Here is a 57671-nt window from a genome sequence, read left to right as displayed (position 1 = left end):
CTCGTCACCCACTTCGGCTCGGTGGCCCGTCTCACACAGGCGACGGTCGAGGAGATCACTGCGGTGCCCGGTATCGGGGTGACCACGGCCGTGGCCGTGTTGACCGCGCTCGGGGCAGGCCCGGAGCCGAGTGGGCCCCCGCCGGCCGAGAATGCCCGGGAAATGTTGGTATCCACCACGAACACCACCGAGGTACGCGATGATGGCTTGGCCGAACAGGCAGCCGAACAGGCATCCGGATGACGGACGGTACTGACCACGTGACGCGGGACGACGGCTCAAGCGATATCGGCGCTGAAACCGACTCCGGTATCGATGTCGTTCTGGTTACCGGGCTCTCGGGCGCGGGCCGAGGTACCGCCGCCAAAGTGCTCGAAGATCTCGGTTGGTACGTCGCCGACAACCTGCCGCCCGAGTTGATCGCCCGGATGGTGGATCTGGGCCTGGCGGCCGGCTCGCGAATCACCCAACTCGCCATCGTGATGGACGCGCGCTCCAAGGGTTTCACCGGCGATCTCGACTCGGTCCGCACCGAACTGGCGACCCGCGGCATCACGCCGCAGGTGCTGTTCCTCGAAGCCTCCGACGACATCCTGGTCCGGCGCTACGAGCAAAACCGGCGCAGTCATCCGCTGCAAGGTGATCTGACGCTCGCCGAAGGCATCGCCGCCGAGCGCGTAATGCTGGCACCGGTGCGCGCCGGCGCCGATCTGGTGATCGATACCTCGAGCCTGCCGGTACCGGCGCTGCGGGCGAGTATCGAGCAGGCCTTCGGTAGCGAGAAGATCGCCGAAACCAGCGTGACGGTGGAGTCCTTCGGCTTCAAATACGGCTTACCCATGGACGCCGACATGGTGATGGACGTTCGGTTCCTGCCCAACCCGCACTGGGTGGACGATCTCCGTCCGCACACCGGTCAGCATCCGGCGGTGCGCGACTACGTACTCGGGCAACCGGGTGCGGGCAAGTTTCTCGACACCTACCACGAGCTGCTCGATCTGGTGATTGAAGGCTATCGCCGGGAAGGTAAGCGCTACATGACCGTCGCCATCGGCTGTACCGGCGGCAAGCACCGCAGCGTCGCGATCGCCGAAGCCCTTGCCGCGCGCCTGCAGGCCAACGGCCGGCTGTCGGTGCGTGCCTTGCACCGGGATCTGGGTCGCGAGTGAACCCGGGCGAAAACAGCCGCATCGTCGCGCTGGGCGGCGGCCATGGCCTCTACGCCACTCTGTCTGCCGCCCGTCGGCTCACCCCGCACATCACCGCGGTGGTCACGGTGGCCGATGACGGCGGCTCATCGGGGCGGCTGCGCAGCGAGCTCGATGTGGTGCCGCCGGGAGATCTGCGAATGGCGTTGGCGGCCTTGGCATCTGATAGTCCGCATGGTCGGCTGTGGGCGACCATCATCCAGCACCGGTTCGGTGGCAGTGGTGCGCTGGCGGGTCATCCGATCGGCAACCTCATCCTGGCCGGCCTCAACGAGGTGCTGGCCGACCCGGTGGCCGCCCTCGACGAACTGGGGCGCGTCCTCGGCGTCAAAGGCCGGGTGCTGCCGATGTGCCCGATCGCCCTGCAGATCGAAGCCGATGTGGCCGGGCTGGAATCGGATCCCAGGATGAGCCGCGTGATCCGCGGCCAGGTGGCGATCGCGACCACCCCGGGCAAGGTTCGCCGGGTGCGGCTGCTCCCCGGTAATCCGCCGGCGACGCGGCAGGCCGTCGACGCGATCATGGCTGCCGATCTGGTGGTCCTCGGACCGGGTTCGTGGTTCACCAGTGTCATCCCGCACGTCCTGGTGCCCGAGCTGGTTTCGGCATTGAATGCGACGACGGCGCGCCGTGCGCTGGTGCTCAACCTCGCGGCCGAACCGGGGGAGACGGCAGACTTTTCCGCCGAGCGGCATCTTCATGTGTTGGCTCAGCACGCACCCGACTTCACGGTGCACGAGATCATCGTTGACGCGACACGGGTACCCGGAGACCGTGAGCGCGAACAGCTGCAGCGGACCGCGAGCATGCTCGATGCTGCAGTTCAGTTTGCTGACGTGTCCAGACCTGGTACACCTTTACATGATCCGGCGAAACTGGCGGCGGCACTCGAAGCAGTGCGCGTCCGGGGGGCCGTGCCTATCGCACCGACTATGCCGGGTGCAACCCCTGACGTGGATGGACAGAGTCTGAGTGGACCGAGAGGTGACGATCCGTGGCGATGACGGCCGAGGTCAAGGATGAACTGAGTCGGCTGATAGTCAATTCGGTCAGCGCCCGCCGCGCCGAGGTTGCGTCGCTGTTGCGCTTCGCCGGTGGCCTACACATCGTGTCCGGCCGGGTGGTGGTGGAAGCCGAAGTCGATCTCGGCATCATCGCGCGCCGGCTGCGTAAGGACATCTTCGATCTGTACGGCTACAACGCCGTCGTGCATGTGTTGTCTGCCAGCGGGATCCGCAAGAGCACGCGGTACGTGGTGCGGGTCGCCAAAGACGGCGAAGCGTTGGCGAGGCAGACGGGTCTGCTGGATCTGCGCGGCAGGCCGGTGCGCGGCCTGCCGGCCCAGGTGGTCGGCGGCAGCGTGGGAGATGCCGAAGCCGCGTGGCGAGGTGCCTTCCTGGCCCATGGCTCGCTGACCGAACCGGGTCGATCGTCTGCGCTGGAAGTGAGCTGCCCGGGCCCGGAGGCGGCGCTGGCGCTCGTGGGCGCCGCGCGACGGCTCGGAGTCAGCGCCAAAGCCAGAGAGGTCCGCGGTGCCGACCGGGTCGTCGTGCGTGACGGCGAGGCGATCGGCGCGCTGCTCACCCGTATGGGCGCCCAGGACACCCGGCTGACCTGGGAGGAGCGGCGGATGCGCCGCGAGGTCCGGGCCACTGCCAACCGGCTGGCCAACTTCGACGACGCCAATCTGCGCCGCTCGGCCCGCGCGGCCGTTGCTGCAGCGGCCCGGGTGGAGCGGGCTCTGCTGATCCTCGGTGACAGCGTCCCCGACCACCTGTCGACGGCCGGCAGATTGCGCGTTGAGCACCGTCAGGCCTCACTGGAAGAACTGGGCCGCCTTGCCGATCCGCCGATGACGAAAGATGCTGTCGCAGGCCGCATTCGGCGGTTGCTGTCGATGGCAGACCGGAAGGCCAAACAGGACGGTATCCCCGATACCGAGTCGGCTGTGACGGCCGAGCTGCTCGAAGACACCTGACCTCGACGCAGTACCCGTCAGCGCAGCCGCACCAGTTTTTCCCTGGCCTTGGTCAGGCCGTGCGCGCGCCGGCGGATCCCGTGCCATGGGTCGCCACGCGTCGCCAACCGGCGACGCAGGTTGGCGATCGTGTAGTCGCCAGGCGCGAGGCGGGGGAGCTCGTACCACTCCATGGGCGTCGACACCGGGCCGCCGGGCCGGGCTCGGACGGCATAGGGCGGCACGATGGTCTGCCCGAAACTGTTGCCCGTGATGTCGATGTAGACCCGGTCGCCACGGTTGCTCTTACGCTGTTCGACGGTCAGCAGGTCGGGTTCCTGCTTCGCCAGATGCTCGGCGACCTCTAGGGCGAAGGCCTGGGTCTCATCGAAGGTCGCCTGCGGGCGCAACGGGACCACCACGTGATAGCCGCGGGCGCCCGACGACTTCAGGTAGGAGGTCAGGCCGATGTCGTTGAGCAAGTCCCCGGTCATCGTGGTCGCCCGCCGCAGCGAGGCGATATCGTCGACCGACGGGTCCAGGTCGAACACCAGTTGGTCGGGCCGGTTCAGCGCGCGGGTGCGGCTGAGCCAGGTGTGCGGGGTGATACAGCCCTGGTTGGCCAAGTAGACCAGCGCTCGGGCGCTGTTGACCGTGACCTGCGATTGCGGTCCGTTGGCGGTGTCCACCTCGGCGGTGTCGATCCAATCCGGAAAGTGGGACGGCACCTTCTTCTCGTAGAAACCCTCGCTGTCGATGCCGTCAGGAAAGCGCTGCATGCTGATCGGGCGGTCCGTCAGGTGCGGCAGCATCACCCTGGCGACCGACGCGTAATACTCCGCTAGGTCGCGTTTGGTGAGGCCCGCGCGGCCGTCTTTCGAGGATTCGCTGTCAGGAAACAGCACTTTGTCCGGGTTGCTGATGTCGATTTGCGCGACTATCACCGGTCCGGGTTACCCCGATGTGGCCTGAGTTATCCCTCACGCCGTGGTCGGAATGTTCATCAACCAGCCTGCGCGACGCCGGTGGCAGGCCACTAGGCTGGCTGGCGAGCAGTTACATCATGCGGACTTGGCATGCGAACTCAGAGGGAGAGACAAGTGACGATCCGGGTAGGCGTTAACGGCTTCGGCCGAATCGGGCGCAACTTTTTCAGGGCGCTGGATGCGCAGAAGGCGCTCGGCAACAACACCGATATCGAGATCGTCGCGGTCAACGACCTGACCGACAATGCGACGCTGGCGCACCTGCTGAAGTTCGACTCCATCCTGGGCCGGCTGCCCTACGACGTCAGCCTCGAGGGCGAGGACACCATCGTCGTCGGCGACACCAAGATCAAGGCGCTCGAAGTCAAGGCCGGACCGTCGGAACTGCCGTGGGGTGACCTCGGAGTCGACGTGGTGGTCGAATCGACCGGCATCTTCACCAACGCCGCCAAGGCGAAGGGGCACCTCGATGCCGGCGCCAAGAAGGTCATCATCTCCGCGCCCGCCACCGACCCCGACATCACCATCGTGATCGGCGTCAACGACGACAAGTACGACGGCAGCCAGAACATCATCTCCAACGCGTCGTGCACCACCAACTGCCTCGGCCCGCTGGCCAAGGTGCTCAACGACGAGTTCGGCATCGTCAAGGGTCTGATGACCACCATCCACGCCTACACCCAGGATCAGAATCTGCAGGACGGTCCGCACAGCGACCTGCGTCGCGCCCGGGCGGCCGCACTGAACATCGTGCCCACCTCCACCGGTGCCGCCAAGGCCATCGGCCTGGTGCTGCCGGAGCTCAAGGGCAAGCTCGACGGCTACGCGCTGCGGGTGCCGATCCCCACCGGATCGGTCACCGACCTGACCGCCGAGCTGGCCAAGCCGGGTACCGCCGTCGAGATCAACGCCGCGATGAAGGCCGCCGCCGACGGACCGCTCAAGGGCATCCTGAAGTACTACGACGCACCGATCGTGTCCAGCGATATCGTCACCGACCCACACAGCTCGATCTTCGACTCGGGCTTGACGAAGGTCATCGACAACCAGGCCAAGGTCGTCTCCTGGTACGACAACGAGTGGGGCTACTCCAACCGGCTGGTCGACCTGGTCGCGCTGGTCGGCAAGTCGCTCTAGTCCACCCGGCAAGCATGGCGATCAAATCTCTGTCCGACCTGCTGGCGCAAGGCGTAGAAGGTCGGGGCGTACTCGTGCGCTCCGACCTCAACGTCCCGCTCGACAACGGCATCATCGGGGACCCGGGCCGCATCATCGCTTCGGTGCCGACGATCAAGGCGCTCAGCGACGCCGGCGCCAAGGTCGTCGTCACCGCGCACCTCGGCCGGCCCAAAGGTGAACCCGACCCGGAGTTCTCGCTGGCCCCGGTGGCGGTGGCGCTCGGTGAACAACTGGGCCGACACGTCCAGCTCGCCGGTGATGTCGTCGGCACCGACGCGCTGGCCAGAGCCGAAGGGTTGACCGACGGCGACGTGCTGCTGCTGGAGAACATCCGGTTCGATCCGCGTGAAACCAGCAAGGACGACGCGGAACGACTGGCGCTGGCCGAGGCGCTGGTGGCGCTCGTGGCGGATCCGGGAGGAAACCCGGCAGCGTTTGTCTCGGACGGCTTCGGTGTCGTGCACCGCAAGCAGGCCTCGGTCTACGACGTCGCCACCTTGCTTCCGCACTACGCGGGCGCGCTCGTGGCCACCGAGGTCGAGGTACTCAAGGCGCTGACGAGTTCCACCGAACGGCCCTACGCCGTGGTGCTCGGCGGGTCGAAGGTCTCTGACAAGCTCGCGGTGATCGAAAACCTGGCCACCAAAGCCGACAGCATCGTCATCGGTGGCGGCATGTGCTACACCTTCCTTGCCGCGCAAGGACTTTCGGTCGGCACCTCACTGTGTCAGCCCGAGATGATCGAGACCTGCGCCAAGCTGCTGGAAGATTACGGCGACGTCATCCACCTCCCGGTGGACATCGTCGTTACCGAAAAGTTCGCCGCGGATTCACCGCCGGAGACAGTCGCCGCCGACAAGATTCCCGACGGCAAGATGGGCCTGGACATCGGCCCGGAGTCGGTCAAGCGGTTCACCGCCCTGCTGTCGAATGCCAAGACCGTCTTCTGGAACGGCCCGATGGGGGTCTTCGAGTTCCCGGCCTACGCGGCGGGCACCAAAGGAGTGGCCGAGGCCATCATCGGCGCCACCGCCAAGGGCGCGTTCAGCGTCGTCGGCGGCGGGGATTCCGCAGCAGCGGTACGTCAGCTGGGCTTGCCCGAGGACGGTTTCTCGCACATTTCCACCGGTGGCGGTGCCTCACTGGAATACCTTGAGGGCAAGGAACTGCCCGGCATTTCCATCCTCGAGCAGTAGTCAACATATAGGAGCTTTGTGGCCCGCACACCGCTGATCGCCGGCAACTGGAAGATGAACCTCAATCATTTCGAGGCCATCGCCCTGGTGCAGAAGATCGCATTCTCGTTGCCCGACAAGTACTTCGACAAGGTCGACGTCACGGTGATTCCGCCGTTCACCGACCTGCGCAGCGTGCAGACACTGGTCGACGGCGACAAGCTACGTCTCACCTACGGCGCGCAGGACATCTCCCAGTACGACTCCGGCGCCTACACCGGCGAGATCAGCGGTGCGTTTCTGGCCAAGCTGGGCTGCACGTTCGCCGTCGTCGGGCACTCCGAGCGCCGCACGTACCACCACGAGGACGACGCGCTGGTCGCCGCCAAGGCGGCGGCCGCGCTCAAGCATGGACTGACTCCGATCATCTGCATCGGTGAGGGCCTGGAGGTCCGCGAGGCGGGCGATCACGTCGCCTACAACGTCAACCAGCTCAAGGGCTCGCTGGCGGGGCTGTCCGCCGAGCAGATCGGTGCCAGCGTCATCGCCTACGAACCGGTGTGGGCGATCGGCACCGGCCGGGTGGCCAGTGCCGCCGACGCACAGGAAGTCTGCAAGGCGATCCGTGAGGAACTGGCCGAACTGTCGTCGCCGGAGATCGCGGCCACGGTCCGGGTGCTCTACGGCGGATCGGTGAACGCCAAGAATGTTGGAGAGCTCGTCGGCAAGGCCGATGTCGACGGCGCACTGGTCGGTGGAGCGTCGCTCGATGGCGAACAGTTCGCCATTCTTTCGGCAATCGCCGCAGGTGGGCCGATTCCCTGACCAGACGCTGCGGCCTGTAGTCTGGCGGCCATGGAATTGGCTCTGGACATCACGCTGATCGTGACGAGCGTGCTGGTGGTTCTGCTGGTGCTGCTGCACCGTGCCAAGGGTGGCGGTCTGTCCACGCTGTTCGGTGGCGGTGTGCAGTCCAGCCTGTCCGGGTCGACCGTCGTCGAGAAGAACCTCGACCGTCTGACGCTGTTCGTCACCGGCATCTGGCTGGTCTCGATCATCGGCGTCGGCCTGCAGATCAAGTACGGCTAATCGGCTGACCGCTCGCCGGGAACCACCGGCCGGCATACACGCTGCCGAGTACTGTCACCTCGTTCAAGCGCGCGGGGTCGACGTCGTAGAGATCCTCGGCGAGCCACGGCTCCAGGTCCCACATGCTGCCGGGTTCGTTGAATGCCGTGACACCGTTGTGATGCAGATAGTCGACCATCTGCCGCAGCCCGGCGGCGACGTCCACCATGGTGTTGGCCGCGCCGTGGCCGGCCATTGATGCCGCGGTGATCCCGAGTGTGTCGATCGCCGCGGAGTTCAGGAACCACTCGTGGCAGGACCGCCGCCACACCGCGATCGGCCGCGAGGCGCTGATCTGATCGAGCACGCCGCGGTCCAGTACGCCGTGCCACAACCGGTGATAACCCCACGAGATCAGCCATTCGCCTGCAGGGGTGCGTTGTTCGGCCTCGGCCAGCCGCTGCCGATAGTCATCCTGGGACTGCGCGGCCGGGCACAACTTGCCGGGCAGCGCCCAGTCCTCGGTGGCGATCACCTCGGTGACCAGCGTGGCGGCCCCCAGTACCGGGTGCAGATGCTGGTCGATGAAGCCGGCGCAGACGACGGCGTCGGCGAACGTGTCATCGACCTCATACTGGCCGCTATCGAGGTCCTCGAACACACCCACCGCGATGATCCGGTCACCGTCGACCAGGATCGCGGACGCCCTGGGCTGGGCCGGGTCCACGGTGATGACCGTGCGGGCCCGGAACAACGTCGGTGTGCGTCAGTCACGGCATCGATACTGTCGTAGCGACCTCGTTCTGCGCCGAATTCGCGGTGCGTCGATACTTGACGTCATGGCAGAGCTCTCCGATACGCGTTCCGACACGGCCCTGGAACCGATCGGTGCTGTTCGTCGCACCCAGGTGGGCCGCGAGGCGACCGAACCGATGCGCGAGGACATTCGGCTGCTCGGCGCGATGCTGGGCGACACCGTCCGCGAACAGAACGGTGACGAGATCTTCGACCTGGTCGAACGGGCCCGCGTCGGCTCGTTCCGGGTGCGGCGCTCGGAGATCGACCGCAACGAGCTGGCGCAGCTGTTCGACGGCATCGACACCAAGAAGGCGATCCCGGTCATCCGCGCCTTCACTCATTTCGCCTTGCTGGCCAACGTCGCCGAGGACATCCACCGGGAACGCCGGCGCGCCATCCACGAGGCCGAGGGCGAGCCGCCGCAGGACAGCAGCCTCGCGGCCACCTACCTCAAGCTCGACGCGGCCGATCTCGATTCCGCGACCGTCGCCGTCGCGCTCACCGGTGCACTCGTCTCGCCGGTGATCACCGCACACCCGACCGAGACCCGCAGACGAACCGTTTTCGACACCCAGCACCGGATCACCGAGCTGATGCGGCTGCGGGCCGGTGGGCATGCCCGCACCGACGATGGCGCGAGCATCGATATCGAGCTGCGCCGGCAGATCTTGATGCTGTGGCAGACGGCGCTGATCCGGTTGTCGCGGTTGAAGATCCAAGACGAGATCGAAACCGGCCTGCGCTACTACCCGGCCGCCTTCTTCGAGGTCATCCCGCAGGTCAATGCCGAGGTCCGGGAAGCGCTGCGGGCCCGCTGGCCCGACGCCGAGCTGCTGCCGGAGCCGATCCTGCGGCCCGGCTCGTGGATCGGCGGTGACCGCGACGGCAACCCGAACGTCACCGGTGATGTGGTGCGGCTGGCCACCGGCAGCGCCGCGTACACCGCGTTCGCGCAGTACTTCATCGAGCTCACCGCGCTCGAAGAGGAGCTGTCGATGTCGGCCCGGTTGGTGACCGTCAGCGACGACCTGACCGCCCTGGCCGATATCTGCCATGAGCCGGCCCGCTCCGACGAGCCCTACCGCCGCGCGCTGCGGGTGATTCACGCCAGGCTGACCGCCACGGCCGCAGCGATCCTGGACCGCCAACCCGAGTACCAACTCGATCTCGGCCTCGACCGATATTTCTCGCCGGAGGAGTTCGAGGCCGATCTGAACACCGTCGATGTATCGCTATGCAGCAACGGCAGCGCGCTGCTGGCCGACGATCGGCTGGCACGTCTGCGAGAAGCCGTGCATGTCTTCGGATTTCATCTGTCCGGCCTCGACATGCGGCAGAACTCCGATGTGCACGAAGAGGTGATCGCCGAGCTGCTCGCCTGGGCCGGGGTGCATCCGGACTACGCGTCGCTGCCCGAGCAGGAGCGGGTCGACCTGCTGGTGGCCGAGCTCAGCACCCGCAGGCCGCTGATCGGGGAGAGCGCCCAGCTATCCGAGCTGGCGACCAAAGAGCTGGGCATCGTGGCCGCGGCGGCTCGCGCCGTCGACGTCTTCGGCCCCAATGCGGTGCCCAACTACATCATCTCGATGTGCCAGTCGGTCTCGGACATGCTCGAAGCGGCGCTGCTGCTCAAGGAGGCGGGGCTGCTCTCCGTAGTCGGGGGAGCCTCGGGCGACACCCCCTACAGCCCGGTCGGTATCGTGCCGCTGTTCGAGACGATCGACGACCTGCAGCGTGGTGCGTCGATCATGGAAGCGGTCCTGAGTATTCCGCTGTACCGGGACCTGATCCACGCCCGCGGCGAGAGCCAGGAAATCATGCTCGGCTACTCCGACTCCAACAAGGACGGCGGATATCTGGCAGCCAACTGGGCGCTGTACCGCGCCGAGTTGGACCTGGTCGAGATGGCCCGCAACACCGGGATCCGGATGCGGCTGTTCCACGGTCGCGGTGGCACCGTCGGCCGCGGCGGCGGCCCCAGCTACGACGCCATCCTCGCGCAGCCCCCCGGTGCGGTGAAGGGTTCGCTGCGGATCACCGAACAGGGTGAGGTGATCGCCGCGAAATACGCAGAGCCGCGCATCGCGCACCGCAACCTGGAGACGCTGCTGGCCGCCACCCTGGAGTCGACCCTGCTCGATATAGAAGGGCTGGGTGGATCGGCCGAGAATGCCTATGCGGTGCTCGACGACCTGGCGGCCAGGGCCCAGCGGGCCTACTCCGATCTGGTGCACGAAACCCCGGGCTTCGTCGAGTATTTCAAGGCCTCGACGCCGGTCAGCGAAATCGGGGCGCTCAATATCGGCAGCCGGCCGACGTCGCGTAAACCGACGACATCGATCTCGGATCTGCGGGCCATCCCGTGGGTACTGGCCTGGAGCCAGTCGCGGGTGATGCTGCCCGGTTGGTACGGCACCGGGACGGCATTCGAGGACTGGATCTCCGAGGGGGACGGCCGGTTGGAGGTGCTGCAGGACCTGTATCGCCGGTGGCCGTTCTTCGCCACCGTGCTGTCGAACATGGCGCAGGTGATGGCGAAAGCCGATATGGGTCTGGCGGCGCGGTACTCCGAGCTGGTCGAGGACGAGGCGTTGCGGCGCCGGGTGTTCGACAAGATCTTGGCCGAGCATGACCGCAGTATCAAGATGCTCAAACTCATCACCGGCCAGGACGATCTGCTCGCCGACAACCCGGCGCTGGCGCGCTCGGTGTTCAACCGCTTCCCGTATCTGGAACCGCTGAATCACCTGCAGGTCGAGCTGCTGCGGCGGTTCCGCTCCGGCGACGAGGACGAACTGGTCCAGCGCGGCATCCTGCTGACGATGAGCGGGCTGGCGACGGCGCTGCGCAACAGCGGCTGACAGCTACCGGGCCTGGTAGCTGATCGGGCACCTGCCCTCGGCGCGTGCGACGCCACCGATCTGCGCGGGCACCGGTCGGGGATAGGCCGACCAGCCCGGCGTCATCTCATAGCTGCTCAGCAGGTGCGTGACCGCCGTCGTCATCGCGGCCAGTGAGAACGGTTGCGCCGGGCAGGAATGCCGGCCGTGCCCGAACGCCGTGACCAGTGCCGGACTGGCCAATGCCGACACGTCGGCCAGCCGGTGCCCGGTCCAGCGGTCCGGATCCCAGCTATCCAGGTCCGGCGCGGCTGTGGTGTTCAGCAGTGGCAGTAGGGTGGCGACGGTCCAGCCCGGCGGCACGTCGTAGACGGCGTCACCGGTGTCCAGGTGGACCGGTTTGAGCACGGTCCGCGACATGATCGAGCGTTGCGCGAGCCGGGTGCTCTCCAGTGCGCAGCGACGGGCCAGATCGGCATCGCCGGCCACGATCCGCTGCGCCGCAGCTGGGTGTTCGAGAATGTCGACCATCGTCCAGCCCACTGCGGCAGCAAGATTCGACATCGACGCGATGTGGATCAACGCGATATCGAAGGCGATACCCCTGAGCTGCTCCTCGGCCGGCGCATCGGTCCACGCGGTCACGATTCGGCAGAACAGCGAATCTGGGCCGCCGGTGTCACCCTTCCATCGGTCGACCGAGGCGCCCACGATCTCGACCACTTCGTCGAGCGCGGCCCGCTCAGCGCGCTTACCGGAGGCTTCGACCTCGGCCATCGTATCGGGATGGACGAACGCGTCGGATCCGTCGAGGATGTCGAAAGCCGTTACCAGGCGGTCGAACTTGTCACCGACGGCGCAGCCCGGCCCGGCCCACGACGCCAAGCCCATCCGATGGCTGAGCCGTCGCGTCAGATCGAATGCATCGACCGAACCGGCCGGTCCCAACTCGGTGACGGTCCGCTCGAGAGCCAGCTTGAGGTTTTGCAGATAGGCGGCCACGTCGTCGCGCCGAAACAAGGTGCCAGGCAGGACGCGCCTGCCGTCGAAGAGCTCCTCGGGCAGTTTGCGTCGCAACATCAGGTAGTCGGCGACACCTTTGCTGGCGCGTTCCTCTGGCAGCGCGTAGAACGATTCGACGCCGGTCGGGGAGAAGGTGAACAGATAGTTGTCCCCGCCGCTGCGCAGCGCGAAGGTGTCTCCGTAGCGGTGCCGCGCCGACGCGATCGCCCCGACGGCATCGTCCACCGCGACGTCCCAGGGCAGCCCGGTATCGGCGGCGAACGGTGGGGAAGGCGAAACGGTCACTCTCTACAGCCCGGTGCGGCTGCGCACCGCATGCACAACTCCGCGCACCGCGGACTCGGTGGCCGAGATCGGCGACACCACCGCCTCGCCGACGTCGACGATGCGCTCCACCCGGTCGACGATGCCCTCAAGACGGTCCACCATCGCGATCAACCGCGGCGCCAGCTCGTCGATGCGGCTGATCGTCTCGTTGAACCGCTCCAGGGTGGCATCGAGGGCATCCGTCGACCCGTTGAGATCGATGAGTGTCTCGGTCAGGCCGGTGAGAACGGTGTCCACCTGCTCGACGGTGACATCGGCGTTGAGTGCTGCCTGGGCGAGCGTTCTGAGTCGTTGCTGGGCCGGTCGTGTACGCGGGGTCCGGGCATCCCTGTCTGCCATGGTTGCCAGTATGGGCGCTGGACCTGGCGGTCAGACGGACAATTAGAGTTTCGACGCCGCCGCGGCGTCGAGCAACCACACCGTCTGCTCGGTGCCGACAGCCCCCGCCGCGGGCCAATCGACAGCTTCGGCGCCGCCCACCGCCGCCGCGACCGCGTCAGCCTTCTCCGCGCCCGCCACCACCAGCCAGACCTCGCGAGACCGGTTGACCGCGGGCAGCGTCAACGTGATTCGCCGCGGCGGGGGCTTGGGTGAATCCTCGACCCCGACGACGAACCGGGTCTTCTCCAGCACCGCGGGCGTGTGCGGGAACAACGAGTTCACGTGTCCTTCCGGCCCCATCCCGAGCAGGTGCACATCGAAGGCCGGGGTCGGCTCGCCCTCGCTGGCGTTGGCGGCCAGCACGGTTTCGTAGGCAAGCGCGGCAGCGTCGAGGTCCGACCCGAACTCACCATCGGAGGCGGCCATCGGGTGAATGTTGCGGGCCGGGATGTCGATAGCGTCGAGAAGCGCTTCGCGGGCTTGCTTCTCGTTGCGCTCGTCATCGGCTTCGGGCACGTACCGCTCGTCGCCCCAGAACAGGTGCACCACCGACCAGTCGATCGCACTGCCGTGCTCCCCGACATGCTTGAGCAGCTTCACCCCGGTGCCGCCGCCGGTCAACACGATGAACGCCTGACCCCTGGCCTCGATCGCGGCGGTGATCGCCCCGATCAGGCGGTCACCGGCGGCCGCCACCAACTCGTCGGTACCGGCGTAAGTCTGCACAATCGCGGTCATATGTACTGCACCTTATCTATGCCTTTGAGGGCGGACAGGTAGATCTCGTCGGCGTCGAGCCTGCGCATGTCTTCGGCCAGGCACTCTCGAGTTTCCCTGCGTGCCAACGGGAGTCTGGCCTCGGGCTTGGCGGTCCGGGACAAGGTGGCGGTGACACCGTCCTGGGGCCTGCTGAGCGTGATGGTCTCGCTCGCCCGGATCAGCTCGACCTTCAGGTCTCCGACGGCACGTTGTACCGGGCCGTCGATCCGGCTCGCCAGCCACCCCGCCAGGATGTCCAGGGCCGGCTCCTCCTTGCGGCCCGACACCAAAGCCGACTCGATGGGCTCGTGCGGCCCCTGATCCAGGGCCGAGGTCAGCATCGCCCGCCAATAGGTGATCCGGCTCCACGCCAGGTCGGTGTCGCCGGGGGTGTAACCCTCCAACCTGCTCTTGATGCAGGCCAGCGGATCCTGGCCCAGAGTGGCGTCGGTGATGCGACGGATTGCCAACTGCCCCAAAGGATCCTGAGCTGGTACTCGAGGAGCGAGATCTGGCCACCAAGCCACCACCGGGGTGTCGGGCAGCAGGAACGGCGTGACGACGCTGCTGGCCTGTGCGGCCAGCGGCCCGGACAGTTTGAGCACCACCACCTCACCCGCGCCGGCGTCGTGGCCGACCCGGATCTGGGCATCGAGTTTCGCGTCGTCGGCGTCGCGGTCGACCGGCAGGACGACGATCACCCGGCAGGGATGCTCGCGGCTGGCGGCGTTCGCGGCCTCGATCGACTCTTCCAGCACTCCTGGGCTGTCCGGTGCGATGACGAGCGTCAGCACCCTCGCCATGGTGAAGGCGCCGCCTTCTTCCCGCAGGGCGTCCAGCCTCTTGTTGACCGCGTTGGTCGTGGTGGCTTCGAGGTCGACGATCACTTAGGGCCTCCGCCATTCCCGGCCGGTGCGCCGCAGCATCTCGAACGCTGACTCCGGGCCCCAGCCGCCTGCCTCGTAGGGATCGGGGCGTGCCAGTGCCTCAGAATCAAGGCGAGCCCAGTAGTCCAGCGCGGGATCGAGTATCTTCCAGGACAATTCGACCTCCTGGTTCACCGGGAACAGCGATGGCTCACCGAGCAGAACGTCAAGGATGAGTCGCTCGTAGGCTTCGGGGGAGTCCTCGGCGAAGGCCGACCCGTAGGAGAAGTCCATGTTGACATCGCGGACCTCCATCGAGTGGCCGGGCACCTTCGACCCGAACCTCAGCGTGATGCCCTCGTCGGGTTGCACCCGGATCACCAGCGCGTTCTTGCCGAGTTCGTCAGTCATCGTCGCGTCGAACGGCAGGTGCGGGGCCCGCTTGAACACCAAGGCGATCTCAGTCACCCTGCGGCCCAGCCGTTTTCCGGTGCGCAGATAGAACGGCACCCCGGCCCAGCGGCGGGTGTCGACTTCCAGGGTGATGGCGGCGAACGTCTCGGTGGTGGAGGTCTTCGAGAAACCGTCCTCCTCGAGCAGCCCGAACACCTTCTCGCCGCCCTGCCAGCCCGCCGTGTACTGACCGCGGGAGGTGTTTTCGTCCAGCGGTTCCGCCAGCCGGGTTGCCGAGAGCACCTTGATCTTTTCGGCCTGCAGTTCGGCGGGGCTGAAGCTGACCGGCTCTTCCATCGCGGTGAGAGCGAGCAGCTGCGTCAGGTGGTTCTGGATGACATCCCTGGCAGAGCCGACGCCGTCGAAGTAGCCGGCCCGCCCGCCGAGGCCGATGTCCTCGGCCATCGTGATCTGCACGTGGTCGACGTAGTGCGCGTTCCAGATCGGGTCGAACAGCTGGTTGGCGAACCGCAGCGCCAAGATGTTCTGGACCGTCTCCTTGCCCAGATAGTGGTCGATGCGGAACACCGACTCCTCCGGGAAGACGCTGTTGACCACATGGTTGAGAGACTTCGCACTGTCCAGGTCGTGTCCGAAGGGCTTCTCGATCACCACCCGGCTCCAGCGGTCGCCGTCGGGCCGGGCCAGTCCCGACCTGGACAGCTGCTCGCACACCGTCGGGAACGCCTTCGGCGGAATCGACAGGTAGAAGGCGTGATTGCCGCCCGTACCCCGTTCAGCGTCGAGCTTGTCCAGTGTCTCCTTCAACGAGGCGAATGAGGCGTCGTCGTCGAACGTGCCCTGCACGAAGCGGATGCCCTCGCTGAGCCGGTCCCAGACCTCCTGCCGGAACGGCGTGCGGGCATGCGCCTTGACCGCGTCGTGCACGATCTTGGCGAAATCCTGGTCCGCCCACTCGCGCCGTGCGAACCCGATCAGGGCGAACGTGGGTGGCAACAGCCCGCGGTTCGCTAGGTCGTAGATCGCCGGCATCAGCTTCTTGGTGGCGAGGTCACCCGTGACCCCGAAGATCACCACCCCGCACGGGCCGGCGATGCGGGGCATCCGCTTGTCGCGCTTGTCCCGTAACGGGTTAACCCAATCGGCGGATGCGGTTCCGCTCATTTGTTGGCGGCATCCAGCTGCTCTTGGGTCGCGTCGATCAGCTCCTGCCAGGACTTCTCGAACTTCTCCACGCCCTCGTCTTCGAGCACGACGAAGACGTCGGTGAGGTCGATGCCGACAGCCTCGAGCTTGTCGAAGACAGCCTGCGCTTCCGCGGCGGTTCCGCTGACGGTGTCACCGGTCACGACGCCGTGGTCGGCGACGGCATCAAGGGTCTTCTCGGGCATGGTGTTGACGGTGTTGGGCCCGACCAGCTCGGTGACGTACAGGGTGTCGGAGTAGTCGGGGTTCTTGACTCCGGTGGACGCCCAGAGCGGCCGCTGCACCGGCGCGCCGTCCGCTTTGAGCGCCTCGTACCGGCTTCCGCCGCCGAAGACCTCTTCGTAGGCCGCATAGGCGAGACGGGCGTTGGCCACACCGGCCTGCCCGCGCAGTGCGAGCGCCTCCTCGGATCCGATGCTCTCCAGCCGCTTGTCGATCTCGGTGTCGACGCGGGAGACGAAGAAGGATGCGACCGAGTGGATCTTCGACAGGTCGTGCCCGGCTTCCTTGGCCTTCTCCAGTCCGGCCAGGTACGCGTCGATGACCAGCTTGTGCCGCTCCACCGAGAAGATCAGCGTGACGTTGACGGAGATGCCTTCGGCGATCACCGCGGTGATCGCGGGCAGACCAGCCTTGGTGGCCGGAATCTTGATCAGCACGTTGGGGCGGTCGACGATCTTCCACAGCTCGATCGCCTGCAGGATCGTCTTGTCGGTGTCGTGCGCCAGGCGCGGGTCAACCTCGATGGACACCCGGCCGTCGACTCCGCCGGAGGCCCTGAAAACCTCGGCGAACACGTCGCAGGCATTGCGGACGTCATCGGTGGTGACCGTACGGATGGTGGCGTCCACATCGGCGCCGCGCTCGGCCAGCTCGTTGACCTGGGCGTCATAGGCATTGCCCTTGGACAGCGCCGCCTGGAAGATCGACGGGTTGGTGGTCACACCCACCACGCTCTTGGTGTCCCGGAGCTCGGCCAGATTGCCTGACTGCAGACGGTCGCGGGACAGGTCGTCGAGCCATACGGACACGCCTGCGGCGCTCAGTGCGGCCAGGTTGGGGTTCTGTGTCATTGCTCTTGCCTCAATCTATGTCTGGAGGGTTGCTGATTCAGTTGTCCAACGTGCGTTCTGCGGCCGCGACAACCGCCTCCGGGGTGAACCCGAACTCGCGGAACAGCGTCTTGTCGTCGGCGGACTCGCCGTAGTGCTCGATCGAGATGATCTCGCCGGTGTCGCCTACCAGCTTGTGCCACGGCATCGCGATACCGGCTTCGACAGCGACCCGGGCCGAGACGCCCGGGGGGAGCACACTGTCGCGGTACTCCTTGGGCTGGCTTTCGAACCATTCGACGCAGGGCATCGAAACCACATAGGCGGTGATGTCCTTGGCGGCCAACAACTTCTTGGCCTCCACTGCCAACTGCAGTTCCGAACCGGTGGCGATGATGATGACGTCGGCGTCATCTGCCGGATTGCCACCGCCGAGCACGTAGCCGCCCTTGGCCACGCCGTCGGCGTCGGTTCCTTCCAACACGGGGATGCCCTGTCGGGTGAGGATGAAACCCACCGGACCGCTGCCGTTGCCGCGAGCCAGGATGGAGCGCCACGCATTCGCCGTCTCGTTCGGGTCGCCCGGCCGGACCACCGACAGGTTCGGGATGGCCCGCAACGCGGCCAGGTGCTCGATCGGCTGGTGGGTGGGTCCGTCCTCGCCGAGACCGATGGAGTCGTGGGTCCAGATGTAGATGGTGTCGATGTCCATCAGCGACGCCAGCCGGACCGCGCCGCGCATGTAATCGGCGAACTGCAGGAACGTGCCGCCGAATGCTCGAGTCGGGCCGTGCAGCGCGATGCCGGACAGGATCGAACCCATCGCGTGCTCGCGGATGCCGAAGTGCAGCACCCGTCCGTACGGATCGGCCGTGTAGTCCTTGGTCGAGATCGACGTCGGGCCGAAGGATTTCGCGCCCGCGATGGTGGTGTTGTTGCTACCCGCCAGATCGGCGGAGCCGCCCCACAGTTCGGGCAGCTTCGGTGCGACGTCGTTGAGCACCTTGCCGAAGGCGGCCCGGGTGGCCAGCGGCTTGGAACCCGGCTCCCAGTAGGTGATGTCGGCATCCCAGCCCTCGGGCAGTTCCTGCGCCAGCAGCCGGTCCAGCAGCTTCTTGCGTTCCGGCTCGCGCTCGGCCCAGGCGTCGAACTCGGGCTGCCACTTCTCGTGTGCCTCGCGGCCGCGCTCCACCAGCTTGCGGGTGTGCTCGATGACCTCGTCGCGGACCTCGAACTTCTTCTCCGGGTCGAAGCCCAGCACGCGCTTGGTGGCGGCCACCTCGTCGTCGCCCAGCGCCGAGCCGTGCACGCCGCCGGTGTTCATCTTGGTCGGCGCGGGATAGCCGATGATCGTGCGCAGCTGGATGAACGACGGCTTGTCGGTCACGGCCTTGGCCGCCTCGATGGCCGCTTCGATACCCGTGACGTTCTCGCCGCCCTCGACCTCCTGCACATGCCAGCCGTAGGCGCGGTAGCGGTCAGCGACGTTCTCGCTCAAAGCGATGTTCGTGTCGTGCTCGATGGAGATCTGGTTGTGGTCGTAGAACACGATCAGGTTGCCCAGCTGCTGGGTGCCGGCCAGCGACGACGCCTCGGAGGTGACGCCCTCTTCGATGTCGCCGTCGGAGGCGATCACGTAGATGAAGTGGTCGAACGGGCTGGTGCCGGGTGCCGCGTCCGGGTCGAAAAGACCGCGCTCGTAGCGCGCGGCCATTGCCATGCCGACCGCCGATGCCAGGCCCTGCCCCAGCGGTCCGGTGGTGATCTCCACACCGTCGGTGTGCCGGAACTCCGGGTGACCGGGCGTCTTGGATCCCCACGTCCGCAGCGACTCGATATCGGAGAGCTCGAGGCCGAAGCCGCCGAGGTAGAGCTGGATGTAGAGCGTGAGGCTGCTGTGTCCGCAGGACAGCACGAAGCGGTCGCGGCCCAGCCAGTGCACATCGCTGGGGTCGTGGCGCATCTGGCGCTGGAACAGCGTGTACGCCAGCGGGGCCAGGCTCATCGCGGTCCCGGGGTGGCCGTTTCCGACCTTCTGCACGGCATCCGCCGCGAGTACCCGGACGGTGTCCACCGCCTCCGAATCGACGTCAACCCAGTTGTCCGGGTGATGGGGTCGGGTCAGTTCGGAAATCTCTTCGACTGTCGTCACAAGCACACTCCTCGATGGCACGTCTGGCTGGCAAGCCGTTCTAGGCAACCCTAATGGTCGTGGGTCCGTCGCTGCAGGGCACATCCGCCAGGATTTCGCCGACCCTTCACCTTGGGATGGTCGATGCGCCGTGCGAACCTGTCCAGAACCGACCCTGCGGTAACGGGGCCGTTCGACTTCGGTCTACCATCGTCTGTAGTAGAAGCTGCGCGGCTGCCGCCCCCCCTCGCGATATTTAGGAGTTACCTGCGTGAGCATTCGCGAGCGCTATCACAACAAAGGGGCGCCCAGCCGGTTGCGTACCAGATTGCTGGCGTACCTCGCGCTCACCAAACCCCGAGTGATCGAGCTGCTGCTCGTGACCACCATCCCCGCGATGCTGTTGGCCGAGCGCGGCATCGTCAATCCGCTGTTGATCGTCAACACCCTCTTCGGCGGCATGCTGGCCGCCGCAGGTGCCAACACGCTGAACTGCGTCGCCGACGCCGACATCGACAAGGTGATGAAGCGCACTGCGCTGCGTCCGCTGGCGCGAGAGACCGTGCCCACCAGGCACGCCCTGATCTTCGGGCTGGCCACCTCGATCGGTTCGTTCTTCTGGCTGTGGTGGACCACCAACCTGCTCTCCGGTGTGCTCGCCGTCGCCACCATCGCTTTCTACGTCTTCGTCTACACGCTGCTGCTCAAGCGGCGCACCTCCCAGAACGTGGTGTGGGGTGGTGCCGCGGGGTGCATGCCGGTGATGATCGGCTGGTCGGCGGTCACCGGGACCATCGGCTGGCCCGCGCTGGTGATGTTCGCGATCATCTTCTTCTGGACGCCACCGCACACCTGGGCGCTGGCGATGCGCTACAAGGACGACTACAAGGCGGCGGGCGTGCCGATGCTGCCCGCGGTACGCACGGAGCGTCAGGTCACCTTCCAGATCGTCATCTACACCTGGGTGACCGTGCTGGCGACGCTGGCGCTGGCCCCGGCGGCGGGGTGGCTGTACGCATCGGTCGCCCTACTGGCCGGGGTGTGGTTCCTGGCGATGGCCCATCAGCTCTACGCCGGTGTGCGCCGCGGCGAACCGGTCAAGCCACTGAAGCTGTTCCTGCAGTCGAACAACTATCTGGCCGTGGTGTTCTGCGCGCTGGCCGTCGACTCGGCCCTGTCGTTGCCGCTCATCTTCCGCTGAGCCGCCGAGCCCAACCGGCGGGCTGAGCGCCTCGCTAGGGGACCAGCACGATCGACCCGACCGTCTTGCGGCCCTGCAGATCGCGATGGGCCTGCTCGGCCTGCTCCAGCGGGTAGCGCTCGCTGACGGTGATGGTGATCGCCTCCGAGGCGATCGCGTCCAGGACCTCGCCGGCGCGCCAGGAGAACTCGTCGGGCGTCCGGGTGAAATGCGCCAGCGTGGGCCTGGTCAGGTAGACCGAGCCGGCGCTGTTGAGCCGCTGCGGGTCGACCGGCGGTACCGGGCCGCTGGCCGCCCCGAACAGCGCGAGCGTGCCCCGGATGGCCAAGCTGGCCAGGCTGGCGTCGAATGTGCTGGCGCCGACCCCGTCGTAGACGGCGGCGACGCCGGCGCCATTGGTCAACTCGCGGATGGTGGCGGCGAATTCGGTGGGATCCTCCGGATAATCCAAGACCTCGACGGCACCCGCCTGTCGGGACAGTTCGGCCTTCTCCGGAGTGGACACGGTGGTGATCACCCGGGTGCCGATGCTGGTCGCCCACTGCGTCAGGATCAGCCCGACACCGCCGGCGCCGGCATGCACCAGGATGGTGTCCGACGACTGGATCGGGTACACCGACTTGATCAGATAGTGCGCTGTCATCCCCTTGAGCAGGGCCGATGCCGCCGCCTCGGAGGGCACCGCGTCGGGTACGTATGCGACGAAATCAGCTGGTGCCAGGCAGTATTCGGCGTACGCGCCGACGGCGTTGGCGGTCACGACACGGTCGCCGATATTCAGAGCGGCCACGTCGTCGCCGATCGCGGCCACCGTGCCGCACACCTCGCTGCCGACGATGAACGGGACCTCCCGCGGATAGAGCCCGGACCGGAAATAGGTGTCGATGAAGTTCACCCCGACGGCGTCGGCCTTGATCAGTACCTGGCCGGTGCCGGGTTCGGGTTGCGGCTTCTCGACGAAGGTCAGGACTTCAGGACCGCCGGTTTGCGCGATTTCGATTGCGTGCATGCTGACTATCATCCCCAATCGTGAGGTTCGCATGAAGTTGGCACGGCCCGATATCTTCCATCCCAGGATCGTGTTGGCCGGCTGCCCGAAGCTGGTACGAGGTGACGGCGACGACGACGGACTGGTCGCCGCCCTGCGGGAGCGGGGTCTGCACGCCCGCTGGCTGTCCTGGGACGACCCCGCCACGCTCGACAGCGACCTGGTGATCCTGCGGGCCACCTGGGACTACATCGAACGCCTGCAGGACTTCCTGGACTGGACGACGCGGGTGCCCCACCTGCTCAACGCGCCTCCGGTGATCACGTGGAACACCGACAAGCGATACCTGCACGATCTGGCGGTCGCCGGGGTCCCCGTCGTGGAGAGTGAATTCTTCGCGCCGGGGGAGGCGGTGCACCTACCCGGTGGGGAAGTGGTGGTCAAGCCGGCCATCGGTGCGGGATCGGTTGGTGCGCAACGCTTCACCGACCACTGTGCGGCCCGTGATCACGCCGCGAAACTGCAGGAGAACGGCTCGACTGTGTTGGTCCAGCCCTACAACCCGCATGTCGAGGCGGGGGAGACGGCCCTGGTGTTTCTCGGCGGGCGGCCGTCGCATGCGTTCACCAAGGGTCCGATCCTGCCGGCGCCGGGACAACGGCCGGTTTTCGACGAATCCGGCACCTACGCAGAGGAATCGCTGAGCACCGCGGACCCGGACTTCGCACTGTGGGACGTCGGACACGCCGCGCTGGCCGCGGCCGCGGCCCGGCTGGGCACGACACCGGCGGATTTCCTCTACGCCCGGGTGGACATCCTCGGCGGCCACGACGACCCACAGCTGCTGGAGCTGGAACTCGTCGAACCGTCGTTGGGTTGGCGTCAACTGGAGCCAGCCGCGCGCACCGATGCCCAGCGGAACTTCGCGCTGGGAGTCGAATCAGCCCTCGAACGGCTGGATCTCGGTCCGCTCTCGCATCGACGCCCCTAGCGCGGGGCCGCGCCGGCCAACCGGATTCCGGTCGTCACATCGAAGTGATGGACCTCCCGGGCGGACAGGCGAACCGTCGCGCCCGGCGTGATGTCAGCGAGCGTGCCGGCCTCGACCACGCTGGTCAGCCGCTGATCGGCCGCTCGCACAGTGACGATGGCACGCGGACCCAGGAGTTCGACCAGTTCCACGGCCGCTTCGCCGTCGGGTGCTGGGGTCAGCGTGAGGTCGTCGGGGCGGATACCGATGGTCACCGCCGCGGTGTCGGATGCCCCGATGGCGATCCTGATACCCGATTCGGTTCGAAGCTCTCCTGCGCTGACCGCGCCGTCGATCAGGTTCATCTTCGGGCTGCCGACGAACGTCGCGACGAAGGTGTCGGCGGGCCGCAGGTAGACCTCCTCGGGCGGGCCGGCCTGCGCCACCTGGCCGTCGCGCATCACCACGATGCGGTCCGAGAGCGTCATCGCCTCTTCCTGATCGTGGGTGACATACAGCGAGGTGATACCGAGCTGGCGTTGTAACCGCAGCAATTCGGTTCGGGTCTCCACGCGCAGTTTGGCGTCGAGGTTGCTCAGCGGCTCGTCGAACAGGAACACCGCGGGCTCGCGGATGATCGCTCGGCCGATGGCCACCCGCTGCTGCTGGCCACCCGAGAGATCCTTGGGCTTGCGTGCCACGAGTGCACCCAGCCCCAGTGACTCGGCGATCTCGTCGGCCCGGCGCAGTGCTTCCGTGCGGTCGATCCGCTTGGCGCGCAACGGAAAAGCGATATTCTCGCGCACTGACAGGTGTGGGTAGAGCGCATAGTTCTGGAACACCATCGCGATATCGCGTTCTTTGGGTTCCAGCCGGGTGACGTCCCGGTCTGCGATATGAATCGTGCCGGAGGTCACCTCCTCCAGACCGGCCAGCATCCGAAGCGAGGTCGTTTTTCCGCAGCCGGACGGCCCCACCAGAACAGTCATGCTGCCGTCGGCGAGTTCGAGATCCAGCCCGGAGACCACCGTCGCCGTTCCGTAGGACTTGTTGACTTTCGAGAATGTCACTGACGCCATGTGCGAACCTCGCTCGTTGTGTTGACTAGTACTTGACCGCGCCGCCGCTGATCCCTTGGACCAGGCGTCGCTGGATGAAGAAGCTGGCGATCAGGACAGGGATGATCGCGATCATGATGGCCGCACTCATCGCGCCGATCTGGACGCCGCGGAACGTATTGAAGTTCGAGATCGCCACCGGCAGGATCGCGGCGTTTCCCGGAGCCAGGATCAGCCCGTAGAACATGTCGTTCCATGACAGCGTGAACCCGAAGATGCCTGCGGCCCCGATCCCCGGCAACACCTGCGGCAACACCACCAGCCGGAAGGCCTGCCAGCGGGTGAAGCCGTCGACGCGGGCCTGTTCTTCGAGTGAGGAGGGCACCGCTTCGAAGAAGCCGATCAGGAACCAGGTCACCAGCGGCAGCACGAAGCTCAGGTGCGCGAAGATCACCGGGACCAGCGTGTCGGTCAGCCGCAGAGCGTGCGCCATGGTCAGGAACGGGAAGACCATCACCGCCGGCGGCACGACCTGCGCGGCCAGCATGCCGAACCGGGTCAACGAACCGCCGGCGCGGAATTTGGCGATCACGTAGGCGCCCATGCTGCCGACCACCAGGCTGATCGACACGGTGACGAGACCGACGATGAGGCTGCGCCCGGCCGCGGAGAGGATTCCGGAGTCGAGCACCGATCGCCAGTTGTCGAGCGTCGGCCCGAACGTGACCAGGAACGGCTCGGCCATCTGGGCGGGCGTCTTGAAGCTCGCCAACGCCACCCACACGATCGGGACGAGCACGAAGACGAACGTCGCGGTCAGTACGGCGATGCGGAGGATTTCTAACCAGCGGGGGCGGCTCATCGCGTCCTGTTTCTTTCCATCGTGCGGAACGCCACCACGATCACCCCGAGCACCAGCACGAGCACGATGAACGCCATTGCGCTGGCCCCTGCCAGCCGGAAGAACTGGATGCCCTCCAAGTACATGAAGTACTGCAGCGTCTGGGTTTCCGTGCCCGGACCGCCACGGGTGGTGGCGTAGACGTATTCGAAGACTCGCAGCGCGTCCAGTCCGCGCAGCAGCACTGCCACCGTCAGCACCGGGGCGAGCATCGGAATCATCACCCGGCGGAGCTGGTAGAGCGGACTCGCGCCGTCGACGCGCGCGGCCTCCAGCGGCTGCTTGGGCATCGACTCCAGCCCGGCCAGGATGAGCAGCACCATGAACGGAGTCCACTGCCATACGTCGATGAAGGCCAGGGTCAGCAGCGCGCGGCCGGGACCGAAGAAGTCGTAGTCGGCCCCCACCGCGTGCAGGAGCGCCGGAATCGCGCCGATCTGGTCGTTGAGCAGGAACCGGAAGATCAGGCCAACGGCGATGGGGGTGATGAACATGGGCCCGAGCACAATCGCCCTGGACAAGTCCTTGGCCCATTTTTGTTGTTGCAGCGACAACGCGATGGCGAAGCCGATGACCAGCTCCAAGCTCACCGCCACCACCACATACAGGGCGGTGGTGCCGAAGGCCTCCCAGAACGACGAGTTCGTCAATGCGCTGGTGAAATTGGCGGTGCCGACGAACTCGGGTGGTTTCCGGTCGGTCAGGCGGTAGTTGGTGACGCTGAGATAGGCCGCGTAACAAAGCGGGAATCCGACAGCCACAGCGAACAGCGCCAGTAACGGCGCCAGCATGCCGTATTTGAATTTCACTGTGCTGCGCCTATCGCTGCGACCGTCGGATTCCCTTGTCTCACTTCTGAATCCGCTCCGCTGCTGCCTGGGCGTCGCGCAGCGCGTCGGCAACGCTCTTGTTGCCTGCGACCGCTTCGTTGAGTTCGGTTCCCACGGCCTGGATCATTTCTTCACCATTGCGGCCCTGAGTGAGCGGCTCGGCGTTGTTGAGGATCTGACCGACGGTCTTGTAGTAGTCCGCACCGTAGCCATGAGCCAGGACGTCGGCGTTGGTGAGTGAACTCTGCCGAGTGACGGCGCCGCCCTTGGCTACTCGCTGCGCGTCGACGGACGGCGAGGTGATCCACGAGGTGAAGGCCCAGGCCGCATCCGATGTCGCCGAGTTCGCCGGAATCGCCCAACTCCACAGGCCGAGGGCCGACTTGCCGCCGGGGATAGGAGCGAGAGCGAACTGACCTGCACGCTCACCAGAGGCGCCGGCCGGATCGTTGAGCGCGGGCAGGTTCCAGTTGTAGCCGACCATCGAGGCGGCCTGGCCACTGGACACCGAGCGGAATGCCTCGTCGAACGCCCAGGACAGGCTGTTCGGCGGTGCCGCGGTGCGGTAGGTCTCGATGTAGGCGTTCAGAGCGCGGGCGGCCTGCTCGGTGTCGAGAGTGGGTTTGCCGTCCTGGCCGTAGATCGACCCGCCGGCGGCGAACAACCAGTTGGCCCATTCTTCGAAGATCTTGTAGCCGCGCTGGGGCTGCATCGCGATGCCGGCGCGGGTATCGGTCTTGAGCCGCTGTGAGGTCTGCACCAATGCGTCCAGATCCGTCGGCACCTGGAGCTTGGCTTCGGCTAGGTCGCGGGTGTTGTAGATGTAGCCCAGTGCGTAGTTGTAGAACGGCACGCCGTAGGTGGTGCCGTCGACATCGGTGATCTTGGTCAGCGACGGGAAGAAATCATTCGGCTGGTAGTCGGTGGTGGCGTCGATCCGCTTGTTCAGCGGTTGCAGGAACCCGGCTTCCGCGAAGTCATCCATCCACGGGTTGTCGACCACGATCAGGTCGTAGGCCGGGCGCGCCGACTGGAACGACGAGACCAGCCGGTCCCGCATCTGGTCGAAGGTCATGGTCTCGATCTCCATTTTGACCTTCGGATACTTCTGGTTGAATTCACCGACCAGGCTCTTGACGATGTCGGTGTCGGGCACGTTCTCCATGAGAACCCGCACGGTGCCCTCGGTGTCGGTGGGAACGTCGCCGAGCCCGGAAGACTGCTGTTCGCCGGAGCCGCCGCTGCCAGCGCAGCCGGCCAGGGTCAGTGCCCCGGTCAGAACGAGCGCCGGAATCCATCGGGTCGCCGTCGGTCGCGCCGCGTGCCGACGGCGGAACATCGGAATTTTCATAGGTCCTCACTTTTCCTTGTGCGGGTTGGGTGGATCGAGTCGCTCATGCGTGCCCGGCGCGAACTCAATCCATGTAGGCGCCACCGTTGACCGAGAGCGCTTCGCCGGTGATGAACCGGGCGTCATCGGAGACCAGGAATGCCACCGCGCGTGCGACGTCATCGGGGGTCTGCAGGCGAGCCAGCGGGGTGGCGTCGATCCACGACTTCTGGACGCCTTCGGGTGTGGAGCCGGTCAGGCGGGCCTCCCACTCCAGCTCGCGCGATTGCATGGGGGTCGCGACAAACCCGGGGCACACGCAGTTGACGGTGATCTGGTTGGCCGCCAGCTCGAAAGCCATCGCCTGGGTGAGCCCTAGCACGCCGAATTTCGATGCCACATAGTCGGAGAGGAATGGCACGCGGCCCTGCTTGGCGGCCATCGATGCGGTGTTGACGATCGAGCCCTGGGTGCCGGTGCGGATCATCGTCCGCGCGGCGGCCTGCCCGCACAGGAACACGCCCTTGAGGTTGATGTCGAGGGTGCGCTGGTATTGCTCAGGCGAGACGTCGACGAACCGCTCCATCGCCGAGATTCCCGCGTTGTTGACCCAGGCCTGCAGACCGAGGCGATCGGCGACGTCATCGGCCAGCACCGTCGCCGCTGCTCCGTCGGTCACATCGAGATGGGCCGACTCGTGGCCGCGCTCGGCACCGCCGGCCAGTGCGGCGACGGTCTCCGCGGCGCCGGCCGCGTTGACATCGGTGACCACCACTCGCCAGCCACGATCGGCGAGTGTGGTGGCGATGGCGCGGCCGATACCTGAACCGGCGCCGGTGACAACCACGGTGCGGCTGGACGAGCTGGGAGAGGAAGTCATGGTCGGTTCCTTCGTGCGAGGCGGTGTGAGACGGGAGTCAGGACATCGCCGAGCGTGCGCCATTCGGCGTACGCGTCGGCGTAGCGCGCTGCGTTGCGCGCATCGGGGGTGACGGGTTCGCCCAGAGTCCGGAAGTTTGCGGTCTGGTTGAAGTCGACGAGGATGCCGACGCCGACCGCGGCGATCACCGCCGCGCCCAGTGAGGCGCCCGGATGTCCGATGATCGGGGACAGCGGCGTGTCGAGGACGTCGGCGAGGATCTGCTTCCAGAGCACCGAGCGACTGCCACCGTTGGTGACCAGCGCCCGCCGCAGCGGGACGCCCATCGAATCGAAAACCTCGGTGTGGTGTTTGAAGCCGAACGCGATGGCCTCCAGCACCGACCGGTACATGTCGGCACGGCTGTGGGCCAGATCCAGTCCCACGAAGGCGCCGCGCAGATCAGGATCGTGCAACGGGCTCTTCTCGCCGAGAAAGTAGGGGAGACAGAGTATTTCGGCCGGCTCGCGATGCTCCGCCTCGTCGTCGAGCGCGAGCAGGTCGACGCCGCCGGAGAGCGTCTGGAACCACCGGATCAGACTGCCGCTGGTCGCCATGCAGCCGTTGGGAAGCCAGTGTCCTGGGATCGGATGCGCGTCGAGGTACATCCGGCCGTCGATGACCGGACGATCGCTGGCCGCCAGAATGTCGCCGGCGCCGCCGAGCTTCACCAGCCAGTCACCCGCGCTGTTCACACCCGCTGCATAGGCAGACAGCACGTGGTCGGCGCCGCCGACGATGAGGGGTAGACCGACAGGAAGTCCGGTGGCGGCGGCAGCAGCCGAGCTGAGCTCGCCGGCCTGCGCCCCCGGCGCCAGTACCCGCGGCACCAGATCGGTGGCGAGTTCGGCCGCGGTGAACATCGGCTCGAATCGCTCGCCGGCAACGGTGCCGAGCCCGGATTCGATGGCCCAGTTCAATTCCACGTGGGGATCTGCGCCCAAAGCCATCAGCACCCAGTCGTACGAGCCGACCAGATGTGCGGTGTCACTCCAGGTCTCAGGCGCGTGCCGACGCAACCAGAGTGCGGTCGGAGCAACCGACTGCTGGGTGATCGCCGAGCCCGTCGCGGCCAGTACCGCCTCGGCGTCGAGCAGCCCTCTGAGTTCATCGATTTCCCGGGTGGCGCGGGCGTCGTTCTGCAAAAGCGCGCGACCCACCGGCGCGCCGGCGCTGTCCACGGGTACCACCGCGGGAACCATGCCGGTGGTGGCCAGTGCGCCGATCCGCTCGGTACTCACGCCCGATTCGGCCAGCACTGCGCGAATGCCGTCGTGCACGTTGTGCAGCCACTGGGCGGGATCGGCTTCGGCTCGGCCGGGGGCGTCGGCGTAGAGCCGGGTCTCTCGTGCGGCCTGGGCGACGATGCGTGCCTCGGCGACATCGACGAGCACGGTTTTGGTTCCCGTGGTGCCGATGTCGACGCCAATCGTGAACTCTGCCATGCCGTCCTCTCTGTTGGGTGCTGCGCACCAAGCTCCGTCGCAGTGAGATCACACTACCCTGCGTCTGTTAGATTCTCACAAGATATGTGGGAATGTAACGCAATGTCACGAGATTCTGTACGCTAACTGTGATTTAGTAACACCGATCTTGGAACGTGCGGACGATGGACAACGGAGAGGGCTCCTCATGACAACTTGGCTCGACGAGGTATTTGCCGTGCGCAAGCCGGTGATCGCGATGCTGCACCTGGCTGCGTTGCCCGGCGATCCCGGATTCGATTCCGTCGCGGGAATCGCCGCTGTCGTCGACCGGGCGCGCGGTGAACTTGCGGCGCTGCAGGAGGGCGGCGTCGACGGCGTGATGATCTCCAATGAGTTCAGCCTGCCGTACCTCACGCAGACCGAGCCGATCACCGCGATCACGATGGCACGAGTGATCGGTGAGTTGCTGGGGGAATTCACCGTCCCCTTCGGCGTCAATGTGTTGTGGGACGGCCGAGCGTCTATCGACCTGGCCGTCGCAACCGGAGCGCAGTGGGTGCGGGAGATCTTCACCGGTGTCTATGCCAGCGACTTCGGGCTGTGGAACACCAACGTCGGGGCGACCGCCCGCCATCGCCACCGCATCGGCGGCGATGGCGTGAAGTTGTTGTTCAACATCGTGCCGGAATCTGCTGTCTACCTCGCTGAGCGTGATCTCGCGTCGGTCACGGCGACGACGGTGTTCGCCACCCGGCCCGACGCGATCTGCGTCTCGGGCCTCACGGCGGGGGCGCCGACCGACTCGCAGGCGCTACGCGTGGTCAAGGATTCGGCCGGCGCAGTGCCGGTCTTCGTCAATACCGGTGTGCGTGCACACAATGCGGCGGATCAGCTGTCGATCGCCGACGGGGCGATCGTCGGCACCTACTTCAAGGAAGACGGTCTCTTCGAGAATAGGGCGGTCGCCTCCAGGGTCGCCGAATTGATGGGTGTGGTCAAAGAATTCCGTCAGACGTTATGAGTGAGGATCTTCGTCGGCTCGCGGTCGAGGCTGCGCGTCGCGGAGCAGCTGTCTGTCTGCAGAAACTGGGCGAATCGGTCGACGTGGCGACCAAGAGCGCGCCCGGTGACGTGGTGACCGCTGTGGATCGTGCTGCCGAGGAGGTGGTACGCGCAGTCCTCCTCGCGGCCAGGCCCCATGATTCGGTGCTGGGTGAGGAACTTGCCGAACATGTCGGTTCGGGAACGCTGCAGTGGGTGGTGGACCCCCTCGATGGCACCACCAACTACACCCGTCGAATTCCCTACTTCGCCACGTCGGTGGGGGTGCGTTCGATCTCCGACGGTAGTTGGCTGGCGGGTGCGGTGTCCGCACCCGCCCTGGGATCCACCTGGAGCGCAGCCAAAGGTGCTGGCGCACAACTCGAGTCGAATGGCGAGACGGTGGCGTTGCCGATTTCGCTGCTGCAGTCGACGGTGCGCCTGGTCGGGACCGGGCTGTCCTACGACCCGGGTCATCGTCGGCGTCAACTGCGGGAGCTGAACACCCTGATGGCCGGATACACCGACATGCGGCGGTTCGGTGCGGCGGCAATCGATCTGTGCCTGCTGGCACAAGGCAGTCTCGACGCGTTTGTCGAGGATGATCTGGCGGTCCACGACTGGGCGGCGGGCGCCTTGATCGCTGAAGAGGCTGGAGCCGAGGTCATGCGGGACTCCGGCGCGGTGTCAGCCCGCTGGCGTTGACCGGGCGGCGTTGACGCACACCACGTCGACGCCTGCGGCCCTCAGTGCCGCGACCGTCGGATGCGCCGGCGATCCATCGGTGACGAGCACCGAAATATCGGCCACTGGAGCGACATTGATCAATTGCACGCGGCCCAGTTTGGTGGCGTCGGCGGCCACTATCACCCGGTCTGCCGAGCGCATGGCCGCCTGCTTGACGTTGCCCTCTTCTCGGTGATACTCCGACGCCCCGCGCTTACCGTCCACGCCCGCGATACCCATCACGTAGGTGTCGCAGTTGTAGCGCAAGTAGAAATCCTCGGCCTCCGCGCCGATCAGGCTGAGTTCCCCCGGGCGGACCTTGCCGCCAGTCAGCAGGATCGTGGTCTCCGGTTCGTCGGCCAGCTCGACAGCCACCAGAACGCTGGGGGTGATCACCGTCAGCCCGAGATCGCGGCCCCGCAGAGCGCGCGCCACGGCCAGTACGGTGCTGCCGCTGTCGAGGATCACCGTCTCGTGTGGAGTCAGCAGGTCGGCGACCGCGCGCGCGATGTGCAGTTTCTCGTCGGCGGAATCGGCCGCCCGCGCGGCAAAGGATGGCTCGGTCGATTTGCCGCCGAACGCGATTGCCCCGCCGAGCACCCGACGCGCAACGCCCTGATCCTCCAACCGCTCGATATCACGGCGGATGGTCATCGCCGAAACACCGAATTCATCGGCCAGCGTGGCGAAGTCCACCTCGCGGTCGGTGTGGATGCGGGCGGCGATCGCCGCCCGCCGAGCGTGTGAGCTCAAGCCAGGTGCCATGCAGCTCAGCATAGAGCAGGCTGTTAATTATTCACAGATATCACAACGATATCGACCGTCATGTGTGGATGGTGTGAGCGGGAAACGCTCAGTCCGGCGCGGACTGCGCCTCGCTGCGTGGTCGCATCGACGCCCACAGCGCCGCGGTCGCTGCGGTACAGGCCGCCGCACCCGCGACGTGCACCGCGACCAGAGCTGCGGGCACTCCGGTGAAAAACTGCACCGCGCCGACGACGCCCTGAGCGCAGACCAGGGCCACCAGCACGACGAGGCGCGTACGTATCGGCCGGGCGGCGCGCACAGCCACCAAGCCGAAACCGAGCCCGACCAGCAGCGCCAGATAGGCAACCAGCAGCGTCGAATGGGCGTGCACCAGCGTGGTGATCTCGACCTGTAGCCGCACCACCGGACGGTCTACGCTCTTGTCGCCGGCGTGCGGTCCGGCCCCCGTGACGAACGTCCCGGTCACCAGAACCGCGGCGAGCACTATGGCGCTGAGGAACGTCAACGCACGCAAGGCCTTCGGCACCTGCAGCCGCGCCACGCCGGATCCAGCTTCATCGGGCTCGCCGATCTTGACGTACAGCAGGACCGCGAGCCACACCATGGTCATCGAGGCCAGCAGGTGAATCGCCACTGTCCACCACAGCAGCCCGGTGAGCACGGTGATTCCGCCGAGCACCGCCTGCACCACCGTCGAGGCGGGCATCAGCCAGGCATACACCAACACCTCGCGCCGGCGCCGGGCCCGGGTGACGGCCAGGACGGCGGCGATCGCGGTCAGCACCACCGCGAAGGTGATCATGCGGTTGCCGAATTCGACGGCCTGGTGGATGCGGGGCACCTCGGCGTGCGCGACCGGGATGAAGCTGCCGGGAAAGCACTGCGGCCACGTCGGACAGCCAAGGCCTGACGCCGTCACCCGGACGATCGCACCGGTGACGGCAATACCGCCCTGGGTGAGGATGACCAGGGCCGCGACGACGCGCTGCGCCCGCAAGCTCGGCATGGGCAACACGTCGACCAGCCGCAGGAAAAACCGACTGACGGACATCGCCCGATCGTAGAGGACGGCAAACTACAGGCCGTAGTAGGGCCGTAGTAGGGCCGTAGTAGGGCGGTAGTACGGCCGTAGTAGGGACATGGTGGGAGCGACTCCACGGTCGGGTGCCGCTACTTCGTCGTACGTCCAGTTAGCGCGCGTTTTCGCACCTCAGGCGTGTCGCAACTGGACGCTCGACCCAGATCTCGTCGGCGCCGCACCTGGCCGGACCCACCACGGGATAGTGCTCAGGTGAAGCGGAACCATCGCAGCGCGCAGACGGCCGCGATGACGCCCCACACCGCGAGGACGGCCAGCCCGAACCAGTCGAGCGACATCGTCACGGCCTGCGACAGCGCCTCGGTCAGTGCGCCGGACGGGGTCAGCCGGGCGACCCATCTGATGGCGGTGGGAACAGCGCCCGTCTCCAGGGTCAGGGCGCCGAGGCCCGCGAAGACGAACCACAGGAGGTTGGCGACGGCCAACACGATCTCGGCCTTCAGCGTGCCGCCAAGCAGCAGGCCCAGCGCGGCGAAACCCGCTGTGCCCAGCGCGATGACGACAGCGCCCAGTAGCAGTCCGACCGGTTCGGGCCGCCAGCCGAGCGCAACTCCGATGACGCCCAACACGATTGCCTGCAGGAACACCACGGCGATGACGGCCAGCGATTTGCCGGCGATGATGCCCCAGACGGGCAGGGCGGTGGCGCCCAGTCGTTTCAGGGCTCCGTAGCGGCGGTCGAAGGCGACGGCGATGGCCTGACCGGTGAATGCGGTGGAGATTACGGCCAGCGCCATGATGGCCGGAACGAAGGTGGCAGCCCGGTGGTCGCCGAACGAACCCAGTGGCAGCAGCGTCAGCCCGATCAGCAGGGTGATCGGGATGAACATCGTCAGCAGGAGCTGCTCACCGTTGCGCAGCAGAAGTTTGAGTTCGAGCCCGAACTGGGCGGCCAGCATCTTCTGCACGGTGCTCGGCCGCGGATCGGGCGTGAAAGTGCCCGGTGGGAAAAGTGCTTCACTCATCGCAACCCCCGGCCCGTCAGATCAAGGAAGACATCCTCGAGGCTGCGCTGTTCGACCCGCATATCGGTGGCCAGCACGTCGAGGCGGGCGCACCACGCGGTCACCGTGGCCAGCACCTGCGGGTCGATGTGACCCTCGACCAGGTACTCGCCGGCGGCGACCTCGGAGGCCTGGTAATTCTCCGGCAGCGCCGAAATCAGTAGTGACAGGTCGAGCCGTCGCGGCGCGGTGAAGCGCAGCTGGTCTTCCGCGCCCGAGCGCATGAGTTCCGCGGGAGTGCCGGCCGCCACCGCGACACCGTGGTCGATGATCACCAACCGATCGGCCAGCTCCTCGGCCTCCTTGAGCTGATGGGTGGTCAGGACCACCGTGACGCCGTCGCGGCGCAGCCCGTCGATCAGCTCCCAGACCACCAGCCGGGCGTGGGCGTCCATCCCGGCGGTGGGCTCGTCGAGAAAGACCAGTTCCGGTCGCCCGACCAACGCGCAGGCGAGAGCCAGGCGCTGCTGCTGGCCGCCGGAGAGCCTGCGATAGGTGGTGCGGGCGGCCTCGGTCAGCCCCAGAGTGTCCAGCAACCAGCGCGGATCCAGAGGATCGGCAGCGTAGGCGGCGACCAGCTCGAGCATCTCCCCGGCTCTGGCCGCGGGGTAGCCGCCCCCACCCTGCAACATCACGCCGATCCTGGCGCGGAGCTTGGCGTTGTCGGCCGACGGGTCCATGCCGAGGATCTCGATCGAACCGGCGTCGGGTTTGACGAACCCCTCACACATCTCGACGGTCGTCGTCTTGCCGGCCCCGTTGGGGCCGAGCAGCGCCAGTACTTCGGCCCGGTGCACCTCGAGGGTCAGCTCTGAGACAGCCGTCGTCGAGCCGTAACGCTTGGTGACCCCGCGCAGGCGGCACGGAGGTCCCCCAAAGGAACTTGAACCCGGACTCACGGTGACTCAGCGTAGGCGCCGCCGGAGACAGCACGTGCCTGCCCCGGTGTGGGATGCGACTCAACTGGCGGGGATTCGCCATCGGGCCCCGGCTCGGGGTTGTCTCCGGACTCCGGCTCGGGCAATTTGCGCCACGGCAGGTGGTGGTGGGTGATCAGCATCAGCAGCGCCACGATCAGCGCGCTGGCCAGGGTGGCATCGACGATCTGGAAGAGCGCGAATCGGTCACCGTTGGCGGTGGGCCCGAAGATTCCGACGATCAAAGTGACGGTGATGGCCGCGATACGAAAACCGGGTCGAGTGGCCCAGGCAGCCAACGGGATGATGGCCCACAGCAGGTACCAGGGCTGTACCACCGGGAAGAGCAGCACGGTGGCACCAAGCGCCACTCCGAGGCCGCCCACCGGATGTAGGCGACCGCGCAGCACCGACAGCAGCAGCCAGGTGACCAGAACGGAGATGATCAGCACGCCGATGGCGCGGGTCAGCGACAGCACGGCGGTGGTGTGGTCGCCGAGGCCCAGCAGGATGCCGACCTGTCCGGTGCCGAGCGCGATCAGCGTGGGCGGTGACATCCAGCTGCGTACGACGTTCGCGGTGCCGAGGGTGAACAACCAGCCGAAGCCGAGGCCGCTGGCCCAGCCGATGACGGCCATCACCGCCACTGCCAGCGCGCCCAAACTGCAACTGGCCATCAGGAAGGCTTTGATCGTGCCGCCCCACCGATGGGCTAGGGCCATCGCGACGAAACCCAGTGCCAGCAGCGACGGCAGCTTGACCTGTGACGACAGGGTGATGAGGACGGCGCCGACGATCAGCATGCCCAGCGGCCGCCAGGTGATCCACTCCGTGCGGTTGTGCGGCCAGTGCACCGGCCGCGGCACCAACCGCCGGGTGGAATCGATCCCGCGTAACGCGAATTCGGTGCCGGCCAGCATCAGGCCGAGCATCAGCGCTTCGTTGTGGATGCCGGCGACCAGGTGCATGAACAGCAGCGGGTTGCAGGCACCGAGCCACAGTGCGCTGACCTCGGCCACCCCGCATCGTCGGGCGATCCGCGGCGTCGCCCAGACGATCAGTCCGACTCCGAGCAGCACCACCAGCCGGTGGGCGAGCACCGCCCAGACGATGTTCTCTCCGGTGAGCTCGGAGATTCCGCGCCCGATCCACAGGAAGAGTGGGCCGTAGGGCGCCGGTGTTTCCCGCCACAGGCTCGGCACCGACAGGGTAAAGACGTGATCGAGGCCGAGGCCCGGCGCCGGGCCCACCCGGTAGGGGTCGAGGCCCAGTCGCGCTATCTGGCTCTGCGCCAGATAGGAGTAGACGTCCTTGCTGTACATCGGCGGCGCGACCAGTAGCGGCAATGCCCACAGCATCAGCGTGCGGTCCAGTTGGCTGCGCGACATCAACCGGCGTTTGCCTGCGGTCTGACGAATGTTCGCCGAGGTACGAGGCGACGAGGAGTCGGACGATTGACCAACAGCGAAACGGCCCAGCATCAACCAGGCCAGCGTCATCATCACGGCGCCGGTGGTCGTCATCGTCAGCGACACCGTCTGGATGCGCGATGGCAGGTTCAGCAGCCGAACCCCGAAGGTCGGGTCTTGCACCACAGGTCGGGCACCGGCGCCCAAGGCCCCGATCGCCATCAACACCGTGCCGGTGGCACCGAAGAGCCGGGTCCGCCGCAGCGCGACGACCTCGGCGTCGTTCAGCGGTGACCCGACAGTGCGCTCGTCGCCGTGCCAGCGGGCGATGGACGAGCTCAGCGAGCGTTGGCGGGCTGCCACCAGAGCACTCTAACTGGCGCGTTATTCCCGTCCGGGCCTGTGAGCATCGCGACGACTTGATAAGGGTGCCCTTGCTGGACCCGTTCCGGGAATTGGGTCACACTGGTGTTGTGAAAATCCGTCTCGAGGCTGCGCGCGTGCACGATGGTGCCGCGCCCGCTCACGACGGTGACACCCGTAGGGCCATCATCCGCCTGCTCGTGGAGTCGGGTCCGGTTACTGCGGGCCGGATTAGCGAGCGGCTGGGCTTGTCCGCCGCCGGTGTACGCCGTCACCTCGACGCATTGATCGATGCCGGTGATGCCCAGGCCAATGCGGGTGCAGCCTGGCAGCAGGAGGGCCGGGGTCGTCCCGCCAAGCGCTACCAGCTGACGGCGGCCGGGCGGGCCAAGCTCGAGCACACTTACGACGATCTGGCGTCGGCGGCCATGCGGCAGCTGAGGGAGATCGGTGGCGACGACGCCGTCCGGACGTTCGCCCGCAGGCGTATCGACACGATTCTGGCCGGGGTGCAGCCGGCCGGGGGCGATGCCGAAGTCGAGATCGAAGGCGCCGCGGACCGGGTAGCCGACGCGTTCACCAAGGCCGGGTACGCCACCACCACGACCAGGGTCGGCGGGCCGATCAGGGGAGTGCAGATCTGTCAGCACCACTGCCCGGTATCGCACGTCGCCGAGGAGTTCCCCGAGCTGTGCGAGGCCGAGCAGGACGCGATGGCCGAGGTGCTGGGTACCCACGTGCAACGGCTCGCGACGATCGTCAACGGTGATTGCGCCTGTACCACCCACGTACCGCTGAGCCCCGGCGCGCACTGAACTACGCACGACGAGAGAAAACCTTCGGCGCTCAGCCCGCGTCGAAGCCACCACAAGAGCAATAAGGAGTGTGTCGCTATGACACTCACACCGGAAACGCCACTTACCCAGGAAGAGACGATTGCGTCGCTGGGCAAGTACGGCTACGGCTGGGCTGACTCGGATGTGGCCGGAGCGAGCGCTCAGCGGGGCATCAACGAGGCTGTGGTGGCCGATATCTCGGCGAAGAAGAGCGAGCCGCAGTGGATGCTCGACATCCGGCTCAAGGCGCTGCGCACCTTCGGCAAGAAGCCGATGCCGAACTGGGGTTCCGATCTCGACGGGATCGATTTCGACAACATCAAGTACTTCGTGCGCTCCAGCGAGAAGCAGGCTGCCACGTGGGACGACCTGCCCGCGGACATCAAGAACACCTACGACAGGCTCGGCATCCCCGAGGCGGAGAAGCAGCGGCTGGTCTCCGGTGTCGCCGCGCAGTACGAGTCCGAGGTGGTCTACCACTCGATCCGTGAGGATCTTGAGGCCCTCGGCGTCATCTTCCTCGATACCGACACCGCGCTGAAGGAACACCCCGACCTGTTCCGGGAGTACTTCGGCACGGTTATCCCCGCCGGGGACAACAAGTTCTCCGCGCTGAACACCGCCGTGTGGTCGGGTGGCTCGTTCATCTACGTCCCCAAGGGCGTGCACGTCGACATCCCGTTGCAGGCCTATTTCCGGATCAACACCGAGAACATGGGTCAGTTCGAGCGGACGCTGATCATCGTCGACGAGGACGCCTATGTGCACTACGTCGAGGGATGTACCGCGCCGATCTACAAGAGCGATTCGCTGCACTCGGCCGTCGTCGAGATCATCGTCAAGCCCGGTGGTCGCTGCCGTTACACCACCATCCAGAACTGGTCGAACAACGTCTACAACCTGGTCACCAAGCGGGCCCGCGCCGAAGCCGGCGCCACCATGGAGTGGATCGACGGCAACATCGGCTCGAAGGTCACCATGAAGTACCCGGCGGTGTGGATGACCGGTGAACACGCCAAGGGCGAAGTGCTCTCGGTGGCGTTCGCCGGCGAGGGCCAGCATCAGGACACCGGTGCCAAGATGTTGCACTTGGCGCCGAACACGTCGTCCAACATCGTCTCCAAGTCGGTCGCTCGCGGCGGCGGACGGGCGTCCTACCGCGGCCTCGTGCAGATCAACAAGGGTGCGCACGGTTCGCGCTCCAGTGTGAAATGTGATGCGCTGCTTGTCGATACGATCAGCCGCAGCGACACCTATCCGTACGTCGACATCCGCGAGGACGACGTCACGATGGGACACGAGGCCACTGTGTCGAAGGTCAGCGAAGATCAGCTGTTCTACCTGATGAGCCGCGGCATGACCGAGGACGAGGCGATGGCGATGGTGGTGCGCGGTTTCGTCGAGCCCATCGCCAAGGAACTGCCGATGGAATACGCACTGGAGCTCAATCGTCTCATCGAGCTCCAGATGGAAGGCGCGGTCGGCTAGATGGTTCAGAATCAACTCACTGAAGCTGTCGAAGGCACCGCCGGGATCATCAAGAACAAGGGCGAGCGATTCGCCTCGTTCGATGTCGATGCCTTCGAGGTGCCCGGCGGGCGCGACGAGCTGTGGCGGTTCACTCCGCTCAAGCGACTCCGTGGCCTGCACGACGGCACCGCACCCGCGACCGGCACCGCGGTCATCGAGGTCTCCGAGCGCGATGGTGTGACGGTCGAGACCGTCCGCCGCGGCGACGAACGTCTCGGCCAGGGCGGCGTGCCATCCGATCGCGTTGCGGCCCAGGCATTTTCGTCGTTCAACTCGGCGACGGTGGTGACTGTCAAGCGCGATACCGAGGTGGCGGAGCCCATCGAGATCACCGTCGCCGGCCCGGGTGAAGGTGCAGTGGCCTACGGGCACCTGCAGATTCGCGTCGAGGAACTGTCGCGGGCGATCGTGGTGGTCGACCTGCGCGGCAGCGGAACCTACGCCGACAACGTCGAGATCATCGTCGGTGACGCGGCCGCGCTGGGCGTCATCTGGATCGCCGACTGGGCCGACGACATGGTCCACGTCAGCGCCCACCACGCCCGTCTGGGCAAGGACTCGGTGCTCGGCCACGTCAATGTCACGCTCGGTGGCGACGTCGTGCGGACCGCCGCGACCGTGCGGTTCACCGCTCCCGGCGGCGAGGCGCAGCTGCTCGGTACATACTTCGCGGATGACGGCCAGTTCTTCGAATCCCGGCTGCTGGTCGATCACGCCGTACCGAACTGCAAGTCCGATGTGCTGTACAAGGGTGCGCTGCAAGGTGATCCGGACTCCAAGAAGCCCGACGCGCACACGGTGTGGATCGGCGACGTGCTGATCCGTGCCGAAGCCACCGGCACCGACACCTACGAAGCGAACCGCAACCTGGTACTGACCGACGGCGCCCGCGCCGACTCGGTGCCCAACCTGGAGATCGAGACCGGTGAGATCGCCGGCGCCGGGCACGCCAGTGCCACCGGCCGTTTCGACGACGAACAGCTTTTCTACCTGCGCGCCCGCGGAATTCCCGAGGATCAGGCGCGGCGACTGGTGGTGCGGGGCTTCTTCGGCGAGATCATCGCGAAGATCGCTGTCCCGCAGGTGCGCGAGCGCCTCACCGAAGCAATTGAACGAGAACTAGCGATCACGGAATCGAAAGCAGCCCAATCATGACCACTCTGGAAATCAAAGATCTGCACGTCAGCGTCAAGGACCCCAGCGGCGCGGCCGACATCGAGATCCTCAAGGGCGTCAACCTGACGGTGCGGTCCGGTGAGACGCATGCGGTGATGGGCCCCAACGGATCCGGCAAGTCCACGCTGTCCTACGCCATTGCCGGTCATCCGAAGTACACCGTCACCTCGGGATCGATCACCCTCGACGGCGACGACGTGCTGGCGATGAGCGTCGACGAGCGCGCCCGCGCCGGGCTGTTCCTCGCGATGCAGTACCCCATCGAGGTGCCCGGCGTCTCGATGTCGAATTTCCTGCGGACGGCCGCCACCGCGGTGCGCGGCGAAGCACCGAAGCTGCGGCACTGGGTCAAAGAGGTCAAGTCGGCGATGTCCGATCTGGACATCGACCCGGCGTTCTCCGAGCGCAGCGTCAACGAAGGATTCTCCGGCGGCGAGAAGAAGCGTCACGAGATCCTGCAGCTCGGCCTGCTCAAGCCGAAGATCGCGATCCTCGACGAGACCGACTCGGGCCTGGACGTCGACGCGCTGCGCATCGTCAGCGAGGGCGTCAACCGGTATGCGGAAACCGAGCACGGCGGCCTGCTGCTGATCACGCACTACACCCGCATCCTGCGCTACATCCGCCCCGCTTTCGTGCATGTGTTTTTCGACGGACGTATCGTTCAGTCCGGCGGGCCTGAGCTGGCCGATGAGCTCGAAGAGCACGGCTACGAGCGCTTTACGCAGGCCGCGTCCGCAGGGTCCTAGGGGTATCGCCATGACGATCTCGGTGAGCCAGGGGCCGGCACTGGATCTGGCTGCGACCAGGGCTGACTTTCCAATTCTGAGCCGGGTCATGCGTGGCGGCCATCAGTTGGCCTATCTGGATTCCGGTGCAACGTCGCAGAAGCCGCTCGCCGTGCTCGACGCCGAGCGGGATTTCCTGCTGACCTCCAACGGGGCGGTGCACCGCGGGGCCCACCAGTTGATGGAGGAGTCCACCGACGCCTACGAGCAGGGCCGGGCGGACATCGCGGCGTTCGTCGGCGCTGACCCTGACGAGCTGGTGTTCACCAAGAACGCCACCGAGTCGCTGAATCTGGTCTCGTATGCTTTGGGCGACAACAGGTTCGATCGCGCAGTCGGCCCCGGCGACGTCATCGTCACCACCGAGTTGGAGCACCACGCGAACCTGATCCCGTGGCAGGAACTCGCGCGCCGGACCGGCGCGACCCTCAAGTGGTATGGAGTCACCGACGACGGCCGGATCGACCTGGACTCGCTGCAGCTCGACTCGTCGGTGAAAGTTGTCGCCTTCACCCATCACTCGAACGTCACCGGCGCCATCGCGCCGGTCGGCGAGTTGGTGGCGCGGGCCAAAGCCGTCGGAGCGCTGACAGTGCTCGACGCCTGCCAGTCAGTGCCGCACGAGCCCGTCGACTTCCACGGACTCGATGTCGACTATGCCGCCTTTTCCGGGCACAAGATGCTGGGGCCCAACGGAATCGGTGTGCTTTACGGTCGGCGCGAACTGCTCAATGCGATGCCGCCGTTCCTGACCGGTGGCTCGATGATCGAAACCGTCACCATGGAGGCCGCCACCTACGCGCCGGCCCCGCAGCGGTTCGAGGCGGGTACTCCGATGACCTCACAGGTCGTCGGTCTGGCCGCCGCGGCGCGGTACCTGTCTGCGATCGGGATGGACGTGGTCGCGGTTCACGAGCGGGAGCTGGTGGCTGCGGCAGTGCAGGGCCTCACCGACATCCCCGGTGTGCGCATCATCGGCCCGACGCGGATGGCTCATCGCGGCTCGCCGGTGTCGTTCGTCGTCGACGGAGTCCACGCACACGATGTCGGGCAGGTGCTCGATGACGACGGGGTCGCCGTGCGCGTCGGTCACCACTGCGCGTGGCCGTTGCACCGCCGCTTCGGGATCGCCGCCACCGCCAGGGCTTCGTTCGCGGTGTACAACACTCTCGACGAGGTCGACCGGCTGGTCGCGGGTGTGCGCCGGGCGCTCGAATTCTTCGGGCGGGACTGATCCGCCGTGAGAATGGAACAGATGTACCAGGAAGTGATCCTGGACCACTACAAGCACCCGCATCATCGCGGTCTGCGTGAGCCTTTCGGCGCCGAGGTCCATCACGTCAATCCGACCTGCGGTGACGAAGTCACGCTGCGCGTCGCGCTATCCGACGACGGTGAGACGGTTACCGACATCTCCTATGACGGGCAGGGCTGCTCGATCAGTCAGGCCGCGACCTCGGTGCTCACCGACCAGGTGATCGGGAGCAGTGTCGACGCCGCCCTGGAGACGGTGGCGGCGTTCACGGAGATGATCTCCTCGCGCGGCAGCGTCGAGGGTGACGAGGACGTGATCGGCGACGGTATCGCCTTCGCCGGGGTGTCGAAGTATCCGGCGCGGGTCAAATGCGCGCTGCTGGGTTGGACAGCGTTCAAGGCCGCACTGGCCGAGGCAACTGAGGAGATGGACGATGAGCGAACAGCTGGATGAGGAGACGCTCGCCGATCTCGAAGAGGCGATGCGCGATGTCGTCGACCCCGAGCTGGGGATCAACGTGGTCGATCTCGGCCTGGTCTACGGCCTGGGCATCGAGCAGGGTGACACCGGCAAGGTGGCGTTGATCGATATGACGCTGACGTCGGCGGCGTGCCCGCTGACTGATGTGATCGAGGATCAGTCGCGCAACGCTTTGGTAGGTGCCGGCCTGGTCAACGACATCAAGATCAACTGGGTCTGGAATCCACCGTGGGGCCCGGACAAGATCACCGAGGATGGCCGCGAACAGCTGCGGGCCCTCGGGTTTACCGTCTGAGACAACAGCTTTCACATCATCGGGCGGGTGCAGGCGTTGACGGCTTTTCCCTTGGCGGTGCGCAAGGTGTTGTTGTTCAGCGGTATCGCGGCGACGGTGACGGTGATCGTATTGGGTGCGCTGGCGGTCATGGCACCCGTCACGGCGATATCGGCCAAATGCCCGGTGGGGGAGTCTGAAGACCTCTTCACCGAGGTGTGCGTCCCCGAGCTTTCGCCGTCGATCATCGAGCTGACGCCGTCGGTGTTCGGCGGTGCGCCAGAGGTCGACGGCGTACCGTGCACAGGACACAATTCCTACGAGTGCATCGGGTTGGCCGAGGAATCGTTGGGCTCTGGTGCCAGCACCGTCAGCGCGCCCAACCCGGCGGCGATGGTGTCGGGGCAGAGCGATGCCCCCGCCACGACCGCCCCGGAGACGCCGGCGGGGCCGCCGACCGGACAGAACCTGACTTTGAGTCCTGGCGTTTCGCCGGCGGCGAGTCCCTAGTAGACAGAGAACCGTGGCCATCGACGCGTACACCACCACCTGCAGGCAGCTTCGCGGTATCGCCGAGAGCCTGCTCGCCGGTCCGCAGTTCCGGGCGACGGGCACGATCCGGTTGGCGGTCCGACCCGCCGGTTTCGTCGGGACCGCCCTGCCGGTCGAAGTCCAGGGCACCGATTTCGCCTGGCCGGAGGGACGCGTCGCGCTGTCGGGTCCGCTGCCCGCGCTGGAGCAGGCGACGGGGCTGGCGTTCGGCCCACCCGAAGGCGTCTACACCGTGGTGGATCCATTGCCCGCCGACGCCGTGCTGGATCTCGACGCCGCGGCCGCCAACGACGTGTACCGCAGTCTGTATGCCGGCGGTCAGGCGTTGGTGACGTTCGCGCCCGACGAGCATCCGGTGCTCTGGCCGGAGCACTTCGATGTCTCCGTCGTGGTCGACGAGGTGAATTACGGTGTTTCGCCCGGGGATTCGTTCCACGAGCGGGCCTATGCCTATGTCAGCCCCTGGCAGTCGCGGTCCGGTGAGTTTTGGAATGCTCCGTTCGGCGCCGCGCGGGCGCTGGATCTCGCCGTATCGGAAACGGATCTGACGGACAGCATCGTCGACTTCTTCGAGCGCGGCCGCAACCACCTGTGAGGGGCACCTACTGGACTGGTGCGGCCGCGTCGTAGCTGGGAACATTCACAGTGACGCCAATGTTAGGAGAAACGTGGCTACTCAAGACCTGACCGCAGACAAGTTCAACGACACCATCAACGACAACGACATCGTGCTGGTGGATTTCTGGGCGTCGTGGTGCGGTCCGTGTCGCTCCTTCGCCCCGACCTTCGCCGCCTCGTCGGAGAAGCATCCGGACGTGGTACACGTGAAGGTGGACACCGAGGCGGAGCAGGAGCTCGCCTCCGCGGCGCAGATCCGCTCCATCCCGACGCTGATGGCGTTCAAGAAGGGCAAGCTGGTGTTCAACCAGGCCGGCGCTCTTCCGCCGGCGGCCTTGGAAGATCTGATCCAGCAGGTCAAAGATTTCGACGTCGACGCCGCCATTGCGGCCGAATCGGCCAGCCAACCCGAGTAAGCGGCGTCTGCGGGCGGGACGCACGCGATAGCGTGCAGTCCCGTGACCTCTGAATCCGGTTCCGAGTTTGTCGTTGTCGAGCGCCCTCGCCCGCATGTGGCGTTGGTCACCCTGAACCGCCCCGAGCGGATGAACTCGATGGCGTTCGATGTCATGGTCCCGTTGAAGCGGGTGCTCGACGAGATCACCTACGACAACGACGTGCGCGCAGTGGTACTCACCGGCGCCGGGCGCGGGTTCTCCTCGGGTGCCGACCACAAGTCGGCAGGTAGCGTCCCGCATGTCGACGGCCTGACCAGGCCCAGTTTCGCGTTGCGCTCGATGGAGGTGCTCGACGACGTCATCCTGGCGCTGCGCAAACTGCACCAACCGGTGATCGCCGCGGTCAACGGGGCCGCGATCGGGGGCGGGCTGTGTCTGGCGCTGGCCTGCGATATCAGGGTCGCCGGTGCGGCGGCCTATTTCCGGGCCGCGGGGATCAACAACGGGTTGACGGCCAGCGAGCTGGGCCTGAGCTTCCTGTTGCCGCGGGCCATCGGCACGTCGCGGGCTTTCGAAGTGATGTTGACCGGCCGCGATGTGGACGCTGTCGAGGCCGAGCGCATCGGCCTGGTGTCGCGTCAGGTCCCGGACGACGAGCTGCTGGCGACCTGTTACGACATGGCCGAGCGGATCGCCGGTTTCTCCCGCCCGGGTATCGAGTTGACCAAACGCACGCTGTGGAGTGGACTGGACGCCGTTACTCTGGAGGGGCACATGCAGGCGGAAGGCCTGGGCCAACTCTATGTACGCCTGCTCACCCGGAACTTTGAAGAAGCGGTGGCGGCGCGCGCGGAGCAGCGAGCCCCGGCTTTCTCTGATGAGAAGTAAAGCCGACGACAAATAGCAGCACCGTGTTTGCGGTGCCGCCCGCAAGAAAGCACTAGGAGCGTCACCGTGATCACCGCAACGGACCTCGAGGTCCGCGCTGGAGCGCGAACCCTGTTGTCCGCTGAAGGACCCGCGCTGCGGATTCAGCCGGGCGACCGGATCGGGCTCGTCGGGCGCAACGGCGCAGGCAAGACCACCACCATGCGAATCCTCGCCGGCGAAGGTGAGCCCTATGCCGGTGCGATCGACCGTACCGGCGAGATCGGCTACCTGCCACAGGATCCGCGCGAAGGTGACCTCGACATGCTGGCGCGTGACCGGGTGCTCTCGGCGCGGGGCCTGGACACGCTGCTATCCGAACTGGAAAAGCAACAGGCCTTGATGGCCGAAGTCGCCGACGACGCCACCCGCGACAAGGCGGTACGGCGGTACGGCGTCCTGGAGGAGCGCTTCTCTGCACTCGGTGGCTACGCCGCCGAAAGCGAGGCAGGCCGGATCTGCGCCAGTCTCGGTCTGCCCGAACGGATCCTGACGCAGCCGTTGCGGACGCTGTCCGGAGGGCAGCGCCGGCGCGTCGAACTGGCCCGCATCCTGTTCGCGGCCAGCGACACGGGTTCCGGCTCTGACACGACTCTGCTGTTGGACGAGCCGACCAACCACCTCGACGCCGACTCGATCGGCTGGCTGCGCTCCTTCCTGCAGAACCACACCGGGGGACTGGTGGTGATCAGCCACGACGTGGAGCTGCTCGCCGACGTCGTCAACCGGGTGTGGTTCCTCGACGCGGTGCGCGGTGAGGCCGACGTCTACAACATGGGCTGGCAGAAGTATCTCGATGCCCGCGCCACCGACGAACAGCGTCGGCGCCGAGAGCGGGCCAACGCCGAGAAGAAAGCCTCCGCGCTGCGCACCCAGGCCGCCAAGATGGGTGCCAAGGCCACGAAAGCTGTTGCAGCGCAGAATATGCTGCGACGGGCCGAACGCATGATCGCCGAGCTCGACGATGAGCGGGTCGCTGACAAGGTCGCCAAGATCCGGTTCCCCACCCCGGCGGTGTGTGGGCGGACGCCGCTGGTGGCCAAGGGACTGACCAAGAACTACGGCTCGCTGGAGATCTTCACCGGTGTCGACCTGGCCATCGACAAGGGATCGCGGGTCGTCGTCCTCGGCCTCAACGGTGCGGGTAAGACCACGCTGTTGCGCATTCTGGCGGGAGTGGAGAAGGCAGACGCCGGCGCCATCGAACCTGGGCACGGTCTTAAGCTGGGCTACTTCGCCCAGGAACACGACACCATCGACGGCGGTGCCTCGGTGTGGGAGAACATCCGGCACGCGGCACCCGACACCGGCGAACAGGAACTGCGCAGTCTGCTCGGCGCATTCATGTTCACCGGCCCGCAGCTCGACCAGCCCGCGGGCACGCTGTCCGGCGGCGAGAAGACCAGGCTGGCGCTCGCCGGTCTGGTGGCCTCGACCGCCAACGTGCTGCTGTTGGACGAGCCGACCAACAACCTCGACCCCGCCTCGCGTGAGCAGGTGCTCGACGCTCTGCGCAGCTACCAAGGCGCGGTCGTGCTGGTGACCCACGATCCGGGGGCCGCCGAGGCTCTGGAGCCGCAACGGGTGGTGCTGCTGCCCGATGGCACCGAGGACTACTGGTCGGACGAATACCGGGAACTGATCGAACTCGCCTGACAACTCCCACAGGCGATCTCGTGATTCCGGTCACGCCACGGGGTGCTGTTTCCTACGCTTAGCGGATTCGGGGGCCGGTTACCGCGGGGAGGCGTAGTTGAGGAAACCCAATGCAGCGCGAGATCAACTGCTGCACGATCTCCGCAACGCCTACGAGGGGGGCGCCAGCATCCGCACGTTGGTGGCGTCGACGGGACGTTCGTACGGATCGATCCACTCCATGCTGATCGAATCGGGCACACCGCTGCGCGGGCGTGGCGGCCCCAACCACCGCCGCCGCGTGCCTTAGCGCTGCATCAGCGTCAGCGCTGTCGCACCGAGGCCTCGACCAGATCCAGCACCCCGCTGAGCCGCTTCACGTCTTCACCCGAGGCCAGCCTGGCGACCAGTCCGTCGAGCACGAGGTCCAGGTAGCACTGCAGCACATCGCCGGGCACGTCATCACGTAGTCGGCCCGCCTGTTTCTGCCGGCGCAATCGATCCGTCGTCGCCGCCGACAGTTCGGCCGAGCGCTCCGCCCAGCCCTGGTGAAAGACCGGGTCGTTGCGCAACTTGCGCGCGATCTCCAGCCGGGTGGCCAGCCAGTCGAACTGATCGGGTGCGGCCAGCATGTCCCGCATCACCTGAATCAGGCCTTCCCGGGAGGCGACATCGGCCATGCGCTCGGCATCTTCGCGCGCCAGCTCGAAAAACAGCGAATCCTTGTCGCGGAAGTGATGGAAGATCGCTCCCCGCGACAGACCGATGGTCTGCTCGAGCCGGCGCACGGTGGCCTTGTCGTAGCCATATTCGGCGAAGCACCGCCGCGCGCCATCGAGGATCTGGCGGCGGCGCGCCGCCAGATGATCCTCGCTGACCCTGGGCATCCGCTAGCCGGACTTGAGCATGTTGCGCAGCACGTACTGCAGGATTCCGCCGTTGCGGTAGTAATCCGCCTCGCCGGGAGTGTCGATGCGCACCACCGCATCGAATTCGACCTTGCTGCCGTCATCCTTGGTGGCGGTGACGTGCATGGTCTTCGGCGTCGTGCCCTCGTTGAGCGCGTCGATGCCGGAGATGTCGAACACCTCCGTGCCGTCGAGCTTCAGCGATGCCGCCGACTCGCCGGCCGGGAACTGCAGCGGGACCACGCCCATCCCGATCAAGTTGGAGCGGTGGATACGTTCGAACGACTCGGTGATGACCGCGCGCACGCCGAGCAGGCTGGTGCCCTTGGCCGCCCAGTCGCGCGAGGAGCCGGAGCCATACTCCTTACCGCCCAGCACCACCAGCGGAATACCTTGTGCCGCATAGTTCTGCGCGGCGTCGTAGATGAAGGCCTGCGGGCCGCCATCCTGGGTGAAGTCGCGGGTGTAGCCGCCGGAGACGTCGTCGAGCAACTGGTTCTTGAGGCGGATGTTCGCGAACGTGCCGCGGATCATCACCTCGTGGTTGCCACGGCGTGAGCCGTAGGAGTTGTAGTCCAACTTGGCGACGCCGTTGGCCTCGAGATACTCCGCCGCCGGGGTGCCCTGCTTGATGTTGCCGGCTGGTGAGATGTGGTCGGTGGTCACCGAATCGCCAAGCAGTGCAAGAACTCTGGCGCCGGTGATATTGGTGACCGGAGCGGGCTCGGCGGGCATGCCGTCGAAGTACGGGGGCTTGCGCACGTAGGTCGACTTCGGGTCCCAGTCGAAGGTCTTGCCCTCCGGGGTCGGCAGGTTCTGCCAGCGCTCGTCGCCCTTGAAGACATCCGCGTAGCTGTCGGTGAACATCTTCCGGTTGATCGACGACGCGATCACATCGGAGATCTCCTTCGACGACGGCCAGATGTCCTTGAGGAAGACGTCGTTACCGTCGTTGTCCTGGCCGAGCGGCTCGGTTTCGAAGTCGAAGTCCATGGTGCCGGCCAGTGCATAGGCGATCACCAGTGGCGGTGACGCCAGGTAGTTCATCTTGACGTCGGGGGAGATACGACCCTCGAAGTTACGGTTGCCCGACAGCACGGCGGTGACCGTGAGGTCTTGCTCGTTGATGGCCTTGGAGATGGCGTCCGGCAGCGGGCCGGTGTTGCCGATGCAGGTGGTGCAGCCGTAGCCGACCAGGAAGAAGCCCAGCTTCTCCAGATACGGCCAGACGCCGGCCTTCTCGTAGTAGTCGTTGACCACCTGAGAGCCTGGGGCCATCGACGTCTTGACCCACGGCTTGGACGTCAGCCCCTTCTCGACGGCGTTGCGGGCCAGCAGGGCGGCACCGAGCATCACCGACGGGTTGGAGGTGTTGGTGCAGGAGGTGATCGCCGCGACGACGACGGCACCATGGTCCAGGACGAACTCGCCCTGCTCGTCGGAGCGCACCTTCACAGGCTTGGACGGCCTGCCCTCGGCGCCGTTGGCGGCGGATTGAACGTCGACAGAATCGGCGTCGGCGAAGGACAGCGACACCGAGTCGCTGGCGGGGAATGACTCGTCGACGGCCTCGTCGAGCTTGGTCTCGGGCGTCGGGTGGTTTTCCTCGACGTAGTTGTGAATGTCCTTGCGGAACGCGACTTTGGACTCCGAGAGCAGGATCCGGTCCTGCGGGCGCTTCGGTCCGGCAATGGATGGCACGACGTCGCCGAGGTCGAGTTCCAGGTATTCGGAGAAGACGGGCTCCTTGTCGGCGTCGTGCCACATGCCCTGGGCCTTGGCGTAGGCCTCGACCAGCGCGAGCTGCTCCTCGCTGCGGCCGGTCAGGCGCAGGTAGTCGACGGTCACGTCATCGATCGGGAAGATCGCTGCGGTGGAACCGAATTCGGGGCTCATGTTGCCCAGGGTGGCCCGGTTGGCCAGCGGCACTTCCGCTACGCCCTTGCCGTAGAACTCGACGAACTTGCCGACCACGCCATGCTTGCGCAGCATTTCGGTGACAGTGAGGACCACGTCGGTCGCAGTCACGCCGGGCTTGATCTCGCCGGACAGCTTGAAACCGACGACGCGGGGGATGAGCATCGAGACGGGCTGGCCGAGCATGGCGGCCTCGGCTTCGATGCCGCCGACGCCCCAGCCGAGCACACCGAGACCGTTGACCATGGTGGTATGGCTGTCGGTGCCCACACAGGTGTCCGGGTAGGCGACGCCGTCGCGGGTCATGGTGACGTGCGCGAGGTATTCGATATTGACCTGGTGCACGATGCCGGTGCCGGGCGGGACCACCTTGAAGTCGTCGAAGGCGCCCTGGCCCCAGCGCAGGAATTGGTAGCGCTCGCCGTTGCGGCCGTATTCGATCTCGACGTTCTTCTCGAAGGCGCCCGCGTTACCGAAGACATCGACGATGACGGAGTGGTCGATGACGAGTTCGGCAGGGGCCAGCGGGTTGACCTTCTCGGCGTCACCACCCAGGTCGCCGACGGCTTCGCGCATGGTGGCGAGGTCGACGATGCACGGCACCCCGGTGAAGTCCTGCATCACCACGCGGGCGGGGGTGAACTGGATCTCGATGCTCGGATCGGCCTTGGGATCCCAATTGGCGATCGCCTGGATGTGATCCTTGGTGATGTTGGCGCCGTCCTCGGTGCGCAAGAGGTTCTCGGCGAGGACTTTCAGGCTGTAGGGAAGCTTCTCGGCCCCGGGCACCGCGTCGAGGCGGTAGATCTCGTAGCTGTTGTCTCCGACCTTGAGCGTGTCGTGCGCTCCAAAGGAATTCTTGCTGGTCACATCAACTCCCGGCATTTGGTTTTCTTCGCAGACGGGCTGTGTCCACGATCGGCCCCAAGCCTAACAGTACGCTTGTCCTGCAAAACTTCGGGGGCGATTCGGGGTCTGCACCAGTCCAGTCTTCCGTCGTAGGGCGAGTGCTGCCACCCGACGCCCGGACCGTCGCGTACCGTGCTGGCAGCGTGTGCTGAAAAGACGAACACAGTCAGCGAAGAGAGAAGTGGGGTCGCATGCCCGGGCCGCAGATCATTCCGTTCCTGCCCGCCTACATCCCGCAGGATGTCGACATCAACGCCGTCCAGGCGGAGGTGAAATCCGACGGTGTCAGCGCCCCCGCCGCTGTCGAGCCCGGACTTCTCCAGGTCGTCGCCGATGCGCACCGTGAGGGCATCGACCTCAAGATCGTCGTGGTCGATCACAGTCCGCCGATCGACACTCCGCTGCGCGATATCGCGACCGTGGTCGGAGCGGCCAATCCCGATGCCACCGTCCTGGTGCTGAGCCCGACTGCCGCCGGTTCGTACAGTCCGACGTACGACCGGGCGACGCTCGAGGCCGGTGAGGATCTGGCCAAGACCGGGAACCCTGTGCAGTCGGCGGAGAACTTCGTTAGTCAGTTACATACGGGCGTGTTTCCCTATACCGCATTCACCATCGTGCTGACGCTCGCGGTATTCCTCGCGATCGGCGTGACGCGTTTTCTCCAGGTCAAGGGCAAGCAATCCCACCAGTCCGTCGAAATCGCTCCTACCAGCGATAACTGACACTCTCGCCGACCATTCGGCAAATTCAAAAGGTCACTATTAGGTCACGTTCATTTTAATTACATATCTGTAATTTGTGACTGATGTTTCTTTAGCGTCAGTTGTGACGTACGGTGCAAACGGTGCCTAATGTTGCAGTTGTGCCTCCAGTGACCGCTGGGCGCTGGCACCGCCCGGTTGAGTTGAGCCATAGGAGACGAGAGTCGAATGAGACGCGTGCACGGGGCATCTCCCTTGCTGACCCTCGCGCTGCTGTTGAGCACGCCCGGATTGGCTGTGGCAGAACCGGATTCGGGTCCGCCTGCACTGGCCGCGTTGATCGCCGACGTAGCCAATGCCAACCAGAAGCTGCAAGACATCGGTGCGGCCGTGCAGTCGCAGCAGGAAAGCGTCAACAAGGCTCTGGTCGACGTCCAGACCGCACGCGATAACGCGGCGACCGCGCAGCAGGATCTCGACGCCAGCGAGCAGGCCGTCAAGGACACCAACGCGGCTATCGCCGACGCCCAACGGCGCTTCGACACCTTCGCGGCGGCCACGTACGTCAACGGGCCTTCCGGCGCCTTGCTCGGCGCGACGAACCCCGAAGACATGATCGCGACGGCCACCGCCGGGCAGACCCTGGCCGCCAGCTCCGGTCAGGTGATGGCCGACCTCCAGCGCGCCAGGACCGAGCAGGTGAACAAGGAGTCGATGGCGCGACTGGCCAAGCAGAAGGCCGACCAGGCTGCCAATGACGCGCAGTCGAGCCAGGACAGTGCCGTCGCGACGCTGGCGGCCTCGCAGCAGACATTCGCCGACCAGAAGGCGCAGATCGACAAGCTCGCCGCCGAACGCGCGTCCGCACAGGCGAAACTCGATGCCGCGCGGCAGTTCTCGGCTCCGACCGGGATATCGCCGGCCGCGCGGCCGGCGGCGCCCGCAGCGACACCCGGCGCCGCGCAGGCAGGAGACTGGGATCACAACGCCGCTCCGGCTGCTTCGGTGCCCTACGGCGATGTGAGCCAGTGGGACACCACGCTGCCGATGGTGCCCAGCGCCTTCGTCTCCGGTGATCCGATCGCGATCGTCAATGCGATCCTGCAGATCGGGTCGACCTCTGCCCAGGCCACCGCCGATATGGGCAAGAAGTTCCTGCAGAAGCTGGGCATCCTCGCGCCCGACTCCACCGGCATCAACAATGGCGCGATTCCGCGGGTCTACGGTCAGCAGGCTTCGGAATATGTGATCAAGCGCGCGATGTCCCAGATGGGTGTGCCCTACTCCTGGGGCGGTGGGACCGCGGCCGGGCCCAGCAACGGAATCGACTCCGGTTCGGGCACAGTGGGTTTCGACTGCTCAGGGCTGATCCTCTACGCCTTCGCGGGGGTCGGCATCAAACTGCCGCACTACTCGGGTTCGCAGTACAACATGGGACGCCAGATTCCGTCGTCGCAGATGCGCCGCGGCGATGTCATCTTCTACGGACCCGGCGGCAGCCAGCACGTCACCTTGTATCTCGGGCAGGGTCAGATGCTCGAGGCTCCCTACACCGGCTCGAACGTGAAGATCTCGCCGGTCCGTACCAGTGGCATGACCCCGTACGTCGTCCGCTACATCGAATACTGATGGGTTGAGTATCTATGCGCCGTGAGCTTTTTCGTTACCTACGTCCGATCGGGACATTGTTGGTGGCGATCGGGCTATTGGTAGGTCTTGCGATACCGGCGTCGGCCGACCCCGACGCCGGTGGGTGGGATCCGACGCTTCCCAAGCTGCTCAGTGCAGGGGCGCCGGGGGATCCACTGGCCATCGCCAACGCGTCGCTGGCCGCCACCGCGCAGGCCACTCAGGCGACGATGAACCTGGGCCGAAGCTTCTTGTCCAGCCTCGGGATCGGTGGCGCCCCCGAATCGGTGGCGCCAGGCCGGGTCCGCGGCCCGGCGGCGATCGAGTACGTGATCCGCCGGGGAGCGTCCCAGATGGGAGTGCCGTATTCATGGGGAGGCGGCACTCCCACTGGGCCGGGGCCCGGGGTCGAGCAGGACGCCGGCAAGATCGGCTACGACTGCTCCGGTTTCACCCGTTTCGCTTTCGCCGGTGTCGGGGTGCTGATCCCCAAATACTCCGGCGACCAATACAACACCGGCAGGCACATTCCGCCGTCTCAGGCCAAGCGCGGCGACCTGATCTTCTACGGTCCCGGCGGCAGCCAGCACGTCACCATCTATCTCGGTAACGGGCAGATGCTGGAGGCGTCCTCGGCGAAGGGACAGGTCGCCGTCAGCCCGGTCCGTACCGCTGGTATGTCGCCGTACCTGGCGCGCATCATCGAGTCCTGACTACACCGTTTCATGGATGGACCGGCTCCCGCGCGCCTGAGAGCGGGCTGAGCAAACTGCCGCCACGGGTACCGGGACGTCGACGGATCCCGGAGTGCCTGGAATAGTTGAGTCGGGCAGGTCGCTGCCCTGTCGAGTTTGAACAGCTGTGGAGGATTGTCGATGACGTCACCAGGTGGGTCGCCCAACTACACGCCGGGGGGTGCGCCCGGCGCGCACGCGGCCCCGCCGTCAACGGGTGCTCCTGTGCCTTCAGGCCCCCAGGGGCCGCCCCCGCAGGCTGGCGGCGCGAACGGACTCGCCGCCGAGGTGCACACTCTTGAGCGGGCGATCTTCGAGGTCAAGCGCATCATCGTCGGTCAGGACCAGCTGGTCGAGCGCATCTTGGTCGGTCTGCTCGCCAAGGGGCACGTGCTCCTGGAAGGCGTCCCCGGTGTGGCCAAGACCCTGGCCGTCGAGACGTTCGCCAAGGTCGTCGGCGGCACATTCGCGCGCATTCAGTTCACCCCCGACCTGGTGCCCACCGATATCATCGGGACCCGGATCTACCGCCAGGGCAAGGAGGAGTTCGACATCGAACTCGGCCCGGTGGTGGTCAACTTCCTGCTCGCCGACGAGATCAACCGTGCCCCCGCGAAGGTGCAATCGGCACTGCTCGAGGTGATGGCCGAGCGCAAGATCTCGATCGGCGGAAAGACCTACCCGCTGCCCAAGCCGTTCCTCGTGATGGCCACGCAGAACCCGATCGAGAACGAGGGCGTCTACCCGCTGCCGGAAGCTCAGCGCGACCGCTTCCTCTTCAAGATCAACGTCGACTACCCGACGCCGGAAGAAGAGCGCGAGATCATCTACCGGATGGGCGTGACGCCGCCGGAGCCCAAGCAGATCTTGAACCCGGGCGATCTGCTGCGCCTGCAAGATCTGGCGGCCAACAACTTCGTGCACCACGCGCTGGTCGACTATGTCGTGCGCGTCATCACCGCCACCCGCCAGCCCGAGCAGTTCGGCCTGCCCGACGTCAAGGCGTGGATCGCGTTCGGTGCGTCCCCGCGTGCGTCGCTCGGTGTGGTCGCCGCCGCCCGGGCCCTGGCGCTGGTGCGCGGGCGCGACTACGTCATCCCGCAGGACGTCATCGAGGTCATCCCGGACGTGCTGCGGCACCGCCTGGTCCTGACCTACGACGCGCTGGCCGACGATATCGCCGCCGAGACGGTGATCAACCGGATCCTGCAGACGGTCGCATTGCCGCAGGTGAATGCTGTGTCGCAGCAAGGGCATTCAGTGCCCCCGGTGATACCCGGCGCACCTGCGCAGCCGGCGTCCGTACCGGCTGGCGGTCGGTGAGCGATCCGCACACCGTCGCGCCGCCATCGTTCCAGCGCGGCGAGATCGGCGACCCGAAGCTGTCGGCGGCGCTGCGGACGCTGGAGCTCACCATCAAGCGCAAGCTCGACGGTGTCCTGCACGGTGATCACCTCGGGCTGATCCCCGGTCCAGGGTCCGAGCCAGGAGATTCGCGGATCTACCAGCCCGGCGACGACGTACGCCGGATGGACTGGTCGGTCACGGCGCGTACCCAGGTGCCGCACGTGCGGCAGATGATCGCCGATCGGGAGCTGGAGACCTGGCTGGTGGTCGACATGTCCGCCAGCCTGGATTTCGGCACCGCCAACTGCGAAAAACGCGATCTGGCGGTGGCGGCCGCGGCGGCCATCACCTATCTGAACAGCGGCGGCGGCAACCGGCTCGGCGCGATCATCGCCAACGGCGACACGATCACCCGGGTGCCCGCGCTGTCCGGTCGGCAGCATGAGCAGTCGATGCTGCGGACCATCGCGACCATGCCGAAGGCCGCACCGGGTGTCCGTGGGGATCTCAATGCCGCTATCGATGCGCTGCGCAGGCCCGAACGCCGGCGCGGAATGGCAGTGGTGATCAGCGACTTCCTCGGCCCCATCACGTGGATGCGGTCCCTGCGGGCCATCGCCGCCCGCCACGAGGTGCTCGGCATCGAGGTGCTCGATCCTCGTGATGTCGAGCTGCCCGACGTCGGCGACGTGATCCTGCAGGACACCGAGTCCGGGGTCACCCGCGAGTTCACCATCGACGCCCAGCTGCGCGACGACTTCGGCAAAGCGGCCTCGGCACACCGCGCCGAGGTGGCCCGGACCTTCCGGCGCTGCAACGCGCCCATCCTGACGTTGCGCACCGACCGTGACTGGATCGCTGACATCGTCCGCTTCGTGGCGTCCCGCCGCCGCGGGGCCCTGGCATGACGCCGGCGCCCCGCCCATGACAGGAATGACAGGCCTCTTTTCATGACATTGCCGCTGCTCGGACCGCTCTCGTTGTCCGGTTTCGAACACCTGTGGTTCCTGCTGTTCTTCGTGGTGATCGCCGGGCTGGTCGTGCTCTACCTGGTAGTGCAGCGGGCCAGGAGCCGGCGCGTGCTGCGCTTCGCGAATATGGAGCTGCTGGAAAGCGTCGCCCCGAAGCGGCCGGCGAAATGGCGCCACCTCCCGGCGATTCTGCTGATCGCCGCGCTGACGCTGCTGACCATCGCGATGGCCGGGCCCACCAACGACGTCCGGATTCCGCGTAACCGCGCGGTGGTGATGCTGGTCATCGACGTCTCGCAGTCCATGCGCGCCACCGACGTGGCACCGAGTCGACTGGCGGCCGCGCAGGAAGCCGCCAAACAGTTCGCCGATCAGCTGACCCCCGGTATCAACCTCGGCCTGATCGCCTACGCGGGCACCGCCACCGTGCTGGTGTCGCCGACCACCAACCGTGACGCCACCAAGCTCGCGATCGACAAGCTGCAGCTCGCCGACCGGACCGCCACCGGTGAAGGCATCTTCACCGCGCTGCAGGCCATCGCGACCGTTGGCGCCGTCATCGGCGGAGGGGACGCGCCGCCGCCGGCCCGCATCGTGCTGATGTCCGACGGCAAGGAGACGGTGCCGTCCAACCCGGACAACCCCAAGGGTGCCTACACCGCTGCCCGCACCGCCAAAGACCAGGGCGTGCCGATCTCGACGGTGTCCTTCGGTACCCCGTACGGCTACGTCGAGATCAACGACCAGCGGCAGCCGGTTCCTGTCGACGACGAGATGCTGAAGAAGATAGCCCAGCTGTCCGGCGGTGACGCCTACACCGCGTCGAGTCTGGAGCAGCTCAAGCAGGTGTTCACCTCGCTGCAGCAGCAGATCGGCTACGAGACCATCAAGGGCGATGCGAGTGTGGGTTGGCTGCGCCTCGGCGCGCTGGTCCTGGCCCTCGCGGCGCTGTCGGCGCTGCTGATCAACCGGCGGCTGCCCGGCTAGACGGCCGATGCGGGCATCCCCGCGAGCAGACGCAAACTGACCCGAAATCGCCGGGGAAAGCGGGATTTTGTGTCTGCTCGCGCCGAAACGATAGGTTGACGGATATGACCGACTCCGCTGTCACCGACGCCGCCGGCCTGTCTCAGGGCGGTAAACCGTCATTCGTTTCCCGATCAGTGCTGGTCACCGGTGGAAACCGGGGGATAGGCCTGGCCATAGCCCAGCGCCTGGCCGCCGACGGGCACAAGGTCGCCGTCACCCATCGCGGTTCGGGTGCCCCCGATGGCCTGTTCGGGGTGGAGTGTGACGTCACCGACAACGCGGCCGTCGACCGCGCCTTCACCGAGGTCGAGGAGCACCAGGGCCCCGTCGAGGTGCTGGTGTCCAACGCCGGGATCTCCCAGGACGCGTTCCTGATGCGGATGACCGAGGAGAGGTTCGAGAACGTCATCAACGCCAACCTCACCGGTGCGTTCCGGGTGGCGCAGCGGGCCTCACGGAGCATGCAGCGCAAGCGGTTCGGGCGCATCATCTTCATCGGCTCGGTTTCCGGCACCTGGGGTATCGGCAACCAGGCCAACTACGCCGCCGCCAAGGCCGGGCTGATCGGCATGGCCCGCTCGATCTCCCGTGAGCTGGCCAAGGCCAACGTCACCGCGAACGTGGTGGCACCCGGCTACATCGACACCGAGATGACCCGCGCCCTGGACGAGCGGATTCAGGCGGGGGCCTTGGATTTCATCCCGGCCAAGCGGGTCGGCACCGCCGAGGAGGT

At 66.3% G+C, this 57671-nt stretch carries 56 protein-coding genes (2 of these 56 running past the window's edge); 33 read left to right on the top strand and 23 right to left on the bottom strand.

The window, feature by feature from the left end:
- The 4 genes in view from uvrC to whiA are tightly spaced (each overlapping or abutting the next) and all read left to right on the top strand, a layout consistent with a single transcriptional unit that may run on beyond the window.
- Positions 1 to 243 carry the end of an excinuclease ABC subunit UvrC gene (gene uvrC / locus H7J73_RS12820; protein WP_264067763.1) on the top strand. The gene continues 1818 nt to the left of window position 1, outside the view, so 243 of the gene's 2061 nt are visible here — the last part of the coding sequence; its start codon lies off the left edge, out of view; its stop codon occupies positions 241 to 243.
- Complete coding sequence (gene rapZ / locus H7J73_RS12815; RefSeq protein ID WP_264067762.1) at positions 240 to 1169, top strand: RNase adapter RapZ; 930 nt, start codon at positions 240 to 242, stop codon at positions 1167 to 1169. The genes uvrC and rapZ overlap by 4 nt, the downstream gene beginning before the upstream one ends.
- Positions 1166 to 2212: a uridine diphosphate-N-acetylglucosamine-binding protein YvcK gene (gene yvcK / locus H7J73_RS12810; protein ID WP_264067761.1), complete on the top strand. Its 1047-nt coding sequence runs from the start codon at positions 1166 to 1168 to the stop codon at positions 2210 to 2212. The genes rapZ and yvcK overlap by 4 nt, the downstream gene beginning before the upstream one ends.
- Entirely contained in the window at positions 2209 to 3186 is a 978-nt protein-coding gene (gene whiA / locus H7J73_RS12805; RefSeq protein ID WP_264067922.1) for a DNA-binding protein WhiA, read from the top strand. Before yvcK ends, whiA begins: the two co-directional genes overlap by 4 nt.
- A gap of 17 nt (positions 3187 to 3203) precedes the next feature.
- Here whiA and ligD read toward each other — a convergent pair whose 3' ends face one another.
- Complete coding sequence (gene ligD, locus H7J73_RS12800; protein ID WP_264067760.1) at positions 3204 to 4109, bottom strand: non-homologous end-joining DNA ligase; 906 nt, start codon at positions 4107 to 4109, stop codon at positions 3204 to 3206.
- Positions 4110 to 4265: 156 nt separating this feature from the next.
- Between ligD and gap the strand changes: the two genes are divergently transcribed.
- The 4 genes from gap to secG are packed head-to-tail and all read left to right on the top strand — an operon-like array spanning position 4266 to position 7594.
- Complete coding sequence (gap, locus tag H7J73_RS12795; RefSeq protein ID WP_264067759.1) at positions 4266 to 5288, top strand: type I glyceraldehyde-3-phosphate dehydrogenase; 1023 nt, start codon at positions 4266 to 4268, stop codon at positions 5286 to 5288.
- Between the two features lie 14 nt (positions 5289 to 5302).
- Positions 5303 to 6526 (top strand): phosphoglycerate kinase, encoded by a 1224-nt coding sequence (locus tag H7J73_RS12790; protein ID WP_264067758.1) that lies wholly within the window; start codon positions 5303 to 5305, stop codon positions 6524 to 6526.
- Positions 6527 to 6544: 18 nt separating this feature from the next.
- Positions 6545 to 7330: a triose-phosphate isomerase gene (gene tpiA, locus H7J73_RS12785; protein WP_264067757.1), complete on the top strand. Its 786-nt coding sequence runs from the start codon at positions 6545 to 6547 to the stop codon at positions 7328 to 7330.
- Positions 7331 to 7360: 30 nt separating this feature from the next.
- Positions 7361 to 7594: a preprotein translocase subunit SecG gene (secG, locus tag H7J73_RS12780; protein WP_264067756.1), complete on the top strand. Its 234-nt coding sequence runs from the start codon at positions 7361 to 7363 to the stop codon at positions 7592 to 7594.
- On the opposite strand, the gene H7J73_RS12775 is transcribed toward secG, so the two are convergent.
- Positions 7581 to 8300, bottom strand: coding sequence for an amidohydrolase family protein (locus tag H7J73_RS12775; RefSeq protein ID WP_264067754.1), 720 nt, complete (start codon positions 8298 to 8300; stop codon positions 7581 to 7583). The genes secG and H7J73_RS12775 overlap by 14 nt on opposite strands.
- A gap of 112 nt (positions 8301 to 8412) precedes the next feature.
- On the opposite strand from H7J73_RS12775, the gene ppc reads away from it, so the two are divergent.
- A complete protein-coding gene (gene ppc / locus H7J73_RS12770; RefSeq protein WP_264067753.1) occupies positions 8413 to 11232 on the top strand; it encodes a phosphoenolpyruvate carboxylase in 2820 nt (939 codons plus the stop codon).
- A gap of 3 nt (positions 11233 to 11235) precedes the next feature.
- On the opposite strand, the gene H7J73_RS12765 is transcribed toward ppc, so the two are convergent.
- The 7 genes from H7J73_RS12765 to tkt are packed head-to-tail and all read right to left on the bottom strand — an operon-like array spanning position 11236 to position 19391.
- Positions 11236 to 12519: a cytochrome P450 gene (locus H7J73_RS12765; RefSeq protein ID WP_264067752.1), complete on the bottom strand. Its 1284-nt coding sequence runs from the start codon at positions 12517 to 12519 to the stop codon at positions 11236 to 11238.
- 3 nt (positions 12520 to 12522) lie between these two features.
- A complete protein-coding gene (locus H7J73_RS12760; protein WP_264067750.1) occupies positions 12523 to 12900 on the bottom strand; it encodes an ATPase in 378 nt (125 codons plus the stop codon).
- A gap of 42 nt (positions 12901 to 12942) precedes the next feature.
- On the bottom strand, positions 12943 to 13680 hold the full coding sequence (gene pgl, locus H7J73_RS12755; protein WP_264067749.1) for a 6-phosphogluconolactonase: 738 nt from the start codon (positions 13678 to 13680) through the stop codon (positions 12943 to 12945).
- Complete coding sequence (gene opcA, locus H7J73_RS12750) at positions 13677 to 14588, bottom strand: glucose-6-phosphate dehydrogenase assembly protein OpcA (protein WP_264067748.1); 912 nt, start codon at positions 14586 to 14588, stop codon at positions 13677 to 13679. The genes pgl and opcA overlap by 4 nt, the downstream gene beginning before the upstream one ends.
- Positions 14589 to 16145 carry a glucose-6-phosphate dehydrogenase gene (zwf, locus tag H7J73_RS12745; RefSeq protein WP_264067745.1) on the bottom strand — a complete coding sequence of 519 codons (1557 nt, stop codon included), beginning with the start codon at positions 16143 to 16145 and terminating at the stop codon, positions 14589 to 14591.
- Positions 16142 to 17260 (bottom strand): transaldolase, encoded by a 1119-nt coding sequence (gene tal / locus H7J73_RS12740; protein WP_264067744.1) that lies wholly within the window; start codon positions 17258 to 17260, stop codon positions 16142 to 16144. Before tal ends, zwf begins: the two co-directional genes overlap by 4 nt.
- Positions 17261 to 17297: 37 nt before the next feature.
- Positions 17298 to 19391 carry a transketolase gene (gene tkt / locus H7J73_RS12735; protein ID WP_264067743.1) on the bottom strand — a complete coding sequence of 698 codons (2094 nt, stop codon included), beginning with the start codon at positions 19389 to 19391 and terminating at the stop codon, positions 17298 to 17300.
- 250 nt (positions 19392 to 19641) lie between these two features.
- Here tkt and H7J73_RS12730 point away from each other — a divergent pair, with 250 nt between their 5' ends.
- A complete protein-coding gene (locus tag H7J73_RS12730) occupies positions 19642 to 20571 on the top strand; it encodes a heme o synthase (RefSeq protein ID WP_264067742.1) in 930 nt (309 codons plus the stop codon).
- 34 nt (positions 20572 to 20605) lie between these two features.
- On the opposite strand, the gene H7J73_RS12725 is transcribed toward H7J73_RS12730, so the two are convergent.
- Positions 20606 to 21580 (bottom strand): quinone oxidoreductase family protein, encoded by a 975-nt coding sequence (locus tag H7J73_RS12725; protein WP_264067741.1) that lies wholly within the window; start codon positions 21578 to 21580, stop codon positions 20606 to 20608.
- Between the two features lie 31 nt (positions 21581 to 21611).
- On the opposite strand from H7J73_RS12725, the gene H7J73_RS12720 reads away from it, so the two are divergent.
- Entirely contained in the window at positions 21612 to 22550 is a 939-nt protein-coding gene (locus tag H7J73_RS12720) for an ATP-grasp domain-containing protein (protein ID WP_264067921.1), read from the top strand.
- Here the strand turns inward: H7J73_RS12720 and H7J73_RS12715 are convergent.
- From H7J73_RS12715 to H7J73_RS12690, 6 genes are all read right to left on the bottom strand, one after another.
- Positions 22547 to 23608 (bottom strand): ABC transporter ATP-binding protein, encoded by a 1062-nt coding sequence (locus H7J73_RS12715; protein WP_264067740.1) that lies wholly within the window; start codon positions 23606 to 23608, stop codon positions 22547 to 22549. The two genes, H7J73_RS12720 and H7J73_RS12715, sit on opposite strands and share 4 nt — an antisense overlap.
- Positions 23609 to 23633: 25 nt before the next feature.
- Entirely contained in the window at positions 23634 to 24449 is an 816-nt protein-coding gene (locus H7J73_RS12710) for a carbohydrate ABC transporter permease (RefSeq protein WP_264067739.1), read from the bottom strand.
- The gene (locus H7J73_RS12705; RefSeq protein ID WP_264067738.1) at positions 24446 to 25297 is read right to left on the bottom strand and encodes a carbohydrate ABC transporter permease; all 852 of its coding nucleotides are present in this window, start codon (positions 25295 to 25297) and stop codon (positions 24446 to 24448) included. Before H7J73_RS12705 ends, H7J73_RS12710 begins: the two co-directional genes overlap by 4 nt.
- A gap of 40 nt (positions 25298 to 25337) precedes the next feature.
- Positions 25338 to 26669 (bottom strand): ABC transporter substrate-binding protein, encoded by a 1332-nt coding sequence (locus H7J73_RS12700; protein WP_264067737.1) that lies wholly within the window; start codon positions 26667 to 26669, stop codon positions 25338 to 25340.
- 64 nt (positions 26670 to 26733) lie between these two features.
- Positions 26734 to 27528 (bottom strand): SDR family NAD(P)-dependent oxidoreductase, encoded by a 795-nt coding sequence (locus H7J73_RS12695; protein ID WP_264067736.1) that lies wholly within the window; start codon positions 27526 to 27528, stop codon positions 26734 to 26736.
- The gene (locus tag H7J73_RS12690; protein WP_264067735.1) at positions 27525 to 29012 is read right to left on the bottom strand and encodes an FGGY-family carbohydrate kinase; all 1488 of its coding nucleotides are present in this window, start codon (positions 29010 to 29012) and stop codon (positions 27525 to 27527) included. Before H7J73_RS12690 ends, H7J73_RS12695 begins: the two co-directional genes overlap by 4 nt.
- A 187-nt stretch (positions 29013 to 29199) precedes the next feature.
- Between H7J73_RS12690 and H7J73_RS12685 the strand changes: the two genes are divergently transcribed.
- Both H7J73_RS12685 and H7J73_RS12680 read left to right on the top strand, forming a co-directional pair.
- A complete protein-coding gene (locus tag H7J73_RS12685; RefSeq protein WP_264067734.1) occupies positions 29200 to 30015 on the top strand; it encodes a BtpA/SgcQ family protein in 816 nt (271 codons plus the stop codon).
- Positions 30012 to 30740: an inositol monophosphatase family protein gene (locus tag H7J73_RS12680; RefSeq protein ID WP_264067733.1), complete on the top strand. Its 729-nt coding sequence runs from the start codon at positions 30012 to 30014 to the stop codon at positions 30738 to 30740. The genes H7J73_RS12685 and H7J73_RS12680 overlap by 4 nt, the downstream gene beginning before the upstream one ends.
- On the opposite strand, the gene H7J73_RS12675 is transcribed toward H7J73_RS12680, so the two are convergent.
- The 5 genes from H7J73_RS12675 to mptB all read right to left on the bottom strand — a co-directional run bounded on the left by H7J73_RS12675 (position 30723) and on the right by mptB (position 36321).
- Positions 30723 to 31526 (bottom strand): DeoR/GlpR family DNA-binding transcription regulator, encoded by an 804-nt coding sequence (locus H7J73_RS12675; protein ID WP_264067732.1) that lies wholly within the window; start codon positions 31524 to 31526, stop codon positions 30723 to 30725. The two genes, H7J73_RS12680 and H7J73_RS12675, sit on opposite strands and share 18 nt — an antisense overlap.
- Positions 31527 to 31614: 88 nt before the next feature.
- Positions 31615 to 32580 carry a COX15/CtaA family protein gene (locus tag H7J73_RS12670; RefSeq protein WP_264067731.1) on the bottom strand — a complete coding sequence of 322 codons (966 nt, stop codon included), beginning with the start codon at positions 32578 to 32580 and terminating at the stop codon, positions 31615 to 31617.
- A gap of 236 nt (positions 32581 to 32816) precedes the next feature.
- Entirely contained in the window at positions 32817 to 33593 is a 777-nt protein-coding gene (locus H7J73_RS12665) for an ABC transporter permease (RefSeq protein ID WP_264067730.1), read from the bottom strand.
- The gene (locus H7J73_RS12660; RefSeq protein ID WP_264067729.1) at positions 33590 to 34531 is read right to left on the bottom strand and encodes an ABC transporter ATP-binding protein; all 942 of its coding nucleotides are present in this window, start codon (positions 34529 to 34531) and stop codon (positions 33590 to 33592) included. The genes H7J73_RS12665 and H7J73_RS12660 overlap by 4 nt, the downstream gene beginning before the upstream one ends.
- Complete coding sequence (gene mptB / locus H7J73_RS12655) at positions 34528 to 36321, bottom strand: polyprenol phosphomannose-dependent alpha 1,6 mannosyltransferase MptB (protein ID WP_264067728.1); 1794 nt, start codon at positions 36319 to 36321, stop codon at positions 34528 to 34530. The genes H7J73_RS12660 and mptB overlap by 4 nt, the downstream gene beginning before the upstream one ends.
- 56 nt (positions 36322 to 36377) lie before the next feature.
- On the opposite strand from mptB, the gene H7J73_RS12650 reads away from it, so the two are divergent.
- The 13 genes from H7J73_RS12650 (at position 36378) to H7J73_RS12590 (ending at position 47100) form a co-directional block, all read left to right on the top strand.
- Positions 36378 to 37136 (top strand): helix-turn-helix transcriptional regulator, encoded by a 759-nt coding sequence (locus H7J73_RS12650; RefSeq protein ID WP_435405476.1) that lies wholly within the window; start codon positions 36378 to 36380, stop codon positions 37134 to 37136.
- A 78-nt stretch (positions 37137 to 37214) separates the two neighbouring features.
- A complete protein-coding gene (gene sufB / locus H7J73_RS12645; protein WP_264067726.1) occupies positions 37215 to 38645 on the top strand; it encodes a Fe-S cluster assembly protein SufB in 1431 nt (476 codons plus the stop codon).
- Positions 38646 to 39842 (top strand): Fe-S cluster assembly protein SufD, encoded by a 1197-nt coding sequence (sufD, locus tag H7J73_RS12640; protein ID WP_264067725.1) that lies wholly within the window; start codon positions 38646 to 38648, stop codon positions 39840 to 39842.
- The gene (gene sufC, locus H7J73_RS12635) at positions 39839 to 40612 is read left to right on the top strand and encodes a Fe-S cluster assembly ATPase SufC (RefSeq protein WP_264067724.1); all 774 of its coding nucleotides are present in this window, start codon (positions 39839 to 39841) and stop codon (positions 40610 to 40612) included. The genes sufD and sufC overlap by 4 nt, the downstream gene beginning before the upstream one ends.
- Positions 40613 to 40622: 10 nt before the next feature.
- Positions 40623 to 41885: a cysteine desulfurase gene (locus tag H7J73_RS12630; RefSeq protein WP_264067723.1), complete on the top strand. Its 1263-nt coding sequence runs from the start codon at positions 40623 to 40625 to the stop codon at positions 41883 to 41885.
- Between the two features lie 6 nt (positions 41886 to 41891).
- Positions 41892 to 42359 (top strand): Fe-S cluster assembly sulfur transfer protein SufU, encoded by a 468-nt coding sequence (gene sufU, locus H7J73_RS12625; RefSeq protein ID WP_264067722.1) that lies wholly within the window; start codon positions 41892 to 41894, stop codon positions 42357 to 42359.
- On the top strand, positions 42340 to 42681 hold the full coding sequence (locus H7J73_RS12620) for a metal-sulfur cluster assembly factor (RefSeq protein WP_264067721.1): 342 nt from the start codon (positions 42340 to 42342) through the stop codon (positions 42679 to 42681). The genes sufU and H7J73_RS12620 overlap by 20 nt, the downstream gene beginning before the upstream one ends.
- A 27-nt stretch (positions 42682 to 42708) precedes the next feature.
- Positions 42709 to 43170 carry an intersectin-EH binding protein Ibp1 gene (locus tag H7J73_RS12615; RefSeq protein ID WP_264067719.1) on the top strand — a complete coding sequence of 154 codons (462 nt, stop codon included), beginning with the start codon at positions 42709 to 42711 and terminating at the stop codon, positions 43168 to 43170.
- 13 nt (positions 43171 to 43183) lie between these two features.
- Positions 43184 to 43807 carry a hypothetical protein gene (locus H7J73_RS12610; RefSeq protein WP_264067718.1) on the top strand — a complete coding sequence of 208 codons (624 nt, stop codon included), beginning with the start codon at positions 43184 to 43186 and terminating at the stop codon, positions 43805 to 43807.
- Between the two features lie 73 nt (positions 43808 to 43880).
- Positions 43881 to 44246 carry a thioredoxin gene (trxA, locus tag H7J73_RS12605; RefSeq protein ID WP_264067717.1) on the top strand — a complete coding sequence of 122 codons (366 nt, stop codon included), beginning with the start codon at positions 43881 to 43883 and terminating at the stop codon, positions 44244 to 44246.
- A gap of 42 nt (positions 44247 to 44288) precedes the next feature.
- Positions 44289 to 45116: an enoyl-CoA hydratase gene (locus tag H7J73_RS12600; RefSeq protein ID WP_264067716.1), complete on the top strand. Its 828-nt coding sequence runs from the start codon at positions 44289 to 44291 to the stop codon at positions 45114 to 45116.
- A gap of 66 nt (positions 45117 to 45182) precedes the next feature.
- The gene (locus H7J73_RS12595) at positions 45183 to 46811 is read left to right on the top strand and encodes an ABC-F family ATP-binding cassette domain-containing protein (RefSeq protein ID WP_264067714.1); all 1629 of its coding nucleotides are present in this window, start codon (positions 45183 to 45185) and stop codon (positions 46809 to 46811) included.
- Positions 46812 to 46908: 97 nt separating this feature from the next.
- The gene (locus H7J73_RS12590; protein ID WP_264067713.1) at positions 46909 to 47100 is read left to right on the top strand and encodes a helix-turn-helix domain-containing protein; all 192 of its coding nucleotides are present in this window, start codon (positions 46909 to 46911) and stop codon (positions 47098 to 47100) included.
- Positions 47101 to 47113: 13 nt separating this feature from the next.
- On the opposite strand, the gene H7J73_RS12585 is transcribed toward H7J73_RS12590, so the two are convergent.
- Together H7J73_RS12585 and acnA are read right to left on the bottom strand one after the other, a co-directional pair.
- Positions 47114 to 47677 carry a TetR/AcrR family transcriptional regulator gene (locus tag H7J73_RS12585; protein WP_264067711.1) on the bottom strand — a complete coding sequence of 188 codons (564 nt, stop codon included), beginning with the start codon at positions 47675 to 47677 and terminating at the stop codon, positions 47114 to 47116.
- Between the two features lie 3 nt (positions 47678 to 47680).
- A complete protein-coding gene (gene acnA / locus H7J73_RS12580; protein WP_264067709.1) occupies positions 47681 to 50500 on the bottom strand; it encodes an aconitate hydratase AcnA in 2820 nt (939 codons plus the stop codon).
- Positions 50501 to 50715: 215 nt separating this feature from the next.
- Between acnA and H7J73_RS12575 the strand changes: the two genes are divergently transcribed.
- The 7 genes from H7J73_RS12575 to fabG1 all read left to right on the top strand — a co-directional run.
- Complete coding sequence (locus tag H7J73_RS12575) at positions 50716 to 51249, top strand: Rv1476 family membrane protein (RefSeq protein ID WP_264067708.1); 534 nt, start codon at positions 50716 to 50718, stop codon at positions 51247 to 51249.
- Between the two features lie 207 nt (positions 51250 to 51456).
- Positions 51457 to 52857, top strand: a complete 1401-nt coding sequence (ripA, locus tag H7J73_RS12570; RefSeq protein ID WP_264067707.1) for an NlpC/P60 family peptidoglycan endopeptidase RipA — start codon at positions 51457 to 51459, stop codon at positions 52855 to 52857.
- A 14-nt stretch (positions 52858 to 52871) separates the two neighbouring features.
- A complete protein-coding gene (gene ripB, locus H7J73_RS12565; RefSeq protein WP_264067706.1) occupies positions 52872 to 53570 on the top strand; it encodes an NlpC/P60 family peptidoglycan endopeptidase RipB in 699 nt (232 codons plus the stop codon).
- Positions 53571 to 53732: 162 nt separating this feature from the next.
- Positions 53733 to 54914 (top strand): chaperone MoxR1, encoded by a 1182-nt coding sequence (gene moxR1, locus H7J73_RS12560; protein ID WP_264067705.1) that lies wholly within the window; start codon positions 53733 to 53735, stop codon positions 54912 to 54914.
- Positions 54911 to 55846, top strand: a complete 936-nt coding sequence (locus H7J73_RS12555; RefSeq protein WP_264067704.1) for a DUF58 domain-containing protein — start codon at positions 54911 to 54913, stop codon at positions 55844 to 55846. Before moxR1 ends, H7J73_RS12555 begins: the two co-directional genes overlap by 4 nt.
- A 42-nt stretch (positions 55847 to 55888) precedes the next feature.
- Positions 55889 to 56896 carry a VWA domain-containing protein gene (locus H7J73_RS12550; protein WP_264067703.1) on the top strand — a complete coding sequence of 336 codons (1008 nt, stop codon included), beginning with the start codon at positions 55889 to 55891 and terminating at the stop codon, positions 56894 to 56896.
- A gap of 104 nt (positions 56897 to 57000) precedes the next feature.
- Positions 57001 to 57671 carry the 5' portion of a 3-oxoacyl-ACP reductase FabG1 gene (fabG1, locus tag H7J73_RS12545; protein WP_264067702.1) on the top strand. 94 nt of this gene lie beyond the right edge of the window, so the window shows 671 of its 765 coding nt (coding positions 1-671); its start codon is at positions 57001 to 57003; its stop codon lies beyond the right edge, outside the window.

The organism is Mycolicibacterium komossense, assembly GCF_025822605.1.
GTDB classification, from domain to species: Bacteria; Actinomycetota; Actinomycetes; order Mycobacteriales; family Mycobacteriaceae; genus Mycobacterium; species Mycobacterium komossense.
Note: the sequence above shows the minus strand (reverse complement) of the source record. Positions and strands in the feature narration are given on the sequence as shown.

Coding starts and splice junctions, on each gene's coding strand:
- rapZ (WP_264067762.1), top strand. CDS start 240: ATGACGGACGGTACTGACCACGTGACGCGGGACGACGGCTCAAGCGAT.
- whiA (WP_264067922.1), top strand. CDS start 2,209: ATGACGGCCGAGGTCAAGGATGAACTGAGTCGGCTGATAGTCAATTCG.
- H7J73_RS12790 (WP_264067758.1), top strand. CDS start 5,303: ATGGCGATCAAATCTCTGTCCGACCTGCTGGCGCAAGGCGTAGAAGGT.
- secG (WP_264067756.1), top strand. CDS start 7,361: ATGGAATTGGCTCTGGACATCACGCTGATCGTGACGAGCGTGCTGGTG.
- ppc (WP_264067753.1), top strand. CDS start 8,413: ATGGCAGAGCTCTCCGATACGCGTTCCGACACGGCCCTGGAACCGATC.
- H7J73_RS12760 (WP_264067750.1), bottom strand. CDS start 12,900: ATGGCAGACAGGGATGCCCGGACCCCGCGTACACGACCGGCCCAGCAA.
- pgl (WP_264067749.1), bottom strand. CDS start 13,680: ATGACCGCGATTGTGCAGACTTACGCCGGTACCGACGAGTTGGTGGCG.
- zwf (WP_264067745.1), bottom strand. CDS start 16,145: ATGAGCGGAACCGCATCCGCCGATTGGGTTAACCCGTTACGGGACAAG.
- tal (WP_264067744.1), bottom strand. CDS start 17,260: ATGACACAGAACCCCAACCTGGCCGCACTGAGCGCCGCAGGCGTGTCC.
- H7J73_RS12725 (WP_264067741.1), bottom strand. CDS start 21,580: ATGCACGCAATCGAAATCGCGCAAACCGGCGGTCCTGAAGTCCTGACC.
- H7J73_RS12720 (WP_264067921.1), top strand. CDS start 21,612: ATGAAGTTGGCACGGCCCGATATCTTCCATCCCAGGATCGTGTTGGCC.
- H7J73_RS12715 (WP_264067740.1), bottom strand. CDS start 23,608: ATGGCGTCAGTGACATTCTCGAAAGTCAACAAGTCCTACGGAACGGCG.
- H7J73_RS12710 (WP_264067739.1), bottom strand. CDS start 24,449: ATGAGCCGCCCCCGCTGGTTAGAAATCCTCCGCATCGCCGTACTGACC.
- H7J73_RS12700 (WP_264067737.1), bottom strand. CDS start 26,669: ATGAAAATTCCGATGTTCCGCCGTCGGCACGCGGCGCGACCGACGGCG.
- H7J73_RS12695 (WP_264067736.1), bottom strand. CDS start 27,528: ATGACTTCCTCTCCCAGCTCGTCCAGCCGCACCGTGGTTGTCACCGGC.
- H7J73_RS12690 (WP_264067735.1), bottom strand. CDS start 29,012: ATGGCAGAGTTCACGATTGGCGTCGACATCGGCACCACGGGAACCAAA.
- H7J73_RS12685 (WP_264067734.1), top strand. CDS start 29,200: ATGACAACTTGGCTCGACGAGGTATTTGCCGTGCGCAAGCCGGTGATC.
- H7J73_RS12680 (WP_264067733.1), top strand. CDS start 30,012: ATGAGTGAGGATCTTCGTCGGCTCGCGGTCGAGGCTGCGCGTCGCGGA.
- H7J73_RS12675 (WP_264067732.1), bottom strand. CDS start 31,526: ATGGCACCTGGCTTGAGCTCACACGCTCGGCGGGCGGCGATCGCCGCC.
- H7J73_RS12670 (WP_264067731.1), bottom strand. CDS start 32,580: ATGTCCGTCAGTCGGTTTTTCCTGCGGCTGGTCGACGTGTTGCCCATG.
- H7J73_RS12665 (WP_264067730.1), bottom strand. CDS start 33,593: ATGAGTGAAGCACTTTTCCCACCGGGCACTTTCACGCCCGATCCGCGG.
- sufB (WP_264067726.1), top strand. CDS start 37,215: ATGACACTCACACCGGAAACGCCACTTACCCAGGAAGAGACGATTGCG.
- sufD (WP_264067725.1), top strand. CDS start 38,646: ATGGTTCAGAATCAACTCACTGAAGCTGTCGAAGGCACCGCCGGGATC.
- sufC (WP_264067724.1), top strand. CDS start 39,839: ATGACCACTCTGGAAATCAAAGATCTGCACGTCAGCGTCAAGGACCCC.
- H7J73_RS12630 (WP_264067723.1), top strand. CDS start 40,623: ATGACGATCTCGGTGAGCCAGGGGCCGGCACTGGATCTGGCTGCGACC.
- H7J73_RS12620 (WP_264067721.1), top strand. CDS start 42,340: ATGAGCGAACAGCTGGATGAGGAGACGCTCGCCGATCTCGAAGAGGCG.
- H7J73_RS12585 (WP_264067711.1), bottom strand. CDS start 47,677: ATGCCCAGGGTCAGCGAGGATCATCTGGCGGCGCGCCGCCGCCAGATC.
- acnA (WP_264067709.1), bottom strand. CDS start 50,500: ATGCCGGGAGTTGATGTGACCAGCAAGAATTCCTTTGGAGCGCACGAC.
- H7J73_RS12575 (WP_264067708.1), top strand. CDS start 50,716: ATGCCCGGGCCGCAGATCATTCCGTTCCTGCCCGCCTACATCCCGCAG.
- ripA (WP_264067707.1), top strand. CDS start 51,457: ATGAGACGCGTGCACGGGGCATCTCCCTTGCTGACCCTCGCGCTGCTG.
- ripB (WP_264067706.1), top strand. CDS start 52,872: ATGCGCCGTGAGCTTTTTCGTTACCTACGTCCGATCGGGACATTGTTG.
- moxR1 (WP_264067705.1), top strand. CDS start 53,733: ATGACGTCACCAGGTGGGTCGCCCAACTACACGCCGGGGGGTGCGCCC.
- H7J73_RS12550 (WP_264067703.1), top strand. CDS start 55,889: ATGACATTGCCGCTGCTCGGACCGCTCTCGTTGTCCGGTTTCGAACAC.